Below are 57,671 nucleotides of genomic sequence, written 5' to 3'. Positions count from 1 at the left end.
TTTTTCTTTTCTGGAGGGCAAGAAGCTCCCTTTGAAGGTGAGTCTCGTATTCTTAAAAACTCTCCAAAAGTGGCTACTTATGATTTAAAGCCAGAAATGAGTGCTTATGAACTAACAGATGCTCTGATACCTGAATTAAAAAAAGCAGAAGTTGATTTTGTATGTTTAAACTTTGCAAATGGTGATATGGTAGGACATACAGGTGTTATGGATGCTGCCATAAAAGCTTGTGAAGCTGTTGATGAATGTGTAAAAAATGTTGTTACTACAGGTTTAAATAATGGATATACAACACTTCTTATTGCTGATCATGGAAATTGCGAAACCATGATTAATCCTGATGGAACACCAAACACAGCACATACAACAAATCCAGTTCCTATTATTTTAATTGATAACGATCTTACTGAAATAAAAGATGGTGTATTAGGAGACGTTGCACCAACAATTCTAAAACTTATGAATGTTGAGCAACCAAAAGCCATGACACAGCATCCTTTAGTTTAGCTATGATTAAAAAATTAGTGTAACTTTACAATTGATTAATGCCTTAAATTAAATGAATTTTAACGATACACTTATTATTGCTGTAGATTTTGACGGTACTATTGTTGAAGATGCTTACCCAAAAATTGGGAAACCTATTTTATTTGCTTTTGAAACTTTAAAGAAGTTACAAGAAGAAGGGCATCGATTAATATTGTGGACCTACAGATGTGGTGATAAACTAGATGAAGCTGTTAAATTTTGTGAAGACAATGGCATTCGTTTTTATGCTGTTAATAAAAGTTTTGCTGAAGAAGAATACACAAATGATATTAGCAGAAAAATAAATGCAGATTTATTTATTGATGATAGAAATATTGGTGGTTTTCCTGGTTGGGGAGAAGTATATCAAATGCTAACAAATACAGTGCCTCCTATTCCGCAGAAAAAGAAAGGCTTTTTTGGGTTGTTTAAATAAGTGGAGTTTTTAAGTATCTTTGCACTCCTATTACTATTTTTATGATTATTGTTAAAACAAGAGAGGAAATTGAGTTAATGCGAGAAAGTGCATTAATAGTATCTAAAACCTTAGGTGAATTAGCCAAAGCCATAAAGCCCGGAGTAACAACACTTCAATTAGATAAAATTGCTGAGGAGCATATTAGAGATCATGGAGCAATTCCTGGTTTTTTAGGGTTATATGACTTTCCTAATACACTATGTATGAGTCCTAATTCTCAAGTAGTACATGGTATTCCTAATGGAGACCCTCTTACTGAAGGCGATATTATTTCTATAGACTGCGGAGCTTTAAAAAATGGATTCTATGGTGATCATGCATACACATTCCCAGTTGGAAAAATTGATCCTGAAACAGAAAAACTACTTCAAGTAACAAAAGAATCTTTATACGTTGGTATCAGGGAATTTAAAGCTAATAATCGTGTTGGCGATGTAGGTTATGCTATTCAAAAATATTGTGAAGATCATGGTTATGGTGTAGTTAGAGAACTTGTTGGCCATGGATTAGGCAGTAAAATGCATGAAGATCCTGAAATGCCAAATTATGGTAGGCGTGGAAAAGGAAAGAAATTTGTTGAAGGTATGGTAGTAGCAATTGAACCTATGATAAATATGGGTACGCACCGCATTAAACAACACAGAGATGGCTGGACCATTACCACACAAGATAACAAACCATCTGCACATTTTGAACATGATGTTGCTTTAGTTGATGGTAAACCAGAGTTACTATCCACTTTTGCATATATATATGATGCTTTAGGTATTGAGAGTGATGAAGAGAATGAGTTTCGTCAAGAGGCTTTAGTGCTTTAATGAAACGTTTTTTTAAACTCATACTAAATACAATCCCAAGACCCTTATTAATAAGGTTAAGCTATATTGTACGCCCAATTTTAGCTTTCTTTTTAAGAGGTAATAAATTTACAGATCCAATAGATGGAAAAAGTTTTAAAACCTTTTTACCTTATGGCTATGGTACACAAAGAACCAATGTGTTATCCCCCTCAACACTTTCATTGGAAAGACATAGATTATTATGGTTTTATCTACAAAACGAAACCAACTTCTTTTCTGAAAAGTTAAAAGTTTTACATTTTGCACCTGAACAAGCATTTTACAAACGTTTCAAAAAGTTGGATAATTTAAATTATGTTACAACAGATTTAAATTCGCCACTAGCCGATGTTAAAGCAGATATCTGCAACCTCCCATTTAAGGATAACGAATTTGATGTTATTTTTTGCAACCATGTATTAGAACATATTCCTGATGATACCAAAGCTATGAAAGAATTATATAGGATTTTAAAACCTAGTGGCTGGGGTATATTTCAAATTCCGCAAGATTTAAATAGAAAAACAACTTTTGAAGATAACACGATAACTGATAAAAAAGAACGCGCTAAAATTTTTGGTCAGTACGATCATGTTCGTGTTTACGGACTAGATTATTTTGATAAGCTTCGCAGTATAGGTTTTAGAGTTGAAGAAGTAGATTACACAAATACACTTTCATTAGAAAAAATAGAAAAATATTGTTTAGCAAAAGGTGAAATTATTCCTGTGGTTTACAAATAATCAACTTTCAGGAAAACCGTTTAAAGCTAACGCTTCAAACTCTTTATTTTCATTTTCAAAAATTAAAAAAACTTTCAATTCTGAATGAATCTTTAAAAATGCTTTAACTTTATCAACTCCCATGGATTTAAATGCAGTGGCATAGGCATCAGCAGTCATACAATTATCTGCAATAACAGAAATACTTAACAAGTTTGTTTTGCTGGGATAACCGGTTTCTGTATCAATTATATGAGCATATCTGTTTCCTTTATCATCTATTTTAAATTTCCTATAAGTACCAGATGTTGCCATGGCTTCATCTTTTAGTGTTATTGCTTTTAGAATAGATTTGCCTCCTTCAAAATTAGGCTCTTCAACTCCTACTTTCCATTTGCTTTGTTTTTCAGCATTTAAGCCTTTAACTCTTATTTCTCCTCCAATTTCAACTAAATAATCAGTAATATTTTGATTTTCTAAAAATTCACCAATTACATCCACACCATATCCCTTAGCTATAGCGTTGAATTCCAAATACACATTTGGATTAGATTTTCTTATGGTATTGTTATGTCTATATGTTTTATCAAACCCTACAAATTGCATTAAACTATCAATTTTTAAACTATCAACAATTTCGATGGTATTTTCTGCACCAAATTTCCAAGCATTAACTACATTTCCTATGGTAGGATCAAATGCACCCTCTGTTTGTCCAAAAATTTCTTTAGAAGCATCATAAACTCTTATAAAATGTTCATCAATTTCAAAGGATTCATTTCTATTGAGTTTAGAAATATCTGAATCAAAAATGTAAGTAGACATTGACTTGTTAATAATATTAAACAGACTATCAAACTCCTTTTGAAAATTTTCATCTGAATCATAGATAATAGAATAGCTGGTTCCGAAAACTGTTCCAGAAACTTTTGTGTTTTTATGTTCTCGATTACATGAAAACAAAACAACAATGGCACATAATACAATTAAAATTCTCATATATATAAAAACAGTTTTCTAATTTAAATTAGTTTCTAAAACTTGAATACCGTTATATTCTAACAAATAATCTTCATTTAAATAAATAGGTTCTTTTTCACCTTTAGTACTACCTATACCAACTCCTGCATATAGTACTTTTGCATCCTTATCTCTAGCATGTTTTTTAAAAGATTCCATCCAAACAACATCATAATTATTTGGGTTTTCTGGTAAAATTACAGCTCGTACTATAACAAAATAGTACTGTTTATTTTTGTCCATACATACAAACTGTGGATGTTTTTTTAACTTACTGTTTACAGCTATAAACTCAAATCCTCTTTGCTCCAAATCTTTTCCAACATGATTCATTGCAAGGTTATGTAATTCTTGTTCGGTTAACGGCTTACTCATGCTACAAAAATACTACAAAAGAAATACTGATGATGACATTTTAAATTTGTTTCGATGAGAAGGTATTAACACATGCTAATGTGGTATTATTAAATAAAAACTATAAAATTTTATGGAAGAAAAATTAAGCAAAAGTAGATAACCGAAAAATTAGCCCTTTGACAGTGAAGTATTTGTTGTAAAATGAAATAATTGTATATTTCCTCTAGCTATTAATTCATGGGGAAATCAGTACAATATCTAAACCAGTTAGAGCTTATTAATGCTATAAAATCTAATGATTCTTACACCTTAGAAAGGTTCTATAATGATAATTACAAAAAGATTGAATTATTAGTTCTGAAAAATAATGGTTCTCTTGAACACGCTAAAGATGTCTATCAAGATGCTTTTATTACAGTTTGGACACACATAAAAAGCAATAAATTTACACCAAAAAACGAGACCGCTTTAGAGGGCTATATTTACAGAATTGCGAAAAATAAATGGATAGATATTTTAAGGTCTAAATCTTTTAAAAACTCTAACACATTAAATTATGAAATTTTAGAGTTTGTTGGAAGCGATGATAGTGAAAGTAATGATTTAAAAAACAACAAACTAAAGTTAACTATGTTAGCTTTTAAAAACTTAGGGCAACCGTGTAAAGAACTATTAAATATATTTTATTTTGAAAAAAAATCTTTAAAAGACGTAGCTTCAAAATTAAAAATAAAAGAGAGTACAGCACGAAATAAGAAATACCGTTGTATGGAAAAACTACGTGCTATGGTATTGGCATCAAAATGATGATAAGTGAAAGACAATAGCAACATATCGCAAGAGTTACTAGAAATCATAGAAAGTTACATTAACGGTACTATGAATACTCGAGAATTGAATGATTTCAACCAGCTCCTTGATTTAGATGAAGACTTTAAAACTAAAGTTGAAGATATAAAAATCATGCTTTTGGGTATTGAAAATCAATCTTTAAAGACTCAGCTTGATGAACTCCATAAAGATATTCCTAAAACTAAGGTTAAAGAATCTCAGGACAAAAAAGTCAGATACCTATACTACAGCAAATTTGCTGCAGCTGCAGCTATAATCATAGCAATAGGCAGTATTTGGTTTTTTAGCACACCAAAAAATGAAAAGCTTTATGCTAAATATTTTAAACTAGATCCTGGTTTACCAACTACAATGAGCACTACTAATAACTTTGATTTTTATGATGGCATGGTTAAATACAAGCATGGGGACTATAAAATTGCCATAGAAAAATGGAAAGTTATTAGTGAAAAACAACCAGAAAATGACACACTTAATTATTTTTTAGGTGTAGCGCTCATGGTTGATAAAAATACTAGTGATGCTATTCCATTTCTTGAACGATCAGTAGAAGCAGAAGATGAATTTATATTTTTAAATGATGCATACTACTATTTGGGTTTAGCATATTTAAAAGAGGGTAATATAGATTTGGCAAAAAAGAATCTTAGTTTAAGTAAAACTAAGCTGAGTAAAACATTACTATCAAAATTAAATAATTAAATCAATGTGAGATGAATTTTATGATATTATCAAGATACATAATTCTTCTTTTCATCTTAATACATTACACTGATGCCTTAGCTCAATCTAGTCCAAAAAAAGAAATAGAACTAATTACTCATCTGATTGAGCAAGATTCTATAGACACTGCCGAATCTATAATTATTAAAAACATTGAAAAACTTAAAGTATCAAAAAAAAACAATGAATTAACAGCATATATTTTCCCTTACGGAAAAATATATATAATTAAAAATGACTTTAAAAAAGCACAATTTATAGCCAAAAACTTATTAAATTTCATTGAAACCCATGTTTCAAATCCTGAAACACGCTATTTAGCAAACTTAGAATTCTCTAAACTATGCTTAGATTTTGGTGAACTTCCTTTAGCATACGAGTACGGTAAGAAAGCCAAAGAATATGCAATAAAATCAAAAAATACTGATCATTTAATAAATTGCGAATATTATTTAGCAGATTACGGAATGAAGTTAGGACAAATAAATTGGCTTGAAAAACATGTAAAAAAAGCCGATAGTATTGTCAACACTAACCCAAATAAAACCTTTAAAATAACTGCTCGTGTATATAACTTATATGGTGCTTTAATGTTTTTTACCTCGAAACAAGATAGTGCATTATACTACTTTAATAAAGCCCTTAAGCATATTCCTAATCTTGAACAAAATGAAGAAAATCGATACTACCTCCCTTCTGCTATTAAGGGAAACATGTCGATAATAAAATTAAATCAAGGCAAACCCTCTCAAGCTAAACCACTAATACAATCATCAATTAAACTAGCAAAACAGTTTCTTAATAGTACAACTAACCATCCTCTGGAAAATCGTGTAAAAAGAAACTTAATGATTGGTTATAATACCTTAAATGGTTTACACTATGATTTAGGAGATTATGAAAAGTCTGATATTATTACAAAACTTGCATATAACTACACTAAAGCAAATTTTCCTGAAAATTCGCAAGAATTTTTTATGGCAGCTTTAACGCACGCAGAAGTAAAAATGCAAAAATATGATTTAGATGAAGCATTAAAATATTTGGATATAGCAAAAAATAGCTTAAAAAATATAAATGGAGAAAATTTTCAGTTGAAAGCTTTTTTGAATGAAGAATATGCAAATGTCTTTAATCTGAAAAATGATTATGAAAAATCGTTAAAATATCGTGTACAGAGTAATATTTATTACGAAAAATCTAACCCCAATGCATACGATTCCAACAAAATGTATCATGCCTTAAATTTAGCAGAAGAATATTCAAGAATAAATGATAAGGATAAAGCTATAAAGACAATTCAAAATGTTTATGATTACTTCTACAAAACCAAAGGGGAAAAAGATTTTTTTATAAATGCTTTAATGTTAACTTTTGCTAAAGTTTATTACAATTTAGGCATGTATACGGAAAGCCTAAATTGGAGTGAAAAAAGCATCGCACTTTACAATAAAAATAAGAAAACAAAATCGCTTGATAAGATTTATTTTGATGAGGGCAAAGCAGGAATTTATATTGTCAATGCTCAATCAAAATATCATAGAACGAAAACAAGAGATACTTTATTTTTAAAAAGTCTTTTATCTAACATAAACATTGCCATCAAAACCATAGAAGAAAGGAAAACATCCATAGTGTCTTACAGCGATTTAAGCACCCTAATTGAAAGCAACACTAAAGTTTTTGATTTTGCTAAAAAAATACACTTAGAACTATTCAAAAAAACAAAAAACACACTTTATTTAGATAGGCTGATTAGCTTACATGAATCAGCTCTATATAACAGAATAAGGGCACGTCTAAACACCAGACCCCAATATCACATTCTCTGAAATACCAGAAAACATAACAAAAAAAGAAAATAAACTAAGATCTTCTTTAAGAAATAAAGAAGTCCACTTTGATTCTTTAGTACCATTGGGCAATAAATGGCAATCATTTTTAGATACTTTGAAAACTAATTATCCAAAATATTACAAAATGCGCTATGCCACCATAGAAGAACCATTAATAATACTTTTAATAAACTTCCTCTAAATACATCTGTAATTCGCTATGTTTATATCGATAAAGACTTATATGGATTAATCTTATCTCCTGACGAAAAGCATATAGTAAAATTAAACATAGAAAATATTGATACAAATATTTCTCAACTAACAAAAAACACGTTTGATTTTGAGTCAACTAGTAAACAATTATTCCATCTATACAACCAGTTGTGGAAACCTATAGAAGATAAAGTAAAAACAGAGCGAGTTATAATTATTCCAGATGGTAATTTATTCAATCTAAGCTTTGAGAGTTTAACATATGAAAAAATCAAATCTTTTAATGAACTTGCTACAAAAAGTCTATTATCAAAATATGATATATCCTATAATTATAGTTTATTATTATTAGGACACAAAAAGAAGAACATTAAGTATGAGAATGATTTTATTGCTTTTGCTCCTGAGTTTAACTATAAAATGAAAAAGAAGTATCGCTTATCCGTTACTGACTCTCTATTAATTGATAAAACATACTTAACATTATTACCGCAACCATTTAGTGTAGATTTAGCGAAAAAGTACTCAAAGTTGTTTGATGGTAATTATTTTATAAATGAAAACGCATCAAAAGAAATTTTTAAAAATGAAGCTAATGAACATAAAATTATTCATATCGGTACTCATGCTGAATCGAATAATATAACACCAGAGTTGTCTCGTTTGATTTTCGCTAAAAGCACTGAGGCTCATGAAAACAACTCTTTGTTTACCTACGAAATTTATAATGAGAATATAAACTCCAACCTAGCTATATTAACAGCTTGCGAAACTGGAAAACCTACTTATCAATCTGGTGAAGGCATGATATCTCTGGCACATGCTTTTAACTATGCAGGAAGTGAAAGTATACTTACCAGCCTTTGGAAAATAGATGAAAAATCAAGTACAGAAATAATAGAATTTTTTTATAAAAACATAAAAGAGGGGCTAGCAAAAGACAAAGCATTGCAGCAAGCTAAATTAAAATATATAAAAAATGCTAAAGGTAGAACCAAAGCTCCTATATATTGGGCAGGTTTAGTATTAATTGGAGATACTACTCCTGTTGATTTAAAATCGTCTTTTCCATCTACTTTCACATGGTATCTTATAAGTGGTTTATTGTTTATTTTAGCAGCTCTTTATGTGCTAAAAATCTCGAGAAAATAATCTAGATTTTACCAACAACTTTTTAGTAGAACTATCGGTCTATATTACATCAGTTCAATTAAGATAAAAATATTATCTATTAAAATCGAACAAATTTAGAATTATAAAATGTATAGTTAGAAACGGATATCTCACTATCCTTTTTTAATTCATACCAAGGTGATATTTTAACATCTTCTAAATTTTTAACCAAATGTACACTTTGAGCAGGTGTATTACCTTGAAACAACAAGAACAACTTATCGCCTTTGTAATTGATAACTTCATCACAAATCATAACAATATGCCCAGGCGAGCCGCCTTTAATTAGCATATCGCCAATCATTAAATCTTTAGCTGAATCAATTTTTGGTAACTCGTTGAATAGTGATAAGGTTCCTGAGTACATATAAATTAAATTCAGATACTTATAGAAATTGTCTTTAGAATAATTTATTGAAGCCTTTTTATGAAATGATACTTTATTACCATTTATTTTTGGTCGATACCCTTCAGCATATTGTTTCCAAGAACAATAGTGGCCACTTGTAAAGTTAAAACCTATTTCATCTTTTCTATCACTATCCCAGAGGTATTCACTACGTATTCTGATTAAGGCATCAGCACATTGTTGTAATCCATTTTTTGGTACTGGAATATCTAAAACCCCTATATGACCACCTTGCCAAAAATATTCGGTATCGTCATAATTTATAATTTTAGTTTCAAAGGGTTTTAGTTTATAATTTCGAAGATAGGCTTGAAAAGAGGCAAACGGGTATTTCACACGTTTATAACCTTTAGGAATATTAACCCTTGTTTTTATAGTAAGACTATCTTTATTAATTAAACTAGGTGTTTCAAGAGTAGTAACAATAGTTTCAATTGTTTTTTTTGCAGGTTTAAACTGAATAAATAAAACTAATAGCAAAGCTGAAAGAAGTACAATTCTAAGCGTATTTTTCATATAGAAACTAGCGTTATAGATAACCGACTTCGTACTTCATTATGAAAAATTTAAGAATTATTTCACCTGTAAAACTTATATTTTTAGTAATTTGAAGTAAAAATTTAGCTTATGAGAACTTCTGTTCGATTAGAAACAGCCTTAAAAAAACTCTACACGGCATTTCATAGCAATACATTAAACCCAGAATGCTGTAAACAGTGTGCTGTTGGAAATATTTTAAACAATACAGATAGTTGGAAATATCTATCTGACTCTCACGGTGCTTTAGAGCTTAATTATATTGGAAAAGTGCATCAATCTTTAGGGAGAAAATTTAATGGTTATTCACCTATTGAATTATTAAAGATTGAACATATATTCTTAAATGCTTGTGGTTATCAATTACCGCTTCATCATAAAAATAAAAAACCTAGGAACACAACTGATAAAACTGTTTTATTTAATGGTTTATGTGCTGTAATTTCTTTTTTATGTGATTTAGATGGAATTGCTAATGTTATGGATTACACCAAATTATTTGAGATTGAAAATGATAAACCAAAATATGAATTAGCTTAAAATATTTTTCACATAGAGACATAAAAAAACCAACTCAATTGAGTTGGTTTTTTGTTTATCTTAAAATTGAGGTTTATCCTCCAAAATCATCAAATCGGATATGTTCATCAGGGATACCAAAATCTTCTCCCATTTTCTGAACCGCTTTGTTCATCAACGGTGGTCCACAGAAATACAATTCAATATCCTCTGGCGATTCGTGTTTACTTAAATAATTATCAATAACACAATTATGTATAAATCCAACAAAACCATCACCAGGAGCGTCAATATCTTCTTTTACTTTCCAGTTATCTTCTGGTAAAGGCTCTGATAATGCTAAATAAAATTTAAAATTAGGGAAGTTCTTCTCTAAATCATAAAAATGATCTAAGTAAAATAGCTCACGCTTAGAACGTCCACCATACCAATATGTTACTTTTCTACCTGTTTCTAAGGTCTTGAATAAATGATATAAATGTGAACGCATAGGTGCCATTCCTGCACCACCACCTACATATAACATTTCACTTTCAGACTCATTAATAAAGAATTCACCATAAGGTCCTGAAATAGTTACTTTATCACCTGGCTTTTGGGCAAATATATAAGATGAGGCTACGCCTGGATTAACATCCATCCATCCGTTTTTAGAACGATCCCACGGTGGTGTTGCAATACGAACGTTTAACATAATCTCACGTCCTTCAGCTGGATAAGAAGCCATTGAATAAGCACGCTCAACTGTCTCACCATTTTTCATTACTAATGGCCAAAGACCAAATTTATCCCATTCAGCCTGAAACTTATCTGGTGTTTCATGTTCTTCAGGGTGTGCAGTAATATCAATATCTGCATATTTAATCTCACATTCGGGAATTTCAATTTGAATATATCCACCAGCTTTATAGCCCATATCTTCAGGAATTTCAACAACAAACTCCTTGATAAAGGACGCAACATTATAGTTACGAACCACAGTAGCTTCCCATTTTTTAATACCAAACACTTCTTCTGGTATGGTAATATCCATATCTTGTTTAACTTTAACTTGACAAGCCAAACGTGCGCCGTGTTGTAATTCTTTTCTTGAAAAATGCGGTGTTTCTGTAGGAAGTGCTTCTCCTCCTCCAGCGTTTACATGACACTCACACTGAATACAAGTTCCACCACCACCACATGCTGATGGTAAGAAAATTTTATTACCACCTAATGTAGATAGTAATGTTCCTCCAGAGGCTACTTCAATTTCTTTTTCACCATTAATGGTAATCTTTACTGGACCAGATGGTGATAACTTTTGTTTTACAAAAAGTAATAAACTCACAAGCAGCAACGTAATTAATAAAAACGCTGCAACTGTTGCTATAACTGTTCCTGTTGTTCCTGCTGCTAAAATCATCATACTAATCTATAGTTTTAGTGTTTTCAGCTAATTCTTTAGCTTTTTCAGTTTCAATTTTAATATTTTCCAATGCTGTTTCTGTAGCAGGCTTTCCTCCTTCTTCATCACCCCCTGTAAGCATACCTCCAAAACTCAAGAAACCAATTCCCATAAGTCCTGTGATAATAAATGTAATACCTAAACCTCTTAAAGGTGCTGGTACATTACTATATCTTATTTTCTCACGAATAGCTGCTATAGCTAAAATGGCTAAGAACCATCCTATTCCTGAAGAAACACCATAATTAAATGCTAAACTTAATGTTTCAATTTCACGAGCTTGCATAAATAAAGACCCTCCTAAAATTGCACAGTTTACAGCAATAAGCGGCAAAAAAATACCAAGAGAATTATATAATGACGGTGAAAATTTTTCAACAACTATTTCTACTAACTGAACCATAGTTGCTATAGTTGCGATAAACATGATGAATGATAAGAAACTTAAGTCATAGTCTACAAATTCATCACCTAACCAAGATAAAGCACCTGGTTGTAATAAATATTGATCTAACAGCCAATTTAAAGGCACGGTTATAGCCAATACAAATATTACTGCAGCTCCTAGACCTACTGCTGTTGCAACTTTCTTAGAAACGGCTAGATAAGAGCACATTCCTAAGAATACTGCAAATACCATATTATCAACAAAAATTGATTTGAAAAATAATTCTAAATGTTCCATATTCTTTTTTTTGATGTAACTCTACAATTCAAAGTTACAAGTCAATTTAATCTTCTATTAAAGCTTTGTTTCTACTACGTTGCACCCAAATAATTAATCCTACAACAATTAATGCCATAGGAGGCATTAACATAAATCCATTATTTTCATATCCAATAGAATATACTCCTGTCTTCTCTATAGGATCACCTAATACTGGGATTCCGAAAAGGGTTCCAGAACCTAATAATTCTCTAAAAAAGCCAACTATCAATAAAATTACTGCATATCCTGCAGCATTACCAATACCATCCAAAAATGATTTCCAAGGACCGTTTCCTAAAGCGAAAGCTTCAAAACGCCCCATGATAATACAGTTTGTAATAATTAAACCTACAAACACTGCTAATGTTTTGCTTAACTCATAAGCGAAAGCTTTTAATACCTGATCAACAATAATTACTAAGGAGGCAACTACAATAAGTTGCACAATAATTCTAATTTTTGAAGGAATGATATTTCTCATTAGAGAAATAACAACATTACCAATACCTAAAACAAAGAGTACTGCAATACCCATAACGAGAGAAGCCTTTAATTCTGCTGTAATTGCTAAAGCAGAACAAATACCTAAAACCTGAATAGTAATTGGATTATTATCGGCTAACGGGTCTGTGATTAACTTTGCGTCTTTTTTTGAAAGTAGTCCCATATTATTTTAACGTTTTAAAGTAAGGTAAATATAATTTCAAATCTTTCTTGATCATTGCAGTAACACCATCACCAGTAATAGTTGCCCCTGCTAATGCATCAACTTCATAATCATCTTTTATTTGATTTTTAGGATCTGCATTTCCTTTAGCAACTTTAATACCTTTAAAGGTACCTGATTCGGTTAGTAAAAGTTCGCCCTCAAAATCATCCATGAAATAGCGTTGCTTAATGTTTGCTCCTAAACCTGGTGTTTCTCCTGCATGATCAAAAAATGCACCTTGAACAACCATATTCTTATCTAAAGCAACATATCCCCAGATGGCATCCCAAAGACCTTTTCCTCTTATAGGTGCTATATAAAATGTTTTACCATCTTTTTCACCAACAAATAAAGGCAACCTTCTAGTCCCTCCATTTTTAGCTTTAGCTTGTTCTTTCTTGATATCTATTAAATATGCTTCTTCCTCTTCTTTTACGTCATCACCTTCGATAACTAATTGTTTTTTGATGTATTTTGAAAATTCATCTGCCACAACATCAGTTCCTACAAAAGTGATATCTCCTGTTCCTTCATTTCCATTCACACCCATAGCATACAGAATATTTTGTTGCTTTTCCATACGCTTATTTTCATCGATATTAGGTCTTAATGACGATGCTGTAAACGCCAATAGAGAACCTACAACTAATACCATCGCTACTGCGAAAATTATAGTATATGAGTTTTTATCTGTGTTAACTGCCATAATTATGCTGTTTTAACTTTTAAACGTTTCATTCTTCTCTTCACATTACCTTGAACTACATAGTGATCAATTGTTGGTGCAAATACATTCATCAACAAAATAGCTAAGAATACACCTTCTGGATAAGCTGGATTAAACACACGAATCATAATAGAAATAAAACCTATTAAAAACCCATAAATCCATTTTCCTTTATTTGTTTGAGAGGCTGTCACCGGATCTGTAGCCATATAAACCGCTCCAAATAAAATACTACCAATTATTAAATGTTGCCAAAAGGGTACACTCATCAATCCATAAAATTTACTTGATTCTCCAATCCAACCTGCATCTACTACACCATTAAATATTAGCCCCATAGTCAGTGCACCAATTAGTGTTGAAATAATAATTCTCCAACTTCCTATTTTAGTGAAAATCAAAAACAAAGCACCTATTATGATTAAGAATTTAGAAGTTTCTCCAACGGAACCAGGTATTATTCCCCAAAACATATCCAAATAACTGTAATCAACAGGGTTATTTGCTGCATAAGTACCTAAAATTGTTTCACCTGATATAGCATCTAAGTTTTGACCTGCTGCAATCATTTGATCACGTTCAACAGCTCCATGAACCCAAACCTTATCTCCAGACATCCAAGTAGGATATGCAAAGAAAAGAAAAGCTCTGATTGTTAGTGCTGGATTTAAAATATTCATACCTGTTCCACCAAACACCTCTTTACCAATAACAACTCCAAAAACTACGGCTACAGCTAACATCCATAATGGAATATCAACGGGAACTATAAGTGGTACTAACATACCTGTTACCAAGTATCCTTCTTCAACTTCATGACCTTTAATTATGGCAAATACGAACTCTACTGCTAAACCAACACCATAAGACACAATTACTAATGGTAAAACTTTCCAAAGTCCAATAACAAGATTATCCCAGGTCCAAAATGAAGCTCCTAAAAACCCATCAGCAGACTCTATTAATCCTTGAGCTAGATAATGCTGATAACCAGCATTGAACATACCGAATATTAAACATGGTACTAAAGCCATAATTACGGTATTCATAGTACGCTTTAAATCATCGGCTGCCTTAATGTGAGTTCCGTTATGGGTAGTCTCATTAGGCATATATAAGAATGTAAAAAGGGCATTAAATCCTGGTAACCACTTTTTATTCTTATTCTTCTCTTTAAAATTGTGTAAATTTTCTTTTAAACCCATTATCCTATCTCTTTAAGCATTAAGTCTAAACCTTCTCTTATAATTTTTTGATGTGGCTGTTTAGAAACACATACAAATTCTGTTAATGCAAAATCTTCTGGAGCAACCTCATACATCCCTAAAGCTTCCATCTCATCTAAATCCTTATACATACAAGCCTTTAAGATTTGCATTGGATAAATATCAAGTGGAAATACTTCTTCATAAGTTCCTGTAGTTACAAATGCTCTATGTTCACCATTTGTATTAGTATTTAATTCATACGCTTTCTTAGGATTCAACCATGAAAACGTTAAAGCTCTAGAAGTAGATATTTTATTAAAAATTGGTTTATTCCAACCAAAAAACTCATAATCATCACCCTCTGGTATTACAGAAACTACGTTGCTGTAATAATCTAAACTCCCATCTGGATTTATTTGTTTACCAGACAATACGTTTCCTGAAATAACACGATCATTACCATCTTTAGCAACGCCTTTATCATAAATTATGGTAGATATCTCACTTCCTGCAAGGGTTTTAAAATATCTTGGTTTTTCAACAGAAGATCCAACTAAGGCAACTATACGCTCTGCATTAAACTTACCTGTTAAAAGTAATTCTCCAATAATTACTAAATCTTGGGCATTAACTGTCCAAACAACTTCGCCTTTGTTTACTGGATTAATTTTATTGATTAATGTACCAACATTCCCTGACGGATGCGGCCCCGAAACTTTGTGTAAACTAACTCCTGTTAATCCTGCTAACGGTGAGTTAGAATTTTTACCAACAGAAACGTGTACTTGTCCTTCAGTCAATTTTCCTAAAGCTGAAATTGCTGCTTGTAACTCAGACTCTTTTCCTTGTAAGGTAAAATCTAAATCAGCTGCCAATGGTGCACTAGCATATCCAGAAATGAATATGGCTTTTGGCGAACTATTCGGATTTGCAATTACGTCATAAGGACGCTGTTTTATAAAAGGCCAACAGCCTGAAGCTAGTAAATGTGCTTTTATAGCTTCTGGTTTTGAAGCACCCACATCAAACTTCCCAATATCTTCGAAAGTTTGCGTTTTATCAGCTTCTATTTTAACAGCATCAATGCGTCTTCTCGGTCCACGCAATACCTCAACTACTTTTCCAGAAACTGGGGATACAAATTTCATATCCTCATTATCTTTATTAAAAAAAACAGTACCACCAGCTTTTACTGTGGTTCCCTCTTTTGCAACAAGTTTTGGTATTATGCCGTGAAAATCTTCTGGCCTTATGGTGTTGTAGTTACTGATAACAGCTTGTTCAACGGTTTTTTCAGCTTCACCCTTAAGTTTAATGTCCAGACCTTTTTTAATACGAATGTCGTTTGACATATTTATTTAATTGAAATTAGTTGTCTAAAAATCGGTGCAAAAATACGAATTAATACTAATATATTTTTTAAATTATAACATCTTTTTTATTTATAATCATTATAAACAATATATATAATTTTAAGGTATGAAATTTGATTACCTTTGTTTATATTCAAGATTATGAACCCAAAACATTTTTTATTTCTCGTTTTATTTTCAACTATTTCTGCCTATTCTCAAGTTGAAGAAGTTAATCCGCCAGATTATATAAAATCTGTAACATTTAAAAGTAATAGCAGTGATTTAGGTGAACTCCCTATTATCAAATTAGGTGAACCTTTCTATATAGAATTTGATGCTTTAGTTACAGATGAACCCGATTTTTATTATAAAATTGAACATTATGATTATGATTGGAAAGAGTCTATCCTCGTAAAACCAGAATTTCTATCTGGGGTAGATAATTTTAGGATTCAAGACTACACGAATTCATTCAACACCTTTCAAATGTATTCGCATTATAAATTATCAATCCCAAATCAGCAAACCAAAAGCTTAAAGGTTTCGGGCAACTACATTATTTCGTTTTATGATACGGATGGTGATGAATTAGTATTTTCAAGAAAATTTATGATATATGAGGATATTGTTATACCCGGAATAAGCATCAAAAGATCCCGAGATGTTAGCACTATTGATTACATGCAAACGGTAGACATTGAAATTTCTTCGGGACCTCAAATAAATAATCCACTTCAAACGGTAAAAGCCTTAATTATTCAAAACAGAAATTTACATACTGCTATTTCCAATTTAAAACCTCAATACACAGTTGGCAACAAACTTATTTACCGCTATGTAAAAGAAACTGCTTTCCCTGGTGGAAATGAATATTTATTTTTTGAAACTAAAGATGTTAGAGCTGCCACCATGCGTGTGGAATCTATTGCTCTTGAAGACATATATCATTCCTATTTGTTCACAGATATTTCAAGAGCCAATTTACCTTATACTTACAACCCAGATATAAACGGACAATTTAAAATAGTAGCTATTGACAGAGAGGATGTATCCATTGAAGCTGATTATGTTCAAGTACATTTCTCACTACAATACCCAGAATTAACAAACGGTGAAAGTATTTATGTTTATGGTAATTATAACAATTATGCTTTAGAAAATTATAACAAAATGACCTTTAACAGTCAAAGAAATCTTTACGAGACAGATATGAAACTCAAACAAGGCTTCTACAATTACAAATATGTTGTTGTCGAAAAAAACGGAACTCTTAAAGAAGGGGCAATAAGTGGTGATTTTTGGCAAACTGAAAACAACTATAAAGTCTTAGTATATTATCGCGATTTAGGTACACGTTACGACAGAATTATTGGATTTAATGAAGTATCATCTACAAATATTTCAAACTAGACCTCAAAACCTCTAATAATATTAAGCTGAACTAGCTATTTAACAATTATTATAGGCTAAAAATGCATTTCATCTAATTTTTACATCAAAGACGTTAAAATTTACGTTAACCACTTAATATTTATTATTTTAGCACACGCAAACACTTGTACATCAATGGTTCAACAGGTTACTAAAGGCATAAAAATTTCGGTCGAAACTAATTTCGAAGGCTCATTTTATAAAAATTATAAAATTCACTACGCCTTTGGATATACAGTAACTATCGAAAACCAAAGCAAAGACTCTGTTCAGCTAAATGCACGCCATTGGGAAATTCTAGATGCCTTAAACAATATTGAAACTGTTTCTGGCGAAGGTGTTATTGGAAAAAAACCGGTAATAAAACCAGGAGAATCTCACACCTACACGTCGGGTTGCTTGCTCACATCTCCATTTGGAGCTATGCAAGGTCATTATAGTATGGTTAATTTAACTACTACTAAAAAATTCCAAGTCACTATACCAACATTTAAGTTAAGTGCTCCTTTTGCTATAAATTAATTTTTTGATTTGTGATTTCCCCGAAATGAGTCGGGTTATAACTTATTGCTTTATATTTCAAACCATCGAATTTGTGAATATAAATATTTCACTACTCAATCTTTCTCCCAATCGCTATAAGAAGTTAGGGGTTTTAAATAAGTTAATCTAAATACACCATTACTTAGCATATCATTGATTTTTTATTTATCTGACTTAGCTAGATTTCTCTAAAGCATCAGTGTATATGCTAAGAATAATTTATATAATAGTAACATTATCCGATTTAAAGAAATTATATACTTAATAAGAATCAACTAAATCTTTACGTTCAAACTTGTAAACTTGATTGCGCTGCTTTACATGAAAAAATTTACAATTCGAATAATGAATAAATTCATAATCATCATTGTAGTCAAACGATGTATCGTTAATATTAAAAATAGTATCACAATCTATATGCCCATAAGGAGAAACACGCCTAAATCGATATTCAGTTTTACTACCTAAATCATAAAGTTCAAACCATGCACCTGCTGCAATTCCAGTAAGCCATTGCCCCCTTTCATGAACCTCATCATTATGTTTGGGCTCTAAAGTTCCAACTAAATTTACTTTATGATTTTTTAATCTATCCAAAAAACAACGTAAGTTTTCACTTTTTTGAGAACCTTCAAATTTCTTAATTACTCCAGTTTCAGAAACCTCAAAAGGGTGATTCTCAGTATCAGCAAGCAACACATTCCCTACTGTACTTGGTGTAAACCACTTAGAGTTTTCCAGCTTCTTTTTTATTTCAGAGTTTGTTACTGAAGCTATTAACGAATCGGTTACAAAACGCGCACAATTACAAGCATCTTTTATAAAAGCGGCATACCGTATAAAGTGTTTGTTTTGCATTGCAGTAATATGGGTTCGTGCTTTTTTATAATTTACAGCATAACAAACCGAAGCCACTAATTTCCCGTCACCATGCGTTAGTTTAGGGTGCGTCCCTAAAAATTCTAAAATAGCACTTAAATTGGCAATTGTACCATTTTTAATTTCTGCTTTTAGTGGAAAATGTAATTCGTTATCAGTATCACTTCCTCGTACTCTTCCATTTGGCTCAGACGTAATGTAACGTCCAAAATCATGATATTCCAAAACACCTGTCTCCTTATCTATGAGCACTAAGGCTGCATGACCCGCACGCAAATAGTTTTTTTTACCAACACCTAAATACCTTAAAAAAGGAGAAAACCATTCTTCAGAAACCATAACAATAGTATCTGGATATGCTAGTGTTAAAATAATACCCGTACTATCCATTAACTACTTGAGTAAGGTTGAATGTTTTAATTGTAACTGTTTTACTTTGAAGATTTTCATAACGCATATTCACAGCATTATCCTGTTTTTCAACTTGAGTTACACTAGTTGTTTTTACAAAACCACGATCCATAATAACACCATAATCCATATTTTCAACATCTTTGTGTTTATGAAATTCCAATAACGAATTGGTGTTCAAATCATTAAATGCTTCAAAATTTTCAAACCATTGCTGACGCTCTTTTTTCATAGCTTCAGTATATAAAGTAGAAGATGACCAAATTCTTGATTCCAAAGGAAACTCAACAAAATGTTTGTGCTTACCATCCCAAACTAGCTCATAAAATTTAAGTTGGGGGTTCCAATCAGCAATTACAATAGTAAAAGGCTCAATATCATTAAGATTGTAAGCTTCAATCGTCTTCACAATATCTTCTGAAACCATAAAATCATTAGCAACAATACCTCGGCTTTTTCTGTAATTTGATTTCCTTTCATGCTTTTCAAAAGCACCATTAAGCAAACATACCACACGATTATTTTCACTAACCCCAATCCATGTACCTCCCATTTTATCTTTTGGAAACAACAACTTAATACCATCAACCGAATAAAAATCAGGAGCCAATGATACTCTATCTGGAGCTTCATCTCGATTAGATGTTAATACAAACCCATTATTTTCTTGAGGAATTATTGTAACTGTACACATAAAAAACGTAGTCTCGAAATGCTTTGGCAACTTACAAAAAATAATCAAAATTTAACGCCATTTTAATAAGTCATGTTCCTTATTAATAATTTGAAAATTCTTAAATTTGCAGCACATTTACTGAAAATTCAATAACGAAAACTCAAAAATCATGGGAAAAGGCTTTTTTAATGTGCCAATTGCGATTAACGAACCGGTAAAATCTTACGCTCCTGGATCACCAGAACGTGACGCAGTTCTTAAGACTTACAAAGCGATGTTTAATAGTAAAATTGATGTACCATTATACATAAATGGTAAACATATATCTACAGGGAAAACCAGAACAATGTCACCACCCCATGATCATCAACATATTGTTGGAACCTATCATTTAGCAGAACAAACGCATGTTGAAGATGCTATTACAACTGCTTTAGAGGCCAGAAAAACATGGGCATTAATGCCATGGGAACAACGTGCTGGAATATTTTTAAAAGCAGCTGAGTTAATTGCTGGACCTTATCGTGCCAAAATAAACGCAGCAACCATGATTGCACAATCTAAAACCATACATCAGGCTGAAATTGATGCCGCTTGTGAGTTTATAGATTTTTTACGTTTTAACGTTCAGTTTATGACAGACATTTACATGGAACAACCAGAAAGCACAAGTGATGCTTGGAATAGAATAGAATATCGTCCATTGGAAGGCTTTACTTATGCTGTAACACCATTTAACTTCACCGCCATTGCTGGAAACTTACCTGCATGTATGGCGTTAATGGGGAATGTTGTAGTTTGGAAACCTAGTGATAGCCAGATATATTCTGCAAAAGTGATTATGGATGTTTTTGAAGAAGCTGGTGTCCCTCCTGGTGTAATAAATGTAGTATTTGGAGACCCCGTAATGATAACTAATACAGTTATGGCAAGCCCTGATTTTTCTGGGTTACATTTCACAGGCTCTACATTCATTTTTAAAGAACTTTGGAAACAAATAGGAAATAACATTCATAACTACAAAACCTACCCAAGAATTGTTGGAGAAACAGGAGGGAAAGATTTCATCGTCGCTCACAAATCGGCTGACGCGAAACAAGTTGCTACAGCAATTGTTCGTGGTGCTTTTGAATTTCAAGGTCAGAAATGCAGTGCAGCTTCAAGGGCTTATATTCCAAAAAGTCTTTGGGAAGACATTAAGGGCTTTGTTATTGAAGATGTTAACTCGTTTAAGATGGGATCTCCTGAAGACATGAATAACTTCATTACCGCTGTAATTCATGAAGGTTCATTCGATAAATTAGCAAAATATATTGATGATGCTAAAGTCAATGTTGATGCAGATATTATAGTAGGAGGAAATTACGATAAGCTTAAAGGCTACTTTATTGAACCAACGGTTATAGTTGCTAAAGACCCAAAGTATACAACCATGTGCACAGAGTTATTTGGTCCAGTAATCACTATTTACATATATGAAGATGATAATTATGCTGAAACTTTAAAACTCGTTGATGAAACAAGTGAATACGCATTAACAGGAGCTATACTAGCAAAAGACAGATTTGCCATAACACAAGCTACCGAAGCGTTACAAAATGCCGCTGGGAACTTTTATATTAATGACAAACCAACTGGTGCTGTTGTAGGACAACAACCATTTGGTGGCGCAAGAGCCTCTGGAACCAATGATAAAGCAGGAAGTGCTCAAAATTTGTTGCGTTGGGTATCGCCTAGAATGATAAAAGAAACATTTGTTACACCTACCAATTATAGATATCCGTTTTTGGGAGAATAATATAATCTTATTAGAAGTAAAATAAAAAGGTGCATTAAGAAAAGAGGTTCTAGTTAAAAAAACCTCTTTTTTTATGCACTGAATTTATAATAAAACAGGTAAATTGGTTTCTGCTGATTTATATACAGCTTCTTGTACTTTTAAGGTTGTTAAATAGCTATCGCCATTGGTTTCAAAAGGCAATCCTGAAATTAAATTATCAATAAAATTTCGCTGAAATATGTAACAACAATCACCAGCAAAACCAACATTATTATGCTCGTAGTTGTGTTCTTTTTCTGCCTCCCCCAAGTTTTGTATTGTTATTTTACCATCATAATACAACCTAATAGATCCTTTCGAACCTTCAACAAGGTATTCTCCAAATGTGTATCTAAAGTTTTCTATATTACTTTCATTATACCTATTAGCATCCCATATAGCTGTGGCATTAGAATCAAAATTTAATATCATTAATCCTGAATCTTCTCCTTTTATCACTGGGTTTAAACGTTTTAAAATAGAAAATACATTTTTAACTTCTCCTGCATGATATCGAAACGTATCAATAAAATGAACTCCTGTTTCGTAAATTAATAATTTTTTATAGTCTCTAAAATAAGGCTGTCTTGATAAATAAGCATCCTCTCCCCATCCATCTCCCATTCGAGATCTAAAATTTAGATTGAATAGGTCTCCAACTTCATCATTATCTAGTAACTTTTTTATCTCTCTGTGCCAAGGTTGAAACCTGAAGTTTTCATGTACAACAAAACGTACATCCTTTTTGGAAACATAATCTACTATCATCTGAGATTCCTCAAAAGTAGGGGCCAATGGTTTCTGACAAATAATATGAACCCCATGATCTGCAGCAAACTTACACATTTCAAAATGTGTTTCTGGCGGCGTAATAATATCTACAAAATCAGGTTTCTCTTTTAGTATCATTTCTTTATAATCAGTGTAATGTTTTTTTACACCATAATTATTCATAATACCTTGTGCCCGCTCTTGATTAGAATTACATAACGCTGTAATTTCCACTTCAGGGATTCGTGTCCAAGCTTCATATTGAAACTTACTAAAATATCCAGCTCCTATAGCAACTCCTTTTAACTTATGCATCACTCAACTTCTTATTTGGATTCATAAAATACCAACAAAATATAGCTACAAAACCTAAAGCCGCAGCTATGTAGAAAAACGGTTCGTCAGTTCCAGTCCATTCGCGTAAATATGGGAAAGCTAATGCAGTTGTAAATGCTCCAATATTTCCAGCCATATTCATCATCCCAGAAACTTTACCAGAGTTTTCTTCGCCAATATCCATACAAAATGACCATGATGGACTTAATGTCATATCTGCTCCAAAAATGGCTACAGATAAACACAGTACTGCACCCAAAGCAGTATCCATATATAAACTAGAAAGTATCCCTATAACAACCAATACAAAACCTATGGTAGCAGGCAATTGTCGAGACAATTTCCACTTTCCCGTTTTATAAATAGCATCAACCATAAAACCAGAGGTCCAATTCCCAACAGCCCCTGCAAGTAAAGGTAACATAGCATAAAAGCCTGTAGCGACTAAACTTAACTCATACTTAGCTTTTATATAAGGAAATAACCATGTTAGCATAAAAAAGAAAATAAAATTACTCCCTATATACTGTATCATGGCTAAAATTACATTTGTTGATCCTAAAATTTTCCCCAAAGCCAAATTTCCACCTCTTTTTTCAACTTCTTGCTGCCTATGTTTCACAATATAGTTCTTTTCAGTATCTGAAAGCCCTGGGTGATTTTCTGGCTTATTTCTAAAAAACACATAAAACATAATCGCAAACAAAATACCTATAACACCAAAGAAGTAAAATATATTTCGCCATCCCCAAGAATCAATTAAATAAGCCACAAGTGGTAGTGCGAAAGCAGCACCTAATCTAGACCCTGAAAAGTTAATACCCTGAAAAGCTCCTCTTTCCTTAGTTGGAATCCAAGAGAACGCAGCTCTTGATATATTAGGAAAAGCACCTGCTTCTCCTGCTCCAAAAAGAAACCTAAAAAATAGCATTGAAATATAATTCCAAGCAAATCCTGTTAATGAAGTAAAAATAGACCATAATATCATAATTCCCGTCATTACTTTTCTAACACCATACTTATCACCCAAAGCCCCTCCCGGAACTTGAAATAGTGCATAACCTAGCGCAAAAGCACTTAACACCCAACCCATTTGAATATCCGTTAAATTAAGATCCCCAGATATAGCATCCTTGGCTGAGGATATACAGACTCTATCTATATATAATAATAAAGTAATTAAGAAAGACCCAAGAAAAAATCGGTATCGTTTTGAGTTATTAATCATGGTTTTTTAGTTTAGTTATTATCTTTTGTAAAGTTTCTGCATTCCCAACGTTTCCTGGAAAAACGATGTAAGGTAATTTAGGAAATCTTGTTTCAGAACCCATTTTCCATAGTGGTATCCCTGGATGAACTTGCCCCAGCACTTTTGATCGCTTCATTCCAAGTCCTTTGGTAGCTATGTCATGTGATGTAATGCCGCCTTTAGCTATTAAGTATTTTGGCTTTACTGTAATACCTTTAACAATATCAACTAATGCATTAGAAATCCTACCAGCTATATCAACATTGGCACGAACATCAGACCCCGTAACTAACTTACGACTAGTATATACAATTACATCTTCTCCTTTAAGAATAGTATCATCAATAGTTTTTAATATATCTTCAATATAATTTGTTTTATTTGAAAGAACTTTAGCTACTTCAACCTCAATAATACTTTCAGGGTTAAAAATAGATAAAGCATTATGTAGTTGTTCTGAAGATTTTTTAACATATGACCCTACTATTATTACCCCCCCATGTAAGCTACTATCAGTAAAAACCTCTTTTGAAGTTAACAACCCTCTGGGTGATAAACCAATGTAAGAAGGCACAAAAGAACTAGAAGTTCTATAAATCATTTGTTTTCCTTGCTTTTCTGCTAATAACAAAGCCTGAGATACTTTATCTAAATCATTATAATTTAAACTATTAAAGATACAGTATGATTTTGGAGGAATAAGGCAAATATGTTCTGCTAGAACCTTAACATCTATATTTCTTACATCTTCGATAGAAAATGAAAGTACATCTGAAGCCTTTACTTCTCCATTTGATTTTTCTTCAATATATTCCTTTAAATTACTCTTTGAATATTTAAAAGAATGGTCTTCTGAAAAAGGTGTTTCATTGACAGGTATCAATTCATTTCCTTCATGTATATAATGTATATCGTTTAATGTTACTCGATTTCCTTCAAACATAACAGGAAGAAATACTGTAGTGGCTGACTCAAGTGTTAAATTTATTTTTAAAGTTTGAGGTTCTAAAGGAAAATGTCCTCTTAAAGTAGAATCGCTTCTACTGATAATTGTAAAATTTCGTTTCGTGATTTCTGAAGCTTTTAATATATTTTTTGCTATTTCTTTATAAATCTCGGAAGTTTTTTGTGGTGTTAAACTCCTTGAATTGGTTAAAATAAAAAATACAGGAGTACCTGCTTTAAACTCTTCAACAAAATGACCTACCTCCCATCCTGAAAGTAAAGGAATACCATATACCGTTTGATTACCTGTTGGATCATCATCAATTACAATGCAAGCTTTATTCATTTCTGAGAATAGAAGACTATTTCCTGAACGATAATCACTTCTATCCTCCTTGGGGAGTTTTTGTAAAATAGATTGTAAATTTTTAGACATTATTATTTATCAATGGCAATGACGCGCGCAGGCGCACCATCACCATCTTTTATTTTTAAAGGTAGAGCAATCAGTTCTACACAATCAGAGTCTAACTTTTCTATATTCGTCAAACCTTCAATAATTACAACACTAGCCAACAAAATTTCATGAATTCTAGTAACCTCTTCAAGGTTATTAACATCGGCTACTGACGGAGGTTCTACCCCTATCATTTTAACCTTATTATCTACGCACCATTTTGCGAGTTCTTCACTAATTCTAGGCAACTCATCTCTGTATTTTTGTGTACCAGCATACTTAGACCAACTTGTCCAAATAATTAAACTATCACCTGCAACAAATTCTTCAACCACTTCTTTTTTTATATGGCTTACTGTTATTAGGCCTTGCGCATCAATATTTCGAGCATCTACAACCCAGGCACGTCCTATAAAATCAGAGACAGGTATATCTTCAATGGTTTGATTACTTACATTAAAATGAAAAGGTGCATCCATGTGTGTCCCAACATGAGAATAAAATGTCAGCGTACTTGCGTTCCAACCATCTTTATTCTTAGTTCTTGAAACTTCTTTTGAAAAACCATTAATACCGTTATGGTAGGTCATGGTTAAGTCTACAACCTTTTTCATTTTAACTATTTTATAGATTAGCAATTACAGAGTCGGCAACATCCGATGTACTTGCGTTTCCACCTAGATCTACTGTTAAAACACCATTAGATGTTGATTTATCAATAGCTTTCATTATATTATTCGCAGCTTCTACCTCTCCTAAATGCTCTAACATGATAGCTGCAGACCATATTTGTCCGTATGGGTTAGCGATATTTTGTCCTGCAATATCCGGTGCAGACCCATGAATAGGCTCAAACATAGAAGGAAATTCTTTTTCTGGATTTACATTACCACTACCTCCTAAACCAAGACTTCCCATAATAGCACCTCCTAAATCACTTAAAATATCTCCAAACAAATTAGTGGTTAGTACTACATCAAACTGCTCGGGTTTTAAAACAAACATCGCTGTAGAGTTATCAATATACATTTGTTGATGTTCTACATCTGGATACTGTTCTGCAACCTCTCCAATAACTCTATCCCAATATGATAGACTATTTATAAGGGTATTTGATTTTGTAATATGAGTTACTTTATTACGTCTTGTTCTTGCCAATTTAAAAGCATAATGTGCTACTCTTTCAATACCTTTTCTTGTAAAAACACTAGTATCTATACCCATACCGTTTTCGAAATCAGGTAAATACTGACCACCCATTTGCACAAATTCACCTTCATTATTCTCTCTTACAATAACAAAATCAATATGTTTTTCAGATCGTATAGGCCTCGTTACACCCGGATAAGTTCTTACTGGTCTGTAATTGACATACTGATTAAAATGTGTTCTCACTTTAAATGTGTAATCCTTTGCTGGTAATGTGTCATCAACAGCTGGAAGTCCTACGGAACCAAAATATACAGCATCAAAAGCTTCCAACTTTTTAATACCATCATCTGGTAAGAATTTATTATTTTTTTGATAATAGCCAGCTCCCCAATCAAAGGTTTCTGTTTCTATTGAAAAATTATGCTTTTTAGCTACCGCTTCAATTACTCTTAGGCCTTCTGGTACAATTTCGTTCCCTATACCATCACCAGGTACTACTGCAATTTTGTAATTACTCACTTGTTTTGATTTTATGTTGATTTATTAATAATTCTTTTGATTTATTGATATGTAACCTAGTTAAAGCCTCTGCTTTATCAGCATCACCTATTGCTATAGCTTCTATTATATCAAAATGTTCCTTTAATGTATCTTTTGGAGCTCTTACCAATCCATGTCCAACAACTCTATCATGTATATCATTGAAAAAATAAATTTTATCTAGAGGTGTGTTATCCGTTAACTTTATAAGTAGTGAATGAAAAGTTTCATCAGCTTTTGCATAAGCATCTACATCAATATCTGTATCACTTGTAAATGGATTAAAACATGCTTTTAATTGAGAAACATGAGACATATTCTTTTTTGTTGCTAATACTCTAGCTGCCATACCCTCTATAGCTTCTCTACAAACATATATATCTATAATTTCTTTGCGATCCAACACACGTAGATACATACCTCTTCTGGGTTTACTCTCTACTAAATACTCGTTTTCTAATGCTAGTAGCGCTTTCATTAAAGGTGTTCTGCTAACACCCAAACGTTCTGCAATTTTTTCTTGAACCAGCTTTTCTCCTTGCTTTAACTCACCATTACGAATCATTTCTTTAAGGCGTTTATAAATAGGTTTACTTAAGTCTGTGTGTTCAATCATTTATTTAATATTGCATTTTGTATACAAAATGCAATATTAAGCTATTATTTTTAGATATTTAAAAAATAATTTTTTAGTTAAACAGAAATAATTTTTTTTGCAAAAAGTGTCCCTTTACTTTAAAGTTCAAACGTCTTAACTATATAAACCAAAAAAAACATATAATTATGAAGGATTTTATGATGATTTTCACTGGAGCAGATTACACAGATTTAGGTCTATCTCCTGAAGAGCTACAAACAAGAATGGGCAAATGGTTTGCTTGGGGTAACAAAATGCAAGAACAAGGCATTCTTAAAGGCGGAGAAGCTCTAACACCACAAATTAGAAGAGTGGTTGGAAAAAACAGAACAGTTACAGATTTAACTTCTGCAGAGGTAAAAGAGATTGTTGGTGGCTATTATACCGTTTCTGCCAAAGACTTTGATGACGTTGTTAAAATAGCACAAGATTTCCCAGATTACGATTTAGGTGGAACTGTAGAAATTCGTGAAATTATGGTATTTGATCGTTAATGGAACACAAACTAATTGACCATCTTTTTCGTCATCATAGCGGAAAGATGGTCTCTGTATTAACTCGAATTTTCGGACTTAAACATCTTGATATTATTGAAGATGCTGTACAAGACACTTTCATAAAAGCAAGTTTAAGTTGGCGAACTAAACTACCGGACAACCCTGAGGCATGGTTAACAAAAGCTGCAAAAAATAGAGTTATAGATATTTTCAGAAAGCTTAAAACTGAACAAAATAACTTACCAAACTTAAATCAAGGTACTGACACTATTGCGTTAAACGATTTATTTTTAGATACCGAAATAGAAGATGCACAACTTAGAATGATTTTTACGGCTTGCCATCCAAAACTAGATTCTAGAGATCGTATTTCGTTTGCTTTAAAAACAGTTTCAGGTTTTAGTATTAAAGAAATTGCTTCAGGACTTTTAACTAAAGAGGAAACCATAAAAAAAAGATTATCTCGTGCAAGAAAAGCAATTCGAGATGCAAATATCCCTTTTAAAATCCCAAGAGGAAAAGCTCTAAAGGAACGTTTAGAAACAGTTTTAGAGGTTCTATATCTTATTTTCAACGAAGGGTTCCATTCCAATACAAAAGAAAAACTTATTAGAAAAGAACTGTGTATGGAAGCCATTAGGCTAACTAAAATTCTTTTAAAAAATAAGCTTATTAGGACATCAGAGACTTATGCGTTATGTGCATTAATGTGTTTTCATGCATCAAGATTAGAAAGCAAAACGAATACAGAAAATGGACTTTTAGATCTAAAAAATCAAGATAGAAGTTTATGGTTTTTTCCATTAATTGAACTGGGTAATACCATGATGAATAAAGCTGTAGAGAATTCCGAATTTTCATGCTATCATTACGAAGCTGCAATTGCCGCAGAGCATTTAAAAGCTAGAACCTTTGAAAATACAGATTGGTATAAAATTTTATATTGGTACCAATGCTTGCAAATATTACAACCTATGCCTACTCATTTACTTACTATGGCTATTGTGTGTATGCAAACTAATGACTTTAAATTATCAAAAAGCTATTTAGAACAAATTAAACCAGACGATTTGCATCAACGCGCTTATTTATTCTACGGAGCTAAAGCAGAGTTTTACTCAAAAACTAAAAATATTAAAAAAGCAATAAGCTATATTAATTTAGCTTTAATGACTGTAACAAACAGCTTAGAAAAAGATTATTTACAGAAAAAAAAGCGTGCTTTGTTAAATAAAAAAAAGTGATTATTTAATAATTATTTTCTTATTCACTTGCCCTTTTTCAGTGTTTAATTTCACAATATATGTACCAGCCGACAAAATAAAAGGAATCGATTCGTTTTTTGAAGAATCTACCTCAAACCCCATTACATTTTGACCTAATAAATTATATAAGTTAACTTTTGAAATATAAATTCCATATTTATTCAGAATCTTTAATTCAGATAATTCTAAATCATAATAAACTAAAACATTGCTTAGAATTTCATCATTATCAATTGATAATCTAGTATTTCTTTGAAAAACAACAGAAAACCTATCATTATAAACTCCCTTATCTAAAAATAGATCAAAAGAATTATTATTTATATTATATGTCTCATTAGTTAAAGTATCTTTTATATATATTGATAGGTGCTCATCTAAGTTTTCTAATAATTCAATTTGAATTTTTACAATACCCGCTTCATTAACTTTAATTCCTAAAGGAAACTCTTGTGCCTCATTAAATTCGTCAACCCCTTGAATCACTAACCTATTTTGGTTAAGAATCCAATACATATCCTCCTTATTAACATCTACCATAAATGAATCATAACCTATATCAAAATTTTCCGAGGCTTTACTATCTGTACCCAGTACAATCTGCCTATGATAACCCATTGGTGAGGTATATTTAAGTGTTATTCTAGGCGTATTATATTTAACCTTGGAAGCTTTTTCTTTTTTGGAACTAGATGATTTGAAAAACTGTGATGTTGCACCATCTTCTCGAGCAAAAACGCGTTGGCTATTTTTAAACACAATATCTCCTCCGTCTACGGTAGCTATAGGGTCACCATTATTATTATCAAAACCATCAATAAGTGTGGAAACAAAAAAGCCTTGATTAACACCTATGTAAGCCCCTGGTATTTTGGTACCTGAAGAACCTGTTGCATTAATTCTCGTATCGTTTGCAATGGCTGCTGCTCCTCCAATTAAATTTCTTGTGGCATAACCACCAACATACTCTGCAAGAAAATGTGAGTTTTCCTCTCCAAAATGATCCCAAAAATATAGTGCTCCATTAAAAACAGTTCCTGTGACATTATTACCCCCATCTGAAATACTCATATGATCTAAAATAAATTCTGTGGCATCTATAGCAGATGGGTATGGGTTTCCAATAAGCCTTTCAACATCACCAGAAGAATTATCTAGCTCTATAGCAACATCACCATTATTTGGCAGTCCTGTAAACACATAATTTTGTTGTAAAGTAATTGGCACCGCTCCAGAAGTTCCTTTCATTGTAAATCCTTCCCCAGGCAATATTGAAGTTGACTCGTCTATCTTTTCCCAAGCAGAGTAATCATCGGCAGTACCATAAAACTTATACAACCAATATGTACTTATAGTTCTAGCAAAACCTGGTGGTGGAATACCTCCACTACCGTTAGGAGAATCGCTAAATAGAAGATCTTGGTAAAATGCTGATAATGTTCCATCATTTATTTGTCCACTTATAGTATGATTCATATTTGTTGCTGCTACTCCATTACCTCTTACATCAACATCTCCTCCTATGGGGCCCACTGATGAAGACCAATAGTTGTAATTATAACCATTAGCAGTTCCTTGCTGGTCTCTTTCGATAAAACCACCACTATTAGCATCAAGAATACTTCCTTCTGTCTGAATTAATTGAGATTCTCCAACCAAATCAATTATACCATCTAACTCTAAATACTTAGAAATTGTTAGGCTATGCCCAGAATTTGTCTCGTTTAAAAATTCATTAGGATTTGCAACAGTAAGTGTTCCTGCTATAGTAACCAAACTATTTAATGTTATATCCCTATTTCCAGAGCTAATATTATTTGTTATTTCAACTATATTCCAATCAATTGGGGTAATTCCATCTAATCCAATAGAATTGGGCAAATAGATATCATCCCCATTCAACCAAGTTGTTGTTGTATCCCAATCACTATCACCATCAGTTTCGTAAGGAAGTGGTGCTGTAATTCGTTGAGAGCTATTCATATTAATTGGTATACCATCTATACCGTTACTAGAACTATCAAAAGCGGTATTAGAATCTAACGGATAATATCCCAGTAAATTACTCCATAATAACCCTCCTGTTATATCCAATTTAGTCTCTAAACCTTTAACACTTGTAGTATTTTGCTCAATATGCTGATTCATCATTTCTCTGATTTGAGCTTCACTTAAAGCAACATCCCAAATTTTAACCTCCTCAATGGCCCCATTAAAAAAATTAATATCGACTGGAGTTGTTGCAAAATTTGCTATATCTGAACCTACAATAAAATAATTAGGCGTATCAATAGGTGCTGCAGATGGTGTGCCAGAAACAACTTCTAAACCATCAATATATAATTTAGCTATAGCTCCATCATAAGTAGCAGCAACATGATGCCACTCTTCATTTGGAATAGCGAATGGTGATGTAATATTTAATACTTCATTATTTGAATTATCATACCAAACTAAATTTGGATAATTATTTGTTAAACTTAAATGATACCCTGTTCTAAGCGAAAGATCAATATTCCCTTTGGATACAATTGTACCGTTAGTAACTGATAACTCCTGAAACACCCATGCTTCCAAAGAAAAGGCACCAGTTAAATCATGATTATCTTGAAAATAGATACATTCGTTAACCCCATCAAAATCAATTAAATAATCAATAACATTAATTGTATAATCCTCAACCTCGCCATTAAAACTTGCGTCGCAACTTGAAGGGTAGCTTTGCCATTTTGTAGCTATACGCATGGTTGTAGAACCTATCTCTGCACTTTCAGGAATTGTTATTGCTAGGGGTGAATTGGAAGTAGGACCGTCTGTTACGTTAGTGGCAGAACCCAAATCATATTCTTCTCCTAAATCATCAAAATCCCCATCATTATTCCAATCTATCCAAGCTATGGTAAATACCTCAAAGTTGCCATCGGTATTTACATTTACAGTTAAATTATGAGTAGAGTTTTTATAAACATTAGTTGACAAATTTGTAAAATCTTCATATCCGGAGGCTTTACCATGAGCATTAGAAATTGTATTAATTTCAACATAGGTGACACTGGTATCAAGGGTTGTACTTCCATTTGAAGCACAATACTCTCCTCTACCTTGTATTAAGAATGTATATGGGTTCTCATCAGTATCATTATTAGCAATAGAAACTGTTGCTAAATGAGTGCCAGAAGTAGTTGGATCGTAAGAAATTGTAAATGTAGTGCTTGCTCCAGCCACAATTGGTGTACTTGGATTAGCTGTTAAAGTAAAATCAGCAGTACTGCCGGTTATGACTATGTAAGGACTTGGGTCATCTAATGTTAAATCAAGAGTTCCTAAATTTTCGATAGTAAAAGTATGTGAAACAGAAACGGCTCCAGTAGCTTCTATATCTCCAAAATCTGTAAAATCAGTTAATGAGATAGCCGTATTTCCATCTGGAATATCTATTCCATTCCCCACTATATTTATTTCAGGTCCAGAATAGGTAGTTTGTAAACCACTTAAATCGATTATTTGGATTTCATGAGATAAAGTATTGTTATTTCTATGTACCCAATGTGCCGCTTCAGTTGTAGAATTCAGATAATAATTCCTCCAGCCTCTTCCATATGCAGTACCTCGTCCACTAGAAGAAGAAGAACCAACTATGAGAGCCTGATTTACATCACTAAGTCCAGCAGTGGTAATATCTATTGCGGTTTCTCCAGCATTTCTGGAGGTATTTTGAAAGCGAGTAACATTTAACCCTGTATTACTAAGAATATGTACAAAATGCCTATTACTTCCCTCAGAATCATGATTATGATGAAAAGTCCAATCTACAGTTTGATCGTTTGAACCAGGATCTGTAACTGGCCATAAATCTGAAATAGCATCATTAACACCACTAGCATTTGTATCTGCTCTAAAATGACTAAAAATAACAGATTCGTTCCAAGAAGAAACATTGGTAGGAGTACCCGTACCATCTGAACCATCCCTTAATGTTATGGACCCTGAATCTAAACTTGAATTCCCAGAATCCCCATGCAAAACAGTCCAGTTAGTTCCTGTAAATTCTACAAGTGTTATATATACAGTTACATCATTGGCATTGGATCCCTTCTGCACCCTCAAAGTTGTACTATCTTCTAAATATGCTATAGCAGTTGCAGAATCTGCATCTTGAGATGTTGCATTATTCATTATACCTGTTATGAAAGGGATACATTTATTAGCACTTATTATTCCTGATATAACTTGGGTTACATTGTTAGCCGTTCCGTCTAAACTAATTGCAAACCTCCCTCTAACTATAAGCTCATTATCTCCACCAGACTGCCCTATGTACTCCCAAATAGAGGTATTAAAACGCATATCTCTACTATCTGAGTTAGATTCTCTATAATAAGTTAAAGTATTTACACTTGTAAGCTGTCTAGCACCAGCCATATCATCTCCGGGTCTATTTCCACTGTTTGTTTGTGGTCCACCATGTGTTTTTCTATTATTATTGGATAATTCAATAGCACTATTTAATGAATTAACAGGTGTAAATGTTGTATTCATTTTACCCGTATTACCTACTTCATCTTGAATGTGTTGTACTTTAAAATCAGCCGTTTGAGAAAATAATTCACAATTAAATCCTATTAAAATAAAGAATAGAAAAAAAACGGTCTGAAAATAGTTGATAGAATTTGGTCGGCTCATATAAATTAGTTTTGGAGCAATAAACTTATTGAGAGACTAACAATTGGCAAAACAATTGATTTTCAAATGTAATAAATATTATCGACATAATGCAAGTTTTTACGACAAATTACATTGACCTGTATTTAATTTCATATTTTTAATACAAAAAATAACATATTATCATTTATATATTAAATGATTGTAGTCTAAATTCTATTGTCTAAAAATTATTACTAACTTTATTTTTTTTAAAAAACGGCATATTATTTGCTGCTTAAGTTTTGAAAATGAAAAAAACAATACTCCTAATAGTCATCGTTATACCTTTGCTCTCCTTTGGGCAAATAAAAAAGGTGTATAGAAAAGCACTTAGAACTACAGATCTAAATGAAAAAATTAAACTTTTAGATCAGGTTATAGCTGAAGAACCAAAAAATTTAGATGCTTACTTTTATAGAGCTATTACAAAGAATGATTTAGGGGACTACAGAGGTGCTATAGTTGATTATTCTAAAATTATAGTTGAAGAACCAGATGCAGACACTTATTTCAATAGAGGAAATTCAAGATATAGCGCCAAAGATTTAATAGGAGCGAGAGAAGACTATGCTAAAGCTTTTATGCTCGACGAAAATTTTATTGATGCTTTGTATAGCTTAGCTTGTGTTAAATTAGATTTGGAAGAATATGAAAGTGCTATAAAAGATTTTTCAAAAGTAGCAGAGCAAGCCCCTATTAACTCCAATGTTTATATTTTAAGAGCTTCTGCATACAATGCCATTGAGCAATTTTCAAATGCAGCAGCAGACTACTCTAGAGCTATTTTAATTGAACCTAGTGCCAACAATTACTATAACCGCGGTGCCTTTTTAATGCAGATTAAATATTATAAGGATGCCTACATAGATTTAACAAAATCGATAAGGCTTAATAAAAATAATGCCTTTGCATACTTTTACAGAGGTGTTGCAAATTTATTTATTGAAAATTTTGATAATGCTATTTCTGACTTTTCTGAAGCTATAAAATTTGACACTATGGATTTTGATGCATATTTAGGTTTAGCCATAGTTTACCAGAAAACCAATCAATTAGCTAAAGCCAAAAGAAATTTTGACAGAGCAAACTCTATCATCATACCAAGTAAAAAAATACATTCCATTGAACAGTATAGGAACACATATTGGTACCAAAACCACTATTTCTTCTTCAATAATACTGTAAATACTTTAGTTGAAATCGAGTAATCATCCTCTATATTTCATTGGTAAATGAACCACTTTTTTGGTTTCATAAAAATCTTCCTCAAAATAGTCGCTTAAATTATAAATAGATGTTGTTTTATAATCTTTAAGCTCTTCTGATAAATCACCTCCTTTTAAATACAAAATACCATTTTTAAGTTCATGATTTTGTTGTTTTGCAATTTTACCCTTTACCCAATGCACAAATGTAGGCATTGCAGCTACAGCTCTACTTATTATAAAATCATAGTTATCATCAATCGCCTCAACTCTACTGTGTGTTGTTTTTACATTATTTAAGCCTAAACCAGCAACAACCTCATCAACAACTTTGAGTTTTTTTGCAATACTATCAACCAAATGAAAAGAACATTCAGGAAATAATATAGCTAGAGGAATTCCAGGAAAACCTCCACCAGTGCCAACATCAAGAATTTTTGATCCTTGCTTAAAACAAATCACTTTGGCAATTCCTAAAGAATGAAGCACATGCCTCATATATAATTCATCGATGTCTTTTCGAGAAACAACATTAATTTTCAAATTCCAATCTTGGTACAAAGTCTCTAATTGTTTAAACTTATATACCTGATCTTCAGTTAGGTTAGGAAAATACTTTAAAAGAAGCTGCATGACTGTTAAATTTTCAACAAAAATATACTTTTCATATCCATTTTTTTACATAAAAACGTTCTTTGTTGCGTTGTATAATACATATATTTGTCGCATAGTTTGTAAATTTGATTGTCAAACTATTTATATTAAACTAAATTATTATGAGTAAGCAAGCACTTTCGTTTTCAAGAAAAGATCCTGCAAAATTTTTCAAGACATTGAACAAAAGGGTTAATGATTATTTTAAAGAAAATAATCTGAAACGTACAGGAAACTGGAAATTATATACTAAAGCCATAGTGATGTTCTCATTATTAATTGTTCCTGCAGTATTAATTTTAACTGTTGATTTACCTGCTTGGTCACAAATACTAGGTATGGTAATAGTAGGTATTGGTATGGCTGGTGTTGGAATGAATGTTATGCATGATGCTAATCATGGTTCTTTTTCTAGTAAAAAGTGGGTTAACAAACTCATGGGAAGTAGTATATACATTTTGGCTGGTAACGATTATAACTGGAAAGTACAACATAATGTTCTACACCACACTTACACTAACATTCAAGGTCATGATGAAGATATTGACGCAGGAAGAATCATCCGTTTTTCAAAACATGCTAAATGGTTTAGATTCCATAAATACCAAAAGTATTATGCTTTCTTCTTATATGGATTATTAACTGCAAATTGGGCCATTACTACAGATTTTACACAAACTTACAGGTATTTAAAGAGAAAACTAGCCTATGGAAAGATGCCCAATCCAGCAACGCAATGGACAAAATTAATTATTGGCAAAATAGTTTATTATTGTATATGGGTTGTATTACCTCTATCCCTTGGGTTTACATGGTGGGAAGTTTTAATTGGCTTCTTAGTTATGCACTATACCGCAGGTATCATTTTAAGTGTTATTTTCCAATTGGCACATGTTATGCCAAATACTGAAATGCCTTTACCTGATAAAGAAGGTAACATGAAAAATACATGGGCTATTCATCAATTATTTACTACATCAAACTTTTCACCTAAAAGTTGGTTTGTTGAGTTTTATACTGGTGGTTTAAATAGGCAAGTTGAACACCATTTATTTTCAAACATTAGCCATATACATTATAACAAAATTGCAAAAATTGTTAAGGAAACAGCTCAAGAATTCAGTTTACCTTACAATGAATACAATACATTTTGGCAAGCTGTTTCAGAGCATTACAATCAATTAAAAACGCTAGGACAAAAACCTAGTTTAGCCTAAAAATATACATACTGATCAAATTTTAAAAAAAATGCAATTATTATCAGATAGAATTTTAGACATGTCTACGTCTGCCACATTAGCTATGGCAGCAAAAGCAAGAGAATTAAGAGGAGAAGGAAAAGATATCATTGGCTTGAGTTTAGGTGAGCCTGATTTTAGTACCCCAGATTTTGTAAAAGAAGCAGCTATTCAAGCTGTAAATGATGGCTACAACTCATATACACCTGTAGATGGGTATGGCGAATTGAAGGATGCTATCATCACAAAATTTAAACGTGATAATAATTTAGCATATAAACCTTCTCAAATTGTAGTTTCTACTGGAGCAAAACAATCATTATTTAATGTTGCAGGAGTAATGTTGAATGATGGAGATGAAGTTATTCTACCTTGTCCGTATTGGGTAAGTTATGCAGATATTGTAAAATTATTTGGTGGCGTTCCTGTTGAAGTTAAAACATCTATTGATACCGATTTTAAAATGACTGCTGAACAATTAGAAGCAGCTATTACTCCGAAAACTAAAATGATGTGGTTTAGCTCTCCATGTAACCCAAGTGGTTCGGTTTACAGTAAATCTGAGTTAGAAGCTCTAGCTGCTGTTTTAGCAAAACATCCTGATGTTTATGTGGTATCAGACGAAATATATGAGCATATTAATTACGGAGAAGGTCACACCAGTATTGCTGAAATAGATGGCATGTACGATAGAACCATTACGGTAAACGGTGTCTCTAAAGCTTTTGCGATGACGGGATGGCGTATTGGATTTATTGGTGCTCCAGAAAAAGTGGCAAGAGCATGTAATAAACTACAAGGGCAAACTACTAGTGGCGCAAACTGTATAGCGCAACGTGCTGTTATTACAGCATTAACAGAGCCGCCTTCGCGAGTTCAATACATGATTGATGAGTTTAAAGAACGTCGTGATTTAATTTTAGACTTAGTAAACAATATTGATGGTTTTAAAGCCAACACACCAGATGGAGCATTTTATGTATTTCCAGATATTAGTCATTATTTTGGTAAAACATTAAAAGGAAAGCAAATAAATAATGCGACAGATTTTTCTTTATACTTATTAGAAGAAGCTTTGGTGGCAACCGTAACGGGTGATGCTTTTGGCAACCCTAACTGTATTAGAATTTCTTATGCAGCATCAAAAGAACAAATTATTGAAGCCTTAAAGCGTATAAAAGCTGTAGTTAGTTAAATCAAAACTACGCACAATAACAAAACCCGCTACTTTTAAGTTTGCGGGTTTTTATTTTTATTTGGCCACCTGCTATCAGGCAGGTTAATAAAAGGGTTGAATCTTTCTTAATTAGTTTTTAATTAAAAATCATTACCATCACTACAAGAAACAATGACAATTTTAAAGTAGTTTCTGCAACACAACTTGTTGCATAACTTTTACTTTTAATGCGTTGTCTGATTCCGAAAATTGAGCTTTTATTTTTACGCTTATAACTACGCTCTACAACATTTTTGTATTGCGAATTTAAAAACCCTGAAGGCTCATTTACATAGTCTTGTTTTTGTTTTGTTAAACGTCCTAATTTTTTTGATGTTAATACTAATTCCATGATTGATTGTTTTTTGATTGATATACTATATTGACGACAAACTTGAGAAAATGTTACAACCCCCTTACTGAAAACCAAACTATTAGCAGACAAACCCGCGTTAGGGATAGTAGTGGCATCCTTTTTTGCTTTTTCTGCAAAAAAGATATAACGGATAGCCCGACCCCTTGTGGGTAACGCCTAAAAATTTAAAAAAATGATGTAAGTATTACCTATTTCTCCAGAAAAATGGTGTAAGTAGAATAAGAACCGTAAAGAGTTCTAAACGACCGATAAGCATTAAAAACGATGCCCACCATTTGCCTGCTGCCGGTAAAGGGGCGTAATTGTTTACTGGACCAAAATCGCCGATTGCGGGCCCTACATTACCTAAAGTTGATGCCGCCAAACCTATAGCTGATTTAAATTCTATTCCCATAATGGAAAACCCAAGCGAGCCTATTATAAATGACAACATGTATAGGATAAAAAAACCAAGAATATTAAAAACGATATCTCCTGAGATGGCACGCTTATTATAACGCACTGGTAATATAGCACTTGGATGTAAAGTACGCTTAAATTCTAGAAAACCATTTTTTATAAGAATTAAATGGCGAACTACTTTTACACCTCCCGAAGTACTTCCTGCTGAACCTCCTAAAAACATGAGACCAAAAAAGAAAACAACCAAAAAGGGCGTCCACATGGTATAATCTGCCGAAACAAATCCTGTTGTAGTAACAATAGCTAATACCTGAAATAAGGCGTGCCTAAATGCGCTTTCTCCTTCTCCCCAAACCATAGGATGGTTTACTGAGGATGCCGAAACATCTGCTCTAAAATATATAATTAAAGCTGCTATGATAGTGAATATGGCAATAAACCAGAAATAGAGTTTAAACTCATCATCCTTAATTATTTTTTGAACCTTACCTTTAAAAGCAAAGTAACTAAGCACAAAATTAGTTCCTGCTAAAAACATAAAAAGAATGATAATGTATTGTATTATGGGTTGTCCATTCCAATAAGCAACACTTGCATTTTTAGTGGAAAACCCTCCTGTTGACAACGTACACAACGCATGATTTATGGCATCGAAAAATGACATACCTGCAACACTTAACAACAAGGTTTCTGCTGCAGTGTAGCCAAAATAAATAAGCCATAATCGTTTTGCTGTATCGGTAATTCTAGGATGTAATTTATCGGCACTTGGCCCTGGTGCTTCGGCTGCAAAAAGCTGCATACCACCAATACCTAATAAAGGTAATATGGCAATGGCTAACACGATGATTCCCATACCTCCAATCCAGTGGGTTAAACTTCTCCAAAACAGTACGCCCTTGGGCACTGCTTCTATATCGTTTAAAATAGATGCTCCTGTTGTAGTATAACCAGACATCGTTTCAAAAAAAGCATTGGTAAAATTAGGAATACTTTCTGTAAACACATAAGGCAATGTACCAGACAACGACATAATTATCCAACCAAAACTTACCACTATATATCCTTCGCGCTTGTTCATTTCCTTGTTATGCTTTCTGGTAAAAAGCATAGCAACAATACCGACTATTAACGTCGTGATTCCTGCTAAAAACATTTGAAACGACACCCCATCTTGGTAGATTAGACTGATTAATGAGGACAACAACATAAAACCACCATTAAATAGCAGTAATAGTCCTAAAAAATGAAAAATAATTTTGTAGTTGAGCTTCATTAACGGAATAGTTTTTCAACACCTTTTATAGATTGTAATAAGCTACAAACTACAACCTTATCACCTTCTTGAATTTTAAAATCCCCTAAAGCGATAACTCCTTTATCATCTCTAATAACTCCGCCAATAATAGCTGATCTTGGGAAATCTACTTTCTTAATATATTTGTTACAGATTGATGACGTTGCCTTTACCTCAAACTCTAATAACTCAGCATTCATATTACTTAGCTTCGTCATAGCAACAACTTCTCCCTTGCGTATGTATCTAAAAATATTGTTTGCGGCTAATAATTTTTTATTGATGAGTGTTTCGATACCTACGGAATGTGAGAGTTCAAAATAATCCATATTTTCAACTAAAGCTACACTCTTTTTAACACCTTTAGATTTAGCCATTAAACACGACATAATATTGGTTTCAGAGTTATCTCCAACTGCAATAAATGCATCCATATCTGCAATATTCTCTTCATCTAAAACATCTACATTTCTACCATCACTTTGTATAACAAGTACGTTTGGCAAATCATCAGCAATATCAAAAGCACGCTCTTTATTAGCTTCAAAAAGTTTAACATTAAACCCTTTATCACTCAAATCTCTAGCGGATTTATAACCAATTTCACTTCCGCCCAAAATCATGACATTTTTAATCTCACTATTAGATTTACCTGTCATTGTACAAAGCTCCTCAGCACCACCTTCAGAAGTAATAAATACTACATTATCGCCTCTTCTAAATTTGGTATCGCCTCTTGGAATAATTGTGTATTGGGTTCCAAAACGTTGTATAGCGATAGGTATAAAGTGTATTTCTGGAAAAATTTTAGCAGCTTCTTTAACAGTTTTTCCAACAAAAGAAGCAGAACTAGACAATGTTAAACCTACCATGGTTAAAGCACCATCTTCAAATTCGTAAGTATCATTAAAGGAAGACTGTTTTAAAGACAATTCAATCTCTGATGCTGCTAGAGACTCTGGCGAAATCAACTCATCAATACCAAATTTTGTAAAGCCTACTTCATCTTTATGACTAATAAACTCTGTATTAGTAATTCTAGCAATAGTCTTTTTTGCTCCGAGTTGTTTAGCTAAAACACAAGCCGTAATATTAATTGTTTCACTTGCTGTAACAGCAATAAACAAATCACAATTATCTACATGTCCCTCTTTTAAAATAGCTATAGATGTAGCATCGCCTCTTATAACTTTTATATCTAAATGCGTATCTGCGTATGCTAAACTTTCCTTGTCTATATCAATTAAGGTAATCTCTTGCGATTCGTAAGACAATAATTTTGCTAAATGAAACCCTACTTCACCTGCACCAGCAATTATTATTTTCATTTTTCTTTATTCATAAAAAGTAGAACAAATATACTACAAATTAGATATTTGAACATGGAATTAATTTAGAATAGCTTTATGTATTGCTTTCATATTAGCTTATATTTGCCAAAAAATTTCGAATTTGTCAAAAGTAAAACCATACAAAAACAGTGATTTAGGTAAAAAAGAGCAGGTTACCCAAATGTTTGATACTATTTCTAAAGATTATGATGGATTAAACCGCGTAATTTCTTTTGGAATAGATATAAAATGGCGTAAAAAGGTAGTAAAAATGGTTAAAGATCTTAATCCCGATACCATTTTAGATATTGCTACAGGAACAGGTGATTTAGCCATAAACCTTGCTGAAACTAATGCCTCAAAAATTATTGGTTTAGACATAAGTAGTGGCATGCTGGAAATTGGTAAAGAAAAAATTAAGAAAAAGAATTTAGACTCTAAAATTGAAATGGTTTTAGGAGATTCTGAAAACATGCCTTTTGAAGATGATACTTTTGATGCTATAACCGTGGCCTTTGGTGTTAGAAATTTTGAAACATTAGAAAATGGTCTAAAAGAAATACACCGTGTACTTAAACCTGGTGGCTCTTTTGTAATTCTAGAAACCTCAGTACCAACAAAAACACCATATAAACAAGGCTATAATTTTTACACCAAAAACATACTACCACTTATTGGAAAAGCCTTTTCAAAAGATAGGAGCGCGTACAAATATCTGTGCGAATCGGCTTCCGTTTTTCCTTATGGTGAAGCTCTAAACAATATTTTACGTAAAATTGGGTTTATTAATGTTGAAGATTTTCCACAAACTATGGGTGTGGCAACCATTTATAAATCGTCTAAGTAATCGTATGAAATACTTTTTTGCATTATTATCATTTTTATTTATCATTGAAACATCTAGTGCTCAGCTTTTTAAAAAAGAAAAAGTAACTTATGATGCAAATCAAGGACGAGGTTCTACTGATAACAATTTACTGCGTTGGGGGTATTTTTTAGGAATTAATAGTTATGACTTTAATTTTGATTATAATGATGACTTGCGTGACATTTATGTAAAGAAAAGTCCAGGATTCAGTGTTGGTTTAATTGGTAATTTACGTGTTAATAGTTTTATTGATTTACGTTTAGAACCTGGTTTGCTTATTACAACCAGAGAACTCTACTATAGCCAAGAGTGGTTTCAAGGTGTTCCTGACACTAAAGCGTCAGACCTTATTAGAGAAGTGAAATCTACTTACGTTCATATTCCATTACTCATCAAAGTTTCAACAAAGCGCATCAATAACTTTAAACCGTTTATTATTGGTGGTTTTTCTACAGCATTAAATTTATCAAGTAACGAAGACAACCCTGAAGACAATAGTAACGGACAATTTAGAAGCACAAGAAATTCTCTTTTTTATGAGATTGGTTTTGGTATAGATTTTTACTTGTATAACTTTAAGTTTACGCCTTCAATTCGTGGTCTTTTTGGTATAAACGACGAGTTGGTTAGAGATAACGATCCAAATAGCCCTTGGACAACCAATATTGCCAACATGCAAACACGGGGCGTATTTATTAACTTTACGTTTCAATAAATCAATTTATTGTCGTCTGAATTCACTCAGCAAAATAGCTGTTGCAGTTGCTACATTTAAACTCTCTGTAGCCTGCAAATCTCCAAATCTTGGTATAGATACTTTTTCAGTAACTATAGACTCTATTTGTTTTGAAACCCCATTAGCTTCGTTACCCATTACAAGAACCCCTTGTTCTGGTAAAGCTTTACTGTAAACATTCTGCCCTTCCATAAAGGCTCCAAAAACTGGCACTTCTATTTCCTTGAGAAAAACTTCCAAATCAACATAAGACACATTAACTCGTGTTATGGATCCCATAGTAGCTTGAATTACTTTAGGGTTATAACAGTCTACAGTCTCTATATTACACACCAATTCTTTTACTCCAAACCAATCGCATAACCTAATAATAGTTCCCAGATTACCTGGATCTCTAATAGCATCTAGCGCCACAATTAAACCTGTTTTTTCAATAGATTTCTGTGTTGGCATTTTAAAAATAGCCAACGCCTTGTTAGGCGTTTTTAAGTAACTAATGCGTTTTAAATCAGAATCTGAAATTATAACCTCATCTTTGGCATTAATATTGAATGACTCTGTACTATATAACTTATGAAGCTTTAAATTAGAGTTTAAAAGCTCAGTTATAGTTTTTACACCTTCAACAACAAAAAAACCATGTTGTTGTCTATATTTTTTTTGCTTTAAACTCGTTATTAATTTGATTTGACTTTTAGAAAGCATGCAACTTTGATTAATTTTTTATAAAGAAAAGAAATTATTGATAAGATAAGCTAAGAGACTGTTTATTTAAATATATTTTAAGAGTAAAAAAATGTATTTTTGATTCTGGAAACGGGATATTTTTAACCAAACCAATCTTTTAAAAATTAGCGTTTAGCAAATTAGGGTGAATTTGAAAAAACAACTTACAAAAATATCAGTTTTCATATTTTTCACAATCGTTTTATACTCTTGTGATGTTGTTAAGAGAGTTACTGAAGATGAACATTTACTAACAAAAACATCAGTAACTGTTAATGGTAAAAACAATAACACTGAGACCATAAACAATTTACTCTATCAAAAACCAAATAGAAAAATAGCTGGTGTTCCGCTTAGACTGCACATATACAACACAGCCCGACCAAACAGAGATTCTCTTTTTAACGCTTGGTTGAATAAAAATCCTAAACGAAAAGCACGATTTATCCGCAGGTATTCAAAAAAACAAGTTGACAAACTAAAACAATCTGCTGTAGGTTTTAATAACTGGCTTAAAAAAACTGGTGAAGCTCCAGTTATTCTGAGCGAAAATAAAAGCAAACGATCGGTTAGACGTATCAAAGATTACTATATTAACAATGGTTGGTTTGATGTTGAAGCGAATTATGATATTGAAAAAAAAGATAACAAACGAGCAGAAATAAAATATAATATTGAAACCAAACAAGCCTTTTTAATTGATTCGATAATAGAAACTATAAAATCACCAATTGTAGATTCTTTATATCAGAATATCAAAAAAAACACTCTGATACAGGCAGGACAACAGTATAGAACTTCTAACTTTGAACAAGAGCGGGATAGAATATCTTCCGAACTTAGAAACTCTGGGGTGTATCATTTCAATCAAGATTACATCACTTTTGAAATGGATACCATAGGCACAAATAAAAAAGTTAATATTAGTCTGAAAATTCAAAATAGAGCAATAAGAACTCCAGATTCTATAAGGCGCGAACCCTTTAAAGTATATACTATTAATGATGTTAATATCATAACAGACTACACCTTTGAAAACCGAAACAAACCATTTAAAGATTCTATTTCCTATGGTGGCTACAAAATATATAGTTATGGAGATATGCGTTTTCGTCCAAAAGCAATAACAGATGCTATGTTTATAGCTCCAGGACAAGTTTTTCGAGATATTGATAGAACAAGAACATATAGATATATAAACGAGCTTAGAACTTTTAAATACCCAAATATTGAATATATAGAGAATCCTGACAACACATTAACAGATACTATCAGATTAACACCACTTAAAAAGTTTAGTTTGGGTTTTAGAACTGATGTGTCTACAAGTGATATTCAAACAGTTGGTTTTTCACTAAATCCAAGTTTAAAAATTCGAAATGTTTTTAGAGGAGCAGAAACACTTGAAATATCAGGAATTGCGTCAATTGGAGCTTCTGATGACCTTAGAGAAGATAACGACCCTTTCTTCGATATTAATGAATTTGGGGCAGACTTAAGACTTACTATCCCAAGGATTTTCTCTCCTTTTTATACTGAGAATATCATCCCTAAATACATGTCTCCAAGCACGCGTATTGGATTAGCAGCAACAAGTCAAACAAATATTGGTTTAGACAAGCAAACCTTAAGCGGGAATTTTAGCTACAACTGGTTTCCAAGTAAAAAAGTAACAAACCAACTTGATGTATTTAACGTACAATATGTTAGAAACTTAAATACTAACAATTATTTTAATGTTTACAATAATTCTTTTAACTCATTAAATCAAATTGCTAAAGATGTAGGTTTCACTACAGAGAACTTAGATATTCCAGATGGTGCTGATGCATTTATTGATTATGCCTTAGATAATCCCACACCAAACGAAATTTCATCTACTCAAAGACAAACTATAAATAACATTGCTGAACGTCAAGATAGATTAACAGAAAACAACCTTATTTTATCTTCAAGTTTTAGTTTTACTAAAGACCAAAGAACGAATCTGTTTGATAACGATTTTTCTATATTTCGTTTTAAACTTGAATTGGCAGGAAACTTACTAGCTACAACTTCAAAAATTTTAGGTCTTAAAAAAGACAATGATGGACGTTATGAGCTGTTAGATGTAGCTTTTTCACAATATGTAAAAACAGAATTTGACTATATAAAACACTGGGATTTAGGAAAGAAAAATGTACTAGCAACACGTGCATTTTTTGGCATAGCAATACCCTATGGTAACTCAAACAGTATTCCTTTTGCGAAGAGTTTCTTTGGTGGAGGACCAAACGATAATCGTGCTTGGACAGCCTACAACCTTGGCCCAGGAAGCTCTGAAACCACAAACGAATTCAACGAAGCAAATTTAAAAATTGCTTTTAGTGCAGAACAACGCTTTAATATTTTTGGAGACCTTAACGGTGCACTCTTTGTTGATGCTGGAAACATATGGAATGTTTTAGATAATGTTGAAGATGATAGAGCCACATTTTCAAGTTTTAAATCGCTAGAAGATATTGCTGTTGGTTCTGGCTTTGGATTACGCTACGACTTTAGTTTTTTCATTTTCAGGTTTGATGTTGGCTTTAAAACCTACGACCCATCTTACAGAGATGAAAACAGATGGTTTAATGACTACAATTTTGCTAATGCTATTTACAACATAGGTATCAACTATCCATTCTAAGTCTTTTTCAATATCAGCTATAACGTTTTAGTCCATATTTAGTCGTATCGTACTCAAAAACAACCAGTAATTACTTAAAAAATCATTACTTTTGATTCTCAATAAATTATTAATCATTTTAAATAAATACAATGGCACATAATATAAAACCGGGAGTAGCTACAGGAGACGAAGTTCAAGCTATTTTTAATCATGCTAAGGCAAACGGTTATGCCCTACCCGCAGTTAATGTAATAGGATCAGATACTATAAATGGAGTTTTAGAAACCGCAAGAGACTTAAATGCTCCTGTAATCATACAATTTTCAAACGGTGGCGCTCAGTTTAATGCTGGAAAAGGATTGAGTAATGATGGGCAAAAAGCTGCTATAGCTGGTGCCGTTGCTGGAGCAAAACATGTCCATACATTAGCAGAAGCTTACGGTGTTACAGTTATTTTACATACAGATCATTGCGCAAAAAAATTATTGCCTTGGATAGATGGTTTATTAGACGCTAGTGAAATACACTATAAAGAAACTGGTAAGTCGTTATTCAGTTCTCATATGATTGATCTTTCTGAAGAATCTATAGAAGAGAACATAGACATTTGTAAACAATACCTTGAAAGAATGTCTAAAATGGACATGACATTAGAAATAGAATTAGGTATTACTGGTGGTGAAGAAGATGGTGTAGACAATACAGATGTTGATGACTCCAAATTATATACACAACCAGAAGAGGTTGCTTATGCATACGAAGAGTTAAGTAAAGTAAGTCCTAGATTTACAATTGCTGCAGCCTTTGGTAACGTTCATGGTGTTTACAAACCTGGAAACGTAAAATTAACACCAAAAATTTTAAAGAACTCTCAAGAATATATCACTAAAAAATACGGCGTTGAGCATAATCATATTGATTTTGTATTTCATGGTGGATCTGGCTCAACTGTTGAAGAAATTCGCGAAGGTATTAGCTATGGAGTTATTAAAATGAATATCGACACCGATTTACAATATGCTTTCATGAGTGGTATTAGAGATTATATGGGCACTAAAGCAGAGTATTTAAAATCTCAAATTGGAAATCCTGATGGTGAAGATGTTCCAAATAAAAAATATTACGACCCTCGTGTTTGGCTACGTGAAGGTGAAAAAACATTTGTTACGCGTTTAAAAAAGGCGTTTGAAGATTTAAATAATGTAAATACACTATAGTTTAAAGTAATTTACTACAACAAAATAAAAGAGGTTCTGCTTAAAACAGAACCTCTTTTATTTATAACTCTAAAAAACAAATAGTTACAAAAACACAATCAAATAAAATCATTTAGGCGTTACCACAAAATTAAAAAAAGGTTTAATTTTGTGGTCAGGCTTTCGGCAGTCGCTTCCCAATAAAAATTGGGAGAGCTTCAACAAATGCCTCAATCCTTAACGCAATTTATCGATTCATCTGATAATTTGAGTCTAAAATCGTAAATTGAAAATCTAAAATCTCAAAGCATTATGTCTTGGTTTAAAAGAAAAACAAAAGGAATTACAACAAAAACTGAAGAGAAAAAAGACACGCCCAAGGGGCTTTGGTACAAGTCTCCTACAGGTAAAATTGTTGACACCGAAGAATTAGAACAAAATTTTTACGTAAGTCCAGAAGATGGATACCATGTGAGAATTGGCAGTAAAGAATATTTCGAGATTCTTTTTGACGATAATAAATTTAAAGAATTAGATGCCAACTTAGAATCTAAAGACCCTCTTAAATTTGAGGACACAAAAAAATATCCTGAACGTTTAAAAGCAGCGCAAAGTAAAACAAAATTAAAAGATGCTGTAAGAACAGCCGTTGGAAAATCAAAAGGCAAAGATTTAGTTGTTGCTTGCATGGATTTTGCATTCATTGGTGGCTCTATGGGTAGTGTTGTAGGAGAGAAAATTGCTAGAGCTGCAGATTATGCTTTAAAAAAGAAATTACCATTAATGGTAATTTCAAAATCAGGAGGTGCTCGCATGATGGAGGCTGCCTTATCTTTAATGCAACTCGCTAAAACGTCTGTTAAATTGGCACAATTAGCCGATGCAGGCTTACCGTATATCTCATTATGTACAGACCCAACAACAGGAGGAACAACAGCATCCTTTGCCATGTTAGGCGATATTAATATTAGCGAACCAGGAGCTTTAATAGGATTTGCAGGCCCAAGAATTGTTCGAGACACAACAGGTAAAGAATTGCCTGAAGGTTTCCAAACCTCAGAATTCCTTCTAGAACATGGTTTTCTAGATTTTATAACACTTCGAAAAGATTTAAAAGATAAAGTGAATCAATATTTAGATTTAATAATGAATCAACCTTTACGAGAATAAAAAAAAGCGAGCTATTTGGCTCGCTTTTTTTATGCGCTTTTAAAATACACACAAAATTCGGTACCAACATCTACTTCACTAGTTACCTCCACTTTACCTCCCATAGATTCGATATGGTTTTTAGTTATGAAAAGTCCTAGTCCAATTGAATCTCTATTCGTATGAAAGGTTTTATATAATTGAAATAATTTGTCGCCATACATCTTTAAATCTATACCCATCCCGTTATCAGCTATTCTAAAAATAACATAATTACCTTCAATTTGTGTTGTCAGTTTTATTTGAGGTTTTCTATTATCCGACCTATATTTTATGGCATTAGTTAAAAAATTAAGTATAATACTATCCACATAAGCTGGTACACCTTTAATAGATAATCCTTCATCAACATCATTTATAATTTCAGTATCAGTATTTCTTGCAACTGCTGCTATATTATAAATAGCCTTTTCAACATAATCGTATATATTTAGAGATTCCAATGCATTGGTTTCTACAGTTTTAATTTTTGCAACTTCTGTTAAATGAGATACGGTTTCTTCAAGATTATCTATGGCTTTTGTAAGTAATTCAAAGTTTTCGTTATCCTTCAACCAAGAGAACTCGTCCTCTAAAAACCCTTTTACAATTGATAAATTCCCAGAGTGTGAACGCAAATTGTGTGTTATAATATCTGCGAATGAAGACAGCCTTTCATTCTGTTCTCTAACTACTCTAAGCATTAGTTTGAGTTTATCTTGGTTTAACTTTCTACTCGTAATATCAGAAAATTGCCAAATCATTTGAGTTGGCTTACCATCTATTGCAGATATTAACGAAACCGATATTAAAAACCAGATAACAGAACCATCCTTATGAAAATAACGTTGCATAACACGATATCTATCAATATTCCCCTGCATTAATCGTTCGTATTTTTTTAGATGCACGCCCAAATCGTCTCTAAAAACAATATTATCTATCGACATGTTATAAAGTTCGTGATTGGTATACCCAAGCATATCACATAAACTATCATTAACCTTAATCCAATCGCCATCTAGTGTTAATATGGCTATACCGTTATAAGTATTATTGAAGATTTTTTCTAAGGAGTCGTAAGAATCTGGAAAGCTTTTTTTTGAGAAAAGAGACTTCATGGGCAAGTGAACTTCATATTATTCAATTAAAAGCCAATAAATAGTTACCCTAGGGAGGTACTTTAAAAATCAATGTAAAAGTTACATAAAAAAACAATTAAATACAAAAAAGATGCTATATTTGCCGCTCGAAAGAAAGGCTTTCGTATACATAAAAATCATTTACAACAATATTAGCATGTATTTATCAAAAGAAGCAAAACAAGAAATGTTTGCAAAACACGGTAAAGGAAAAAACGATACCGGTAGTGCTGAAGGGCAAATTGCATTATTCACGCAACGAATTAATCACTTAACTGAACACTTAAAAAAGAATCGTAAAGATTATAATACAGAGCGTTCTTTAGTAAAATTAGTAGGTAAGCGTCGAGCTTTACTTGACTATTTAACTAAGAAGGATATCTTAAGATACCGTGCGATAGTAAAAGAATTAGGATTAAGAAAATAATCTTAAAAAATAAAAGACCACGCTTTTCGCGTGGTTTTTTATTTTTTGCGTTAGGGATTGCAGCGGCATCCTTTTTGCGAACTTTAAAAGACAAATTAGTAAATTTACAACTAGTTTATCTTAACTGGATGAGATCCTGAAACAAGTTAGGGACGCTTCGCAAAAAGATATAGCGGAAAGCCCGACCCTTTTTGGGGTAACGCCAAAATAATTTAAATACGTTACGACGTCATTACGAGGAGGTAACGACGTGGTAATCTTTCCAAAAGGAGCAGATTGCCACATCACGAAAAAGAAAAGCGTGACTCGCAATGACAAAAATAGAAGAAGCTAGATCCCGAAACGAGTTCGGGACTAAAGGTTTTTCATTGGTCACACACACAACAACTACACAACACAACGACCATTGTTTAACATGATTTGAGCAGTTTTATGCTTGAATTACAAGAAAAAATTTATGATTCCAAAAGTTTTTAAAGAGGTTATTGACCTTGGTGACGGTAGAGAGATTTCTATTGAAACCGGAAAATTAGCAAAACAAGCACATGGTAGTGTTGTTGTGCAATCTGGAAAATGTATGTTATTATGTACAGTTGTTTCCAATTACAAACAAGCAGATGTTGACTTTTTACCATTAACGGTAGATTACAGAGAGAAATTTGCTGCTGCAGGACGTTATCCTGGTGGTTTCTTTAAAAGAGAAGCTAGACCGAGTGATGGTGAGGTTTTAACAATGCGTTTAGTAGACCGTGTTTTACGCCCGTTATTCCCAAAAGATTACCATTCTGAAACTCAAGTGATGATTCAATTAATGTCTCATGACGATGATGTTATGCCAGATGCTATGGCAGGTTTAGCGGCTTCTGCTGCTATTCAATTATCAGATTTTCCTTTTGAGTGTCCAATCTCTGAAGCTAGAGTTGGTCGAGTTAATGGAGAATTCGTTATTAACCCAACACGTGCGCAATTAGAAGAGTCTGACATCGATATGATGATTGGCGCTTCTGCTGATTCAGTAATGATGGTAGAGGGTGAAATGGATGAGATTTCTGAAGAAGAAATGACTGAAGCAATTAAGTTTGCACACGAGGCTATTAAAGTACAATGTGCTGCTCAAGTAAAATTAGCTGAAGCTTTCGGTAAAAAAGAAGTACGTGAATATGAGCCAGAACGTGAAGATGCTGATTTAGCTCAGAAAATCCACGACATGGCATACGACAAAGTATATGCTGTAGCACAAGCAGGTTCTGCAAAGCATGAACGTAGCGCTGCATTTGGTGAAATTAAAGAAGAAATTAAAGCATCTTTCTCTGAAGAAGAGCAAGAAGATTTTGGTGGATTAATTTCTAAATACTACTCTAAAGCTGAAAAAGCGGCTGTTAGAGATTTAACTTTAAATGAAGGTTTACGTTTAGATGGTAGAAAAACTGATGAAATTAGACCAATTTGGTGTGAGGTTGATTATTTGCCTTCTACACATGGGTCTTCAATATTTACACGTGGGGAAACTCAAGCTTTGGCTACAGTTACTTTAGGTACAAGTAGAGAAGCCAACCAAATAGATATGCCATCTTACGAAGGTGAAGAGCGTTTCTATTTACACTATAACTTCCCTCCTTTTTCTACGGGTGAAGCAAGACCTATTCGAGGAACATCGCGTCGTGAGGTAGGACATGGTAATTTAGCACAACGTGCTTTAAAAGGTATGGTTCCTGAAGATTGCCCTTATACTGTACGTGTAGTTTCTGAGATTTTAGAATCTAACGGTTCGTCTTCTATGGCAACAGTTTGTGCTGGAACCATGGCCATGATGGATGCTGGGGTTCAATTAAAGAAACCTGTTTCTGGTATTGCAATGGGGTTAATCTCGGATGCTGATTCTGGAAAATACGCTGTGTTATCTGATATTTTAGGTGATGAAGATCACTTAGGAGATATGGACTTTAAAGTTACTGGTACTGCAGATGGTATTACAGCTTGCCAAATGGATATTAAAGTAAAAGGATTGTCATACGAGATTCTTGTAAATGCTTTAAAACAAGCTCGTGATGGTCGTTTACATATTTTAGGTAAGATTACTGAAACTATTGAAACACCTAATGCAGAAGTTAAAGATCATGCTCCTACTATGGTTTCAAGACGTATTCCTAATGAATTTATCGGTGCTTTAATTGGTCCTGGTGGAAAAGTAATTCAAGAAATGCAAAAAGAAACTGAGACAACTATCGTTATTAATGAAGATCCTGTTACTGAAGAAGGTATTGTTGAAATTTTAGGTGTTGGTAGTAAAGGTATTGATGCTGTTATGGCAAAAATAGATTCTTTATTATTTAAGCCTGAAGTTGGTAGCGTTTACGAAGTAAAAGTTATTAAAATGCTAGATTTTGGTGCTGTTGTTGAGTATGTTGAAGCTCCAGGAAACGAAGTGTTATTACACGTTAGTGAATTAGCATGGGAACGTACAGAAAATGTATCCGATGTTGTAAACATGGGTGATGTTTTTGATGTAAAGTACTTTGGTATAGATAAACGTACTCGTAAAGAAAAAGTATCTAGAAAAGCTATTTTACCAAAACCAGAAGGTTATGTTGAAAGACCACCAAGAGATAACAACCGTGGTGGACGTGATAACAGAGGTAGAGATAATCGCGGACGTGATAACAGACGTGACGATAGACACCCTAGAGGAGATAAGAAAGAAGAGTAATTCTTTTATTAATCTATAATTCATAAAGCCTGTTTCTTAATTTGAAACAGGCTTTTTTATTTACATTTGTATATAAATTAGTACTTTAAAATCATTTTATGGTCATAACACTATTCCCTTTAATTCATAAAAATCAACACGTTATTTCCATTAATTTTGAGTTTAATCTTGATGTAAAAAACTACATTAATGCTATTGAAGGTGTGTGCTGGAGTAAAACACATAAAACATTTTATATAGCCAATACCTTTTTAAATAAACAAAAGTTATATAAAGCATTAAGACATAAAAATTGGTATGTAAATTATAGTGCACTAGCATCTAAAAAGGTACAAACGAAAAAAAACAAAGAAGACATTAATACTCTTAAACTACCTGTTTTATTAGAAGTTCAACAAAAAGAATTAGAAAAATTTAAAAAATGGATGCAACAAAAACGACTTAGCACCAATACAGTAAACACTTATTTCGAAGTAACCTCATTCTTTTTAAGATATGTACAACTTAAACAAAACCCTGTAAGTACAAGATTAATTGAGCAGTTTAATTATGATTTTATAGTAAGGCCTAATAAATCTATTTCTTACCAAAATCAATGTATTAATGGTATTAAAAAATATTTAGACTATAAAGGTGTGTTGTTATCAAATTTTGAAATTGAGCGCCCAAAAAAACCTAAAAAACTACCCGAAGTTTTAAGTAATACTGAAATAAAAAACTTGTTAGATAGCATTATAGATTTAAAGCATAGAACTCTACTTACTTTAATTTATTCTTCAGGATTACGCATTGGAGAAGCATTACAGTTAAGAATTACAGATATTGATAGTAAACGTATGCTTATACATATAAAATCTGCTAAAGGTATAAAGGACAGATATACTTTACTTTCTCCAAAATTTTTAGGATTACTACGTTTATACTACAAAACATATAAACCAAAAGATTATCTATTTGAAGGACAATCTAGTGGTTTGTATAGTACTTCTAGTGCACAAAATATTTTAAAAAAAGCAGCTAAAAAAGCCAACATTACCAAACCTATTACGTTGCATACTTTACGCCATAGTTTTCCTACACATTTACTCGAAAACGGAACAGATATAAGGTACATACAAACTTTATTAGGGCATAGTAGCCCAAAAACTACAATGATTTACACACATGTAAGTGAAACCAGTATTCGAAATATAAAAAACCCTTTTGATAATTTATAAAATTGTATTAGATTTAAATATTGTATGAATTATTCTATGTTTTAATGAAAATAAGCTGAATAAAAAATCTAAAAACTTCAGCTTAGCTATCCATAATGGATTAATAAACAGAATAAACATACTTATATAAACAAGTTGCCAGTAATGCGAAAATGAACAAAGCGATAACATTTATATTAATCATTTTGACATTTGGTTGCGGAACCAAAAATCTTCACGAAAGTCGGATTTACATTCAGGACGACAAAATTTATGGCGAACTTGAAAATGGACTTCCCGACAAAGACAAACTTGTTGAACTCAAAAACAAAAACGGAACTGTAAGCGGAATTGGAAAAATGGCAGTTTCAAAAGACAATGTTAGTGATATAAAATGCGGACTTTGGAAAGAATACGACTCGGACGGAATTTTATCATCAGAAGGAAATTATAAAATAAGCTCTTTTATCGACTGTGGAATGGGCGGAGCTTTCCGAGCTTTCTATTATTACAGAGTTGGAGAATGGAAATACTTTAAGAAAAATGGAAAATTGGACTTTTCACTCGATTTTGTTCCTAAAAAGCACCATATAGATACAAGATGTGAAGACGGAGACGAAATGATTTTTGGAATTATAGAAACCATTCCACTAAACTATTGGGACAAAGTGGACGCTAATAAAATTTACGAATTACAAAAAATAACTTTTTCAGACCATTATGCAAAAACATCGTTTATTCCTTTAAACGGAAAAATATATATTGAGATGGAAAACAACTTATAAAAAATAAAGCACTACTGGCAACAATGGCTATAATTCATTGCGGTTGAATTCCTAATCGGAATTCAACGCTTATTTGCTATCTTTCGGCTACGGCGGAAAGAATCCTGCGGATTTTTCCGCAACGAAATCATAGCCGAGACCGTTGTGTGTCATTCAAAACCAGTCCCAAATATGGATGAAGACTTTAGAATGTATTCAAGAATTGGATATTTCCACCATGATACTCTTTTGGAGATTGCTATAGACAGCTTTTTAAAATTTGAATCGTTAAAAGAAGAATTTGAGATGCTCAAGAAGAAAGGGCATGTTGAAGCCGATAATTTTAAAGTCTATAAAGAACAAGAAAAAATAAATGAATTTGAAAATTCAATAGTAAAAGAAACAATTAAGATTGTTATTTTTTTGGGTGCATTTTTAGAGTCATATTTTTTTGAGTTATCTGCGGTAGCACTTGGACAACAATACACTGAGAGTCATATTGAAAAGTTAAATCTAGCAAGTAAGATTGTTTTGATTCCCAGACTGATATCGGGGCAGGGAATTGATAAGAGTTTAAACTTTTGGGGAGAAATTAAGGGTTTAATAAGATGGAGAAATAAAATTATTCATAATAAAAGCAAAGATTTAACTGAGTTTTTCAAGAATATTAAGCCCGATAACTATAATCCAAAACCACTATACGAAGAGTTTGATATCCTCGAATTCTTAAAATCAATAAAATCATTATTTAGAGAACTCGATAGAATTGACCAAAAAGGAATGCATTCGCGAAGAATAAGTTTTAATATGGAAAGAATAAAAAAATGGACGGAATAAAAACGCCACACAACAATGGCTATAATTCAGCCTTCCCTAGTTAGCACAAAGAATATTCCCTACTTTTAATATGGCTCGATTTCTAAACCGAAAAATCCTACCGGATTTTCCAGGCCGAAATCATAGCCGAGACCGTTGGCAATAATTAAACTCACGAATATGAAAAAAACATTCTTACTGATATTATTCTTCATTTTCTCAATTACCGAAACTTACGCTTGTAGTTGTATTGAAACGAGCGAATCTTTATCTAAAAAGGTTGAAAAAGCATTTACTGAAGCTGATTTAATTATAAGCGGAAAAGTTGTTGAAATAGAAATCGTGAATAAAGCAAGACTGAAATCTTCTGCTGACCCAATCATTTACAAGTTTGAAATCACGAAAACTATTAAAGGAAAAATTGAAAAAGAAATTATTGAAATCGTATCTAAAGCAAGTGGAGCAAGTTGCGGATATAAATTTGAATTAGGAAAATCTTATTTAGTTTATGCGAGAAAGTCTAATTACTTTTCTTCTAAAACAAAAAACGAATTTGATTTTGTAACTGGACTTTGTGACAGAAACCAAATACTGAAAAATGTTGACAAAAAGGAATTGAGGAAATTGAATAAACTGAATTATAAAAAAGAAAAATAACTATTGCCAACACCGTATAAAATTAATTGCTAGTTCTAGCCTACTTACGAAAGTCCTCGCGGACTTTCTAACTGTGATTTATTTGCTAACTTTAGTGCTTAAAACACGCAACTAATCTTATACAAACACGTTGTACACAATTTAAGAAACCCTAAAATGACAATAGAATACGACAAACCATTGAGATATTTAAAACCTCTAAAA

General features: G+C 32.4%; 52 protein-coding genes (1 of these 52 running past the window's edge). 28 read left to right on the top strand and 24 right to left on the bottom strand.

Translation table 11 applies throughout. The annotated features are described in order from the left end of the window. The 4 genes in view from gpmI to Q0772_RS14200 are tightly spaced (at most 52 nt apart) and all read left to right on the top strand, a layout consistent with a single transcriptional unit that may run on beyond the window. Positions 1 to 507: the final stretch of a 2,3-bisphosphoglycerate-independent phosphoglycerate mutase gene (gene gpmI, locus Q0772_RS14215; protein WP_298346175.1), read on the top strand. Its footprint begins 1,008 nt before the window's first position; only the last 507 of its 1,515 coding nucleotides appear in the window; its start codon lies beyond the left edge, outside the window; the stop codon is at positions 505 to 507. A 52-nt stretch (positions 508 to 559) separates the two neighbouring features. Continuing rightward, positions 560 to 964, top strand: coding sequence for a BT0820 family HAD-type phosphatase (locus Q0772_RS14210; RefSeq protein ID WP_298346173.1), 405 nt, complete (start codon positions 560 to 562; stop codon positions 962 to 964). Between the two features lie 41 nt (positions 965 to 1,005). Next, positions 1,006 to 1,824, top strand: a complete 819-nt coding sequence (gene map, locus Q0772_RS14205) for a type I methionyl aminopeptidase (RefSeq protein WP_298346171.1) — start codon at positions 1,006 to 1,008, stop codon at positions 1,822 to 1,824. Beyond that, positions 1,824 to 2,588, top strand: coding sequence for a class I SAM-dependent methyltransferase (locus Q0772_RS14200; RefSeq protein ID WP_298346169.1), 765 nt, complete (start codon positions 1,824 to 1,826; stop codon positions 2,586 to 2,588). Before map ends, Q0772_RS14200 begins: the two co-directional genes overlap by 1 nt. On the opposite strand, the gene Q0772_RS14195 is transcribed toward Q0772_RS14200, so the two are convergent. Together Q0772_RS14195 and Q0772_RS14190 are read right to left on the bottom strand one after the other, a co-directional pair. Beyond that, the gene (locus tag Q0772_RS14195; RefSeq protein ID WP_298346167.1) at positions 2,589 to 3,566 is read right to left on the bottom strand and encodes an FAD:protein FMN transferase; all 978 of its coding nucleotides are present in this window, start codon (positions 3,564 to 3,566) and stop codon (positions 2,589 to 2,591) included. An 18-nt stretch (positions 3,567 to 3,584) separates the two neighbouring features. Beyond that, the gene (locus Q0772_RS14190) at positions 3,585 to 3,962 is read right to left on the bottom strand and encodes a Na(+)-translocating NADH-quinone reductase subunit F (protein ID WP_298346165.1); all 378 of its coding nucleotides are present in this window, start codon (positions 3,960 to 3,962) and stop codon (positions 3,585 to 3,587) included. A gap of 219 nt (positions 3,963 to 4,181) precedes the next feature. On the opposite strand from Q0772_RS14190, the gene Q0772_RS14185 reads away from it, so the two are divergent. From Q0772_RS14185 to Q0772_RS14170, 4 genes are all read left to right on the top strand, one after another. Further along, positions 4,182 to 4,751, top strand: coding sequence for a sigma-70 family RNA polymerase sigma factor (locus Q0772_RS14185; protein ID WP_298346163.1), 570 nt, complete (start codon positions 4,182 to 4,184; stop codon positions 4,749 to 4,751). Between the two features lie 6 nt (positions 4,752 to 4,757). Then, entirely contained in the window at positions 4,758 to 5,498 is a 741-nt protein-coding gene (locus tag Q0772_RS14180; RefSeq protein ID WP_298346161.1) for a hypothetical protein, read from the top strand. 11 nt (positions 5,499 to 5,509) lie between these two features. Further along, the gene (locus Q0772_RS14175) at positions 5,510 to 7,351 is read left to right on the top strand and encodes a hypothetical protein (RefSeq protein ID WP_298346159.1); all 1,842 of its coding nucleotides are present in this window, start codon (positions 5,510 to 5,512) and stop codon (positions 7,349 to 7,351) included. Between the two features lie 138 nt (positions 7,352 to 7,489). Next, positions 7,490 to 8,722, top strand: coding sequence for a CHAT domain-containing protein (locus Q0772_RS14170; protein WP_366105882.1), 1,233 nt, complete (start codon positions 7,490 to 7,492; stop codon positions 8,720 to 8,722). Positions 8,723 to 8,801: 79 nt separating this feature from the next. On the opposite strand, the gene Q0772_RS14165 is transcribed toward Q0772_RS14170, so the two are convergent. Further along, the gene (locus tag Q0772_RS14165; protein WP_298346157.1) at positions 8,802 to 9,668 is read right to left on the bottom strand and encodes a DUF4846 domain-containing protein; all 867 of its coding nucleotides are present in this window, start codon (positions 9,666 to 9,668) and stop codon (positions 8,802 to 8,804) included. A gap of 111 nt (positions 9,669 to 9,779) precedes the next feature. On the opposite strand from Q0772_RS14165, the gene Q0772_RS14160 reads away from it, so the two are divergent. Further along, a complete protein-coding gene (locus Q0772_RS14160) occupies positions 9,780 to 10,229 on the top strand; it encodes a Na(+)-translocating NADH-quinone reductase subunit F (protein ID WP_298346155.1) in 450 nt (149 codons plus the stop codon). 73 nt (positions 10,230 to 10,302) lie between these two features. Here the strand turns inward: Q0772_RS14160 and nqrF are convergent, their stop codons facing one another. Genes nqrF through Q0772_RS14130 form a run of 6 tightly spaced genes read right to left on the bottom strand, consistent with a single transcriptional unit; the run spans position 10,303 to position 16,357 of the window. Beyond that, positions 10,303 to 11,610: an NADH:ubiquinone reductase (Na(+)-transporting) subunit F gene (nqrF, locus tag Q0772_RS14155; RefSeq protein WP_298346472.1), complete on the bottom strand. Its 1,308-nt coding sequence runs from the start codon at positions 11,608 to 11,610 to the stop codon at positions 10,303 to 10,305. Positions 11,611 to 11,614: 4 nt separating this feature from the next. Then, the gene (gene nqrE, locus Q0772_RS14150; protein ID WP_298346153.1) at positions 11,615 to 12,337 is read right to left on the bottom strand and encodes an NADH:ubiquinone reductase (Na(+)-transporting) subunit E; all 723 of its coding nucleotides are present in this window, start codon (positions 12,335 to 12,337) and stop codon (positions 11,615 to 11,617) included. A 46-nt stretch (positions 12,338 to 12,383) separates the two neighbouring features. After that, entirely contained in the window at positions 12,384 to 13,028 is a 645-nt protein-coding gene (locus Q0772_RS14145) for an NADH:ubiquinone reductase (Na(+)-transporting) subunit D (protein ID WP_298346151.1), read from the bottom strand. A 1-nt stretch (position 13,029) separates the two neighbouring features. Then, entirely contained in the window at positions 13,030 to 13,776 is a 747-nt protein-coding gene (locus tag Q0772_RS14140) for a Na(+)-translocating NADH-quinone reductase subunit C (protein WP_298346149.1), read from the bottom strand. Positions 13,777 to 13,778: 2 nt separating this feature from the next. After that, entirely contained in the window at positions 13,779 to 15,002 is a 1,224-nt protein-coding gene (locus Q0772_RS14135; protein WP_298346147.1) for an NADH:ubiquinone reductase (Na(+)-transporting) subunit B, read from the bottom strand. Beyond that, the gene (locus Q0772_RS14130) at positions 15,002 to 16,357 is read right to left on the bottom strand and encodes a Na(+)-translocating NADH-quinone reductase subunit A (RefSeq protein ID WP_298346145.1); all 1,356 of its coding nucleotides are present in this window, start codon (positions 16,355 to 16,357) and stop codon (positions 15,002 to 15,004) included. The genes Q0772_RS14135 and Q0772_RS14130 overlap by 1 nt, the downstream gene beginning before the upstream one ends. A 162-nt stretch (positions 16,358 to 16,519) precedes the next feature. Here Q0772_RS14130 and Q0772_RS14125 point away from each other — a divergent pair, with 162 nt between their 5' ends. Further along, the gene (locus Q0772_RS14125) at positions 16,520 to 17,770 is read left to right on the top strand and encodes a type IX secretion system plug protein domain-containing protein (RefSeq protein WP_298346143.1); all 1,251 of its coding nucleotides are present in this window, start codon (positions 16,520 to 16,522) and stop codon (positions 17,768 to 17,770) included. Positions 17,771 to 17,926: 156 nt separating this feature from the next. After that, positions 17,927 to 18,313, top strand: coding sequence for a Co2+/Mg2+ efflux protein ApaG (gene apaG, locus Q0772_RS14120; RefSeq protein ID WP_298346141.1), 387 nt, complete (start codon positions 17,927 to 17,929; stop codon positions 18,311 to 18,313). Between the two features lie 282 nt (positions 18,314 to 18,595). On the opposite strand, the gene Q0772_RS14115 is transcribed toward apaG, so the two are convergent. Together Q0772_RS14115 and Q0772_RS14110 are read right to left on the bottom strand one after the other, a co-directional pair. Beyond that, positions 18,596 to 19,603, bottom strand: coding sequence for a DUF6695 family protein (locus Q0772_RS14115; RefSeq protein WP_298346139.1), 1,008 nt, complete (start codon positions 19,601 to 19,603; stop codon positions 18,596 to 18,598). Continuing rightward, on the bottom strand, positions 19,596 to 20,318 hold the full coding sequence (locus Q0772_RS14110; RefSeq protein WP_298346137.1) for an NRDE family protein: 723 nt from the start codon (positions 20,316 to 20,318) through the stop codon (positions 19,596 to 19,598). The genes Q0772_RS14115 and Q0772_RS14110 overlap by 8 nt, the downstream gene beginning before the upstream one ends. 151 nt (positions 20,319 to 20,469) lie before the next feature. Between Q0772_RS14110 and pruA the strand changes: the two genes are divergently transcribed. After that, positions 20,470 to 22,098 (top strand): L-glutamate gamma-semialdehyde dehydrogenase, encoded by a 1,629-nt coding sequence (gene pruA, locus Q0772_RS14105; RefSeq protein WP_298346135.1) that lies wholly within the window; start codon positions 20,470 to 20,472, stop codon positions 22,096 to 22,098. A gap of 84 nt (positions 22,099 to 22,182) precedes the next feature. Here the strand turns inward: pruA and Q0772_RS14100 are convergent, their stop codons facing one another. Genes Q0772_RS14100 through Q0772_RS14075 form a run of 6 tightly spaced genes read right to left on the bottom strand, consistent with a single transcriptional unit; the run spans position 22,183 to position 28,185 of the window. Then, complete coding sequence (locus Q0772_RS14100; protein ID WP_298346470.1) at positions 22,183 to 23,205, bottom strand: Gfo/Idh/MocA family oxidoreductase; 1,023 nt, start codon at positions 23,203 to 23,205, stop codon at positions 22,183 to 22,185. Next, a complete protein-coding gene (locus Q0772_RS14095; protein ID WP_298346133.1) occupies positions 23,198 to 24,454 on the bottom strand; it encodes an MFS transporter in 1,257 nt (418 codons plus the stop codon). Before Q0772_RS14095 ends, Q0772_RS14100 begins: the two co-directional genes overlap by 8 nt. Beyond that, the gene (locus Q0772_RS14090) at positions 24,447 to 25,856 is read right to left on the bottom strand and encodes a four-carbon acid sugar kinase family protein (RefSeq protein WP_298346130.1); all 1,410 of its coding nucleotides are present in this window, start codon (positions 25,854 to 25,856) and stop codon (positions 24,447 to 24,449) included. The genes Q0772_RS14095 and Q0772_RS14090 overlap by 8 nt, the downstream gene beginning before the upstream one ends. A gap of 2 nt (positions 25,857 to 25,858) precedes the next feature. Further along, positions 25,859 to 26,491 (bottom strand): cyclase family protein, encoded by a 633-nt coding sequence (locus Q0772_RS14085; RefSeq protein WP_298346128.1) that lies wholly within the window; start codon positions 26,489 to 26,491, stop codon positions 25,859 to 25,861. A 10-nt stretch (positions 26,492 to 26,501) separates the two neighbouring features. Further along, positions 26,502 to 27,548: an isocitrate/isopropylmalate family dehydrogenase gene (locus Q0772_RS14080; RefSeq protein ID WP_298346126.1), complete on the bottom strand. Its 1,047-nt coding sequence runs from the start codon at positions 27,546 to 27,548 to the stop codon at positions 26,502 to 26,504. Beyond that, positions 27,541 to 28,185, bottom strand: coding sequence for a GntR family transcriptional regulator (locus Q0772_RS14075; RefSeq protein WP_298346124.1), 645 nt, complete (start codon positions 28,183 to 28,185; stop codon positions 27,541 to 27,543). The genes Q0772_RS14080 and Q0772_RS14075 overlap by 8 nt, the downstream gene beginning before the upstream one ends. 167 nt (positions 28,186 to 28,352) lie before the next feature. On the opposite strand from Q0772_RS14075, the gene Q0772_RS14070 reads away from it, so the two are divergent. Both Q0772_RS14070 and Q0772_RS14065 read left to right on the top strand, forming a co-directional pair. Further along, a complete protein-coding gene (locus Q0772_RS14070) occupies positions 28,353 to 28,700 on the top strand; it encodes a YciI family protein (protein WP_298346122.1) in 348 nt (115 codons plus the stop codon). Next, positions 28,700 to 29,947 (top strand): sigma-70 family RNA polymerase sigma factor, encoded by a 1,248-nt coding sequence (locus Q0772_RS14065; RefSeq protein WP_298346120.1) that lies wholly within the window; start codon positions 28,700 to 28,702, stop codon positions 29,945 to 29,947. Before Q0772_RS14070 ends, Q0772_RS14065 begins: the two co-directional genes overlap by 1 nt. Here Q0772_RS14065 and Q0772_RS14060 read toward each other — a convergent pair whose 3' ends face one another. After that, positions 29,948 to 34,651, bottom strand: a complete 4,704-nt coding sequence (locus tag Q0772_RS14060; protein ID WP_298346118.1) for a LamG-like jellyroll fold domain-containing protein — start codon at positions 34,649 to 34,651, stop codon at positions 29,948 to 29,950. A gap of 269 nt (positions 34,652 to 34,920) precedes the next feature. Here Q0772_RS14060 and Q0772_RS14055 point away from each other — a divergent pair, with 269 nt between their 5' ends. Next, positions 34,921 to 35,880, top strand: coding sequence for a tetratricopeptide repeat protein (locus Q0772_RS14055; RefSeq protein WP_298346116.1), 960 nt, complete (start codon positions 34,921 to 34,923; stop codon positions 35,878 to 35,880). On the opposite strand, the gene rsmG is transcribed toward Q0772_RS14055, so the two are convergent. Next, on the bottom strand, positions 35,881 to 36,510 hold the full coding sequence (gene rsmG / locus Q0772_RS14050; RefSeq protein ID WP_298346114.1) for a 16S rRNA (guanine(527)-N(7))-methyltransferase RsmG: 630 nt from the start codon (positions 36,508 to 36,510) through the stop codon (positions 35,881 to 35,883). A gap of 143 nt (positions 36,511 to 36,653) precedes the next feature. Here rsmG and Q0772_RS14045 point away from each other — a divergent pair, with 143 nt between their 5' ends. Both Q0772_RS14045 and Q0772_RS14040 read left to right on the top strand, forming a co-directional pair. Then, positions 36,654 to 37,748 (top strand): acyl-CoA desaturase, encoded by a 1,095-nt coding sequence (locus Q0772_RS14045; RefSeq protein WP_298346112.1) that lies wholly within the window; start codon positions 36,654 to 36,656, stop codon positions 37,746 to 37,748. Positions 37,749 to 37,779: 31 nt separating this feature from the next. Continuing rightward, positions 37,780 to 38,964: a pyridoxal phosphate-dependent aminotransferase gene (locus Q0772_RS14040; protein WP_298346110.1), complete on the top strand. Its 1,185-nt coding sequence runs from the start codon at positions 37,780 to 37,782 to the stop codon at positions 38,962 to 38,964. A gap of 118 nt (positions 38,965 to 39,082) precedes the next feature. Here Q0772_RS14040 and Q0772_RS14035 read toward each other — a convergent pair whose 3' ends face one another. The 3 genes from Q0772_RS14035 to trkA form a co-directional block, all read right to left on the bottom strand. Then, on the bottom strand, positions 39,083 to 39,337 hold the full coding sequence (locus tag Q0772_RS14035; protein WP_298346108.1) for a hypothetical protein: 255 nt from the start codon (positions 39,335 to 39,337) through the stop codon (positions 39,083 to 39,085). 208 nt (positions 39,338 to 39,545) lie between these two features. Further along, complete coding sequence (locus Q0772_RS14030) at positions 39,546 to 41,039, bottom strand: potassium transporter TrkG (protein WP_298346106.1); 1,494 nt, start codon at positions 41,037 to 41,039, stop codon at positions 39,546 to 39,548. Next, positions 41,039 to 42,388 carry a Trk system potassium transporter TrkA gene (gene trkA / locus Q0772_RS14025; RefSeq protein ID WP_298346104.1) on the bottom strand — a complete coding sequence of 450 codons (1,350 nt, stop codon included), beginning with the start codon at positions 42,386 to 42,388 and terminating at the stop codon, positions 41,039 to 41,041. Before trkA ends, Q0772_RS14030 begins: the two co-directional genes overlap by 1 nt. A gap of 124 nt (positions 42,389 to 42,512) precedes the next feature. Between trkA and ubiE the strand changes: the two genes are divergently transcribed. Both ubiE and Q0772_RS14015 read left to right on the top strand, forming a co-directional pair. After that, a complete protein-coding gene (gene ubiE / locus Q0772_RS14020) occupies positions 42,513 to 43,238 on the top strand; it encodes a bifunctional demethylmenaquinone methyltransferase/2-methoxy-6-polyprenyl-1,4-benzoquinol methylase UbiE (RefSeq protein ID WP_298346102.1) in 726 nt (241 codons plus the stop codon). A 4-nt stretch (positions 43,239 to 43,242) separates the two neighbouring features. Further along, the gene (locus tag Q0772_RS14015; RefSeq protein WP_298346100.1) at positions 43,243 to 43,974 is read left to right on the top strand and encodes a porin family protein; all 732 of its coding nucleotides are present in this window, start codon (positions 43,243 to 43,245) and stop codon (positions 43,972 to 43,974) included. Between the two features lie 6 nt (positions 43,975 to 43,980). Here the strand turns inward: Q0772_RS14015 and Q0772_RS14010 are convergent, their stop codons facing one another. Next, positions 43,981 to 44,700, bottom strand: a complete 720-nt coding sequence (locus Q0772_RS14010) for an RNA methyltransferase (RefSeq protein ID WP_298346098.1) — start codon at positions 44,698 to 44,700, stop codon at positions 43,981 to 43,983. Positions 44,701 to 44,866: 166 nt separating this feature from the next. Here Q0772_RS14010 and Q0772_RS14005 point away from each other — a divergent pair, with 166 nt between their 5' ends. From Q0772_RS14005 to accD, 3 genes are all read left to right on the top strand, one after another. Then, on the top strand, positions 44,867 to 47,392 hold the full coding sequence (locus Q0772_RS14005; protein WP_366105819.1) for a BamA/TamA family outer membrane protein: 2,526 nt from the start codon (positions 44,867 to 44,869) through the stop codon (positions 47,390 to 47,392). 131 nt (positions 47,393 to 47,523) lie between these two features. After that, positions 47,524 to 48,591, top strand: a complete 1,068-nt coding sequence (gene fbaA, locus Q0772_RS14000; RefSeq protein WP_298346093.1) for a class II fructose-bisphosphate aldolase — start codon at positions 47,524 to 47,526, stop codon at positions 48,589 to 48,591. Between the two features lie 291 nt (positions 48,592 to 48,882). Next, positions 48,883 to 49,740 (top strand): acetyl-CoA carboxylase, carboxyltransferase subunit beta, encoded by an 858-nt coding sequence (gene accD, locus Q0772_RS13995; RefSeq protein ID WP_298346091.1) that lies wholly within the window; start codon positions 48,883 to 48,885, stop codon positions 49,738 to 49,740. Positions 49,741 to 49,769: 29 nt separating this feature from the next. Here accD and Q0772_RS13990 read toward each other — a convergent pair whose 3' ends face one another. Then, positions 49,770 to 50,879, bottom strand: coding sequence for a sensor histidine kinase (locus tag Q0772_RS13990; protein ID WP_298346089.1), 1,110 nt, complete (start codon positions 50,877 to 50,879; stop codon positions 49,770 to 49,772). A 178-nt stretch (positions 50,880 to 51,057) separates the two neighbouring features. On the opposite strand from Q0772_RS13990, the gene rpsO reads away from it, so the two are divergent. The 6 genes from rpsO to Q0772_RS13960 all read left to right on the top strand — a co-directional run bounded on the left by rpsO (position 51,058) and on the right by Q0772_RS13960 (position 57,467). Next, on the top strand, positions 51,058 to 51,327 hold the full coding sequence (rpsO, locus tag Q0772_RS13985) for a 30S ribosomal protein S15 (protein ID WP_298346087.1): 270 nt from the start codon (positions 51,058 to 51,060) through the stop codon (positions 51,325 to 51,327). Positions 51,328 to 51,784: 457 nt separating this feature from the next. Then, a complete protein-coding gene (locus Q0772_RS13980; protein WP_298346085.1) occupies positions 51,785 to 54,034 on the top strand; it encodes a polyribonucleotide nucleotidyltransferase in 2,250 nt (749 codons plus the stop codon). 98 nt (positions 54,035 to 54,132) lie between these two features. Beyond that, the gene (locus Q0772_RS13975) at positions 54,133 to 55,251 is read left to right on the top strand and encodes a tyrosine-type recombinase/integrase (protein ID WP_298346083.1); all 1,119 of its coding nucleotides are present in this window, start codon (positions 54,133 to 54,135) and stop codon (positions 55,249 to 55,251) included. A 185-nt stretch (positions 55,252 to 55,436) separates the two neighbouring features. Continuing rightward, positions 55,437 to 56,015: a hypothetical protein gene (locus Q0772_RS13970; RefSeq protein WP_298346081.1), complete on the top strand. Its 579-nt coding sequence runs from the start codon at positions 55,437 to 55,439 to the stop codon at positions 56,013 to 56,015. A 171-nt stretch (positions 56,016 to 56,186) separates the two neighbouring features. After that, entirely contained in the window at positions 56,187 to 56,831 is a 645-nt protein-coding gene (locus Q0772_RS13965; RefSeq protein WP_298346079.1) for a hypothetical protein, read from the top strand. A gap of 159 nt (positions 56,832 to 56,990) precedes the next feature. After that, the gene (locus tag Q0772_RS13960) at positions 56,991 to 57,467 is read left to right on the top strand and encodes a hypothetical protein (RefSeq protein WP_298346077.1); all 477 of its coding nucleotides are present in this window, start codon (positions 56,991 to 56,993) and stop codon (positions 57,465 to 57,467) included. Positions 57,468 to 57,671 lie beyond the last annotated feature (204 nt).

Origin of the sequence: uncultured Algibacter sp. (assembly GCF_947490405.1) — a bacterium.
Lineage (GTDB): Bacteria > Bacteroidota > Bacteroidia > Flavobacteriales > Flavobacteriaceae > Algibacter_B.
Note: the sequence above shows the minus strand (reverse complement) of the source record. Positions and strands in the feature narration are given on the sequence as shown.

What these genes read in the sequence shown, in the direction of transcription:
- Q0772_RS14210 (WP_298346173.1), top strand. Translation starts at nt 560, where the DNA reads ATGAATTTTAACGATACACTTATTATTGCTGTAGATTTTGACGGTACT.
- map (WP_298346171.1), top strand. Translation starts at nt 1,006, where the DNA reads ATGATTATTGTTAAAACAAGAGAGGAAATTGAGTTAATGCGAGAAAGT.
- Q0772_RS14200 (WP_298346169.1), top strand. Translation starts at nt 1,824, where the DNA reads ATGAAACGTTTTTTTAAACTCATACTAAATACAATCCCAAGACCCTTA.
- Q0772_RS14195 (WP_298346167.1), bottom strand. Translation starts at nt 3,566, where the DNA reads ATGAGAATTTTAATTGTATTATGTGCCATTGTTGTTTTGTTTTCATGT.
- Q0772_RS14190 (WP_298346165.1), bottom strand. Translation starts at nt 3,962, where the DNA reads ATGAGTAAGCCGTTAACCGAACAAGAATTACATAACCTTGCAATGAAT.
- Q0772_RS14185 (WP_298346163.1), top strand. Translation starts at nt 4,182, where the DNA reads ATGGGGAAATCAGTACAATATCTAAACCAGTTAGAGCTTATTAATGCT.
- Q0772_RS14175 (WP_298346159.1), top strand. Translation starts at nt 5,510, where the DNA reads ATGAATTTTATGATATTATCAAGATACATAATTCTTCTTTTCATCTTA.
- Q0772_RS14165 (WP_298346157.1), bottom strand. Translation starts at nt 9,668, where the DNA reads ATGAAAAATACGCTTAGAATTGTACTTCTTTCAGCTTTGCTATTAGTT.
- Q0772_RS14160 (WP_298346155.1), top strand. Translation starts at nt 9,780, where the DNA reads ATGAGAACTTCTGTTCGATTAGAAACAGCCTTAAAAAAACTCTACACG.
- nqrF (WP_298346472.1), bottom strand. Translation starts at nt 11,610, where the DNA reads ATGATTTTAGCAGCAGGAACAACAGGAACAGTTATAGCAACAGTTGCA.
- nqrE (WP_298346153.1), bottom strand. Translation starts at nt 12,337, where the DNA reads ATGGAACATTTAGAATTATTTTTCAAATCAATTTTTGTTGATAATATG.
- Q0772_RS14145 (WP_298346151.1), bottom strand. Translation starts at nt 13,028, where the DNA reads ATGGGACTACTTTCAAAAAAAGACGCAAAGTTAATCACAGACCCGTTA.
- Q0772_RS14140 (WP_298346149.1), bottom strand. Translation starts at nt 13,776, where the DNA reads ATGGCAGTTAACACAGATAAAAACTCATATACTATAATTTTCGCAGTA.
- Q0772_RS14135 (WP_298346147.1), bottom strand. Translation starts at nt 15,002, where the DNA reads ATGGGTTTAAAAGAAAATTTACACAATTTTAAAGAGAAGAATAAGAAT.
- Q0772_RS14130 (WP_298346145.1), bottom strand. Translation starts at nt 16,357, where the DNA reads ATGTCAAACGACATTCGTATTAAAAAAGGTCTGGACATTAAACTTAAG.
- Q0772_RS14125 (WP_298346143.1), top strand. Translation starts at nt 16,520, where the DNA reads ATGAACCCAAAACATTTTTTATTTCTCGTTTTATTTTCAACTATTTCT.
- apaG (WP_298346141.1), top strand. Translation starts at nt 17,927, where the DNA reads ATGGTTCAACAGGTTACTAAAGGCATAAAAATTTCGGTCGAAACTAAT.
- Q0772_RS14115 (WP_298346139.1), bottom strand. Translation starts at nt 19,603, where the DNA reads ATGGATAGTACGGGTATTATTTTAACACTAGCATATCCAGATACTATT.
- Q0772_RS14110 (WP_298346137.1), bottom strand. Translation starts at nt 20,318, where the DNA reads ATGTGTACAGTTACAATAATTCCTCAAGAAAATAATGGGTTTGTATTA.
- pruA (WP_298346135.1), top strand. Translation starts at nt 20,470, where the DNA reads ATGGGAAAAGGCTTTTTTAATGTGCCAATTGCGATTAACGAACCGGTA.
- Q0772_RS14100 (WP_298346470.1), bottom strand. Translation starts at nt 23,205, where the DNA reads ATGCATAAGTTAAAAGGAGTTGCTATAGGAGCTGGATATTTTAGTAAG.
- Q0772_RS14095 (WP_298346133.1), bottom strand. Translation starts at nt 24,454, where the DNA reads ATGATTAATAACTCAAAACGATACCGATTTTTTCTTGGGTCTTTCTTA.
- Q0772_RS14090 (WP_298346130.1), bottom strand. Translation starts at nt 25,856, where the DNA reads ATGTCTAAAAATTTACAATCTATTTTACAAAAACTCCCCAAGGAGGAT.
- Q0772_RS14085 (WP_298346128.1), bottom strand. Translation starts at nt 26,491, where the DNA reads ATGAAAAAGGTTGTAGACTTAACCATGACCTACCATAACGGTATTAAT.
- Q0772_RS14075 (WP_298346124.1), bottom strand. Translation starts at nt 28,185, where the DNA reads ATGATTGAACACACAGACTTAAGTAAACCTATTTATAAACGCCTTAAA.
- Q0772_RS14070 (WP_298346122.1), top strand. Translation starts at nt 28,353, where the DNA reads ATGAAGGATTTTATGATGATTTTCACTGGAGCAGATTACACAGATTTA.
- Q0772_RS14065 (WP_298346120.1), top strand. Translation starts at nt 28,700, where the DNA reads ATGGAACACAAACTAATTGACCATCTTTTTCGTCATCATAGCGGAAAG.
- Q0772_RS14060 (WP_298346118.1), bottom strand. Translation starts at nt 34,651, where the DNA reads ATGAGCCGACCAAATTCTATCAACTATTTTCAGACCGTTTTTTTTCTA.
- Q0772_RS14055 (WP_298346116.1), top strand. Translation starts at nt 34,921, where the DNA reads ATGAAAAAAACAATACTCCTAATAGTCATCGTTATACCTTTGCTCTCC.
- rsmG (WP_298346114.1), bottom strand. Translation starts at nt 36,510, where the DNA reads ATGCAGCTTCTTTTAAAGTATTTTCCTAACCTAACTGAAGATCAGGTA.
- Q0772_RS14045 (WP_298346112.1), top strand. Translation starts at nt 36,654, where the DNA reads ATGAGTAAGCAAGCACTTTCGTTTTCAAGAAAAGATCCTGCAAAATTT.
- Q0772_RS14040 (WP_298346110.1), top strand. Translation starts at nt 37,780, where the DNA reads ATGCAATTATTATCAGATAGAATTTTAGACATGTCTACGTCTGCCACA.
- Q0772_RS14035 (WP_298346108.1), bottom strand. Translation starts at nt 39,337, where the DNA reads ATGGAATTAGTATTAACATCAAAAAAATTAGGACGTTTAACAAAACAA.
- Q0772_RS14030 (WP_298346106.1), bottom strand. Translation starts at nt 41,039, where the DNA reads ATGAAGCTCAACTACAAAATTATTTTTCATTTTTTAGGACTATTACTG.
- trkA (WP_298346104.1), bottom strand. Translation starts at nt 42,388, where the DNA reads ATGAAAATAATAATTGCTGGTGCAGGTGAAGTAGGGTTTCATTTAGCA.
- Q0772_RS14015 (WP_298346100.1), top strand. Translation starts at nt 43,243, where the DNA reads ATGAAATACTTTTTTGCATTATTATCATTTTTATTTATCATTGAAACA.
- Q0772_RS14010 (WP_298346098.1), bottom strand. Translation starts at nt 44,700, where the DNA reads ATGCTTTCTAAAAGTCAAATCAAATTAATAACGAGTTTAAAGCAAAAA.
- fbaA (WP_298346093.1), top strand. Translation starts at nt 47,524, where the DNA reads ATGGCACATAATATAAAACCGGGAGTAGCTACAGGAGACGAAGTTCAA.
- accD (WP_298346091.1), top strand. Translation starts at nt 48,883, where the DNA reads ATGTCTTGGTTTAAAAGAAAAACAAAAGGAATTACAACAAAAACTGAA.
- Q0772_RS13990 (WP_298346089.1), bottom strand. Translation starts at nt 50,879, where the DNA reads ATGAAGTCTCTTTTCTCAAAAAAAAGCTTTCCAGATTCTTACGACTCC.
- rpsO (WP_298346087.1), top strand. Translation starts at nt 51,058, where the DNA reads ATGTATTTATCAAAAGAAGCAAAACAAGAAATGTTTGCAAAACACGGT.
- Q0772_RS13980 (WP_298346085.1), top strand. Translation starts at nt 51,785, where the DNA reads ATGATTCCAAAAGTTTTTAAAGAGGTTATTGACCTTGGTGACGGTAGA.
- Q0772_RS13975 (WP_298346083.1), top strand. Translation starts at nt 54,133, where the DNA reads ATGGTCATAACACTATTCCCTTTAATTCATAAAAATCAACACGTTATT.
- Q0772_RS13965 (WP_298346079.1), top strand. Translation starts at nt 56,187, where the DNA reads ATGGATGAAGACTTTAGAATGTATTCAAGAATTGGATATTTCCACCAT.
- Q0772_RS13960 (WP_298346077.1), top strand. Translation starts at nt 56,991, where the DNA reads ATGAAAAAAACATTCTTACTGATATTATTCTTCATTTTCTCAATTACC.